Annotated in this window: 56 protein-coding genes and 1 riboswitch (2 of these 57 cut by a window edge); of the genes, 27 read left to right on the plus strand and 29 right to left on the minus strand. The window is 63.8% G+C overall.

The window, feature by feature from the left end:
- From lipA to sucB, 4 genes are all read right to left on the minus strand, one after another.
- Window positions 1-224, minus strand: the 5' end (the start) of a protein-coding gene (lipA, locus tag RE4_RS15660) for a lipoyl synthase (RefSeq protein ID WP_003941610.1). It extends 787 nt beyond the left edge of the window; only the first 224 of its 1,011 coding nucleotides appear in the window; its start codon is at window positions 222-224; the stop codon falls past the left edge of the window.
- Window positions 225-275: 51 nt separating this feature from the next.
- Window positions 276-1,037 carry a lipoyl(octanoyl) transferase LipB gene (gene lipB, locus RE4_RS15665; protein WP_060938893.1) on the minus strand — a complete coding sequence of 254 codons (762 nt, stop codon included), beginning with the start codon at window positions 1,035-1,037 and terminating at the stop codon, window positions 276-278.
- Window positions 1,038-1,066: 29 nt separating this feature from the next.
- On the minus strand, window positions 1,067-1,954 hold the full coding sequence (locus RE4_RS15670) for a TIGR01777 family oxidoreductase (RefSeq protein ID WP_060938894.1): 888 nt from the start codon (window positions 1,952-1,954) through the stop codon (window positions 1,067-1,069).
- A 120-nt stretch (window positions 1,955-2,074) separates the two neighbouring features.
- Entirely contained in the window at window positions 2,075-3,823 is a 1,749-nt protein-coding gene (gene sucB, locus RE4_RS15675; RefSeq protein ID WP_020908115.1) for a 2-oxoglutarate dehydrogenase, E2 component, dihydrolipoamide succinyltransferase, read from the minus strand.
- 364 nt (window positions 3,824-4,187) lie between these two features.
- Between sucB and RE4_RS15680 the strand changes: the two genes are divergently transcribed.
- Window positions 4,188-4,538, plus strand: coding sequence for a hypothetical protein (locus tag RE4_RS15680; protein ID WP_003941713.1), 351 nt, complete (start codon window positions 4,188-4,190; stop codon window positions 4,536-4,538).
- 55 nt (window positions 4,539-4,593) lie between these two features.
- On the opposite strand, the gene RE4_RS15685 is transcribed toward RE4_RS15680, so the two are convergent.
- Window positions 4,594-6,111, minus strand: a complete 1,518-nt coding sequence (locus RE4_RS15685) for a leucyl aminopeptidase (RefSeq protein ID WP_060938895.1) — start codon at window positions 6,109-6,111, stop codon at window positions 4,594-4,596.
- Window positions 6,112-6,269: 158 nt separating this feature from the next.
- Here RE4_RS15685 and gcvT point away from each other — a divergent pair, with 158 nt between their 5' ends.
- Complete coding sequence (gene gcvT, locus RE4_RS15690; protein ID WP_003941726.1) at window positions 6,270-7,370, plus strand: glycine cleavage system aminomethyltransferase GcvT; 1,101 nt, start codon at window positions 6,270-6,272, stop codon at window positions 7,368-7,370.
- Between the two features lie 32 nt (window positions 7,371-7,402).
- Window positions 7,403-8,506: a branched-chain amino acid aminotransferase gene (locus tag RE4_RS15695; protein ID WP_003941766.1), complete on the plus strand. Its 1,104-nt coding sequence runs from the start codon at window positions 7,403-7,405 to the stop codon at window positions 8,504-8,506.
- Here RE4_RS15695 and RE4_RS15700 read toward each other — a convergent pair.
- The 6 genes from RE4_RS15700 to RE4_RS15725 all read right to left on the minus strand — a co-directional run bounded on the left by RE4_RS15700 (window position 8,500) and on the right by RE4_RS15725 (window position 13,628).
- Window positions 8,500-9,321, minus strand: coding sequence for a dienelactone hydrolase family protein (locus tag RE4_RS15700; protein WP_081098373.1), 822 nt, complete (start codon window positions 9,319-9,321; stop codon window positions 8,500-8,502). The two genes, RE4_RS15695 and RE4_RS15700, sit on opposite strands and share 7 nt — an antisense overlap.
- A 125-nt stretch (window positions 9,322-9,446) precedes the next feature.
- Window positions 9,447-10,421, minus strand: a complete 975-nt coding sequence (locus RE4_RS15705; RefSeq protein ID WP_060938897.1) for a GlxA family transcriptional regulator — start codon at window positions 10,419-10,421, stop codon at window positions 9,447-9,449.
- Between the two features lie 9 nt (window positions 10,422-10,430).
- Entirely contained in the window at window positions 10,431-11,198 is a 768-nt protein-coding gene (locus RE4_RS15710; protein ID WP_081098374.1) for an adenosylcobinamide-GDP ribazoletransferase, read from the minus strand.
- Between the two features lie 2 nt (window positions 11,199-11,200).
- Complete coding sequence (gene cobT, locus RE4_RS15715) at window positions 11,201-12,259, minus strand: nicotinate-nucleotide--dimethylbenzimidazole phosphoribosyltransferase (RefSeq protein WP_211917824.1); 1,059 nt, start codon at window positions 12,257-12,259, stop codon at window positions 11,201-11,203.
- 122 nt (window positions 12,260-12,381) lie between these two features.
- The gene (gene cobU / locus RE4_RS15720; RefSeq protein WP_060938899.1) at window positions 12,382-12,969 is read right to left on the minus strand and encodes a bifunctional adenosylcobinamide kinase/adenosylcobinamide-phosphate guanylyltransferase; all 588 of its coding nucleotides are present in this window, start codon (window positions 12,967-12,969) and stop codon (window positions 12,382-12,384) included.
- A gap of 2 nt (window positions 12,970-12,971) precedes the next feature.
- Complete coding sequence (locus RE4_RS15725; protein WP_007730051.1) at window positions 12,972-13,628, minus strand: DUF3043 domain-containing protein; 657 nt, start codon at window positions 13,626-13,628, stop codon at window positions 12,972-12,974.
- A gap of 134 nt (window positions 13,629-13,762) precedes the next feature.
- Between RE4_RS15725 and RE4_RS15730 the strand changes: the two genes are divergently transcribed.
- The 3 genes from RE4_RS15730 (at window position 13,763) to RE4_RS15740 (ending at window position 16,504) form a co-directional block, all read left to right on the plus strand.
- The gene (locus RE4_RS15730; protein ID WP_060938900.1) at window positions 13,763-14,830 is read left to right on the plus strand and encodes a glycerate kinase family protein; all 1,068 of its coding nucleotides are present in this window, start codon (window positions 13,763-13,765) and stop codon (window positions 14,828-14,830) included.
- A 149-nt stretch (window positions 14,831-14,979) separates the two neighbouring features.
- The gene (locus RE4_RS15735) at window positions 14,980-15,330 is read left to right on the plus strand and encodes a HesB/IscA family protein (protein ID WP_007730053.1); all 351 of its coding nucleotides are present in this window, start codon (window positions 14,980-14,982) and stop codon (window positions 15,328-15,330) included.
- 196 nt (window positions 15,331-15,526) lie between these two features.
- Entirely contained in the window at window positions 15,527-16,504 is a 978-nt protein-coding gene (locus RE4_RS15740) for a carbohydrate kinase family protein (protein ID WP_003941700.1), read from the plus strand.
- 63 nt (window positions 16,505-16,567) lie between these two features.
- Here the strand turns inward: RE4_RS15740 and asnB are convergent, their stop codons facing one another.
- On the minus strand, window positions 16,568-18,493 hold the full coding sequence (gene asnB, locus RE4_RS15745) for an asparagine synthase (glutamine-hydrolyzing) (RefSeq protein WP_019748911.1): 1,926 nt from the start codon (window positions 18,491-18,493) through the stop codon (window positions 16,568-16,570).
- A 319-nt stretch (window positions 18,494-18,812) separates the two neighbouring features.
- Here asnB and ctaC point away from each other — a divergent pair, with 319 nt between their 5' ends.
- Both ctaC and RE4_RS15755 read left to right on the plus strand, forming a co-directional pair.
- Window positions 18,813-19,877, plus strand: a complete 1,065-nt coding sequence (ctaC, locus tag RE4_RS15750) for an aa3-type cytochrome oxidase subunit II (protein ID WP_019748910.1) — start codon at window positions 18,813-18,815, stop codon at window positions 19,875-19,877.
- 39 nt (window positions 19,878-19,916) lie between these two features.
- Window positions 19,917-20,333: a cytochrome c oxidase subunit 4 gene (locus tag RE4_RS15755; RefSeq protein WP_003941723.1), complete on the plus strand. Its 417-nt coding sequence runs from the start codon at window positions 19,917-19,919 to the stop codon at window positions 20,331-20,333.
- A gap of 107 nt (window positions 20,334-20,440) precedes the next feature.
- Here the strand turns inward: RE4_RS15755 and RE4_RS15760 are convergent, their stop codons facing one another.
- Entirely contained in the window at window positions 20,441-20,830 is a 390-nt protein-coding gene (locus RE4_RS15760) for a DUF3224 domain-containing protein (RefSeq protein ID WP_020908106.1), read from the minus strand.
- Window positions 20,831-20,896: 66 nt separating this feature from the next.
- Between RE4_RS15760 and RE4_RS15765 the strand changes: the two genes are divergently transcribed.
- Complete coding sequence (locus tag RE4_RS15765; RefSeq protein ID WP_020908105.1) at window positions 20,897-21,193, plus strand: antibiotic biosynthesis monooxygenase family protein; 297 nt, start codon at window positions 20,897-20,899, stop codon at window positions 21,191-21,193.
- Between the two features lie 148 nt (window positions 21,194-21,341).
- On the opposite strand, the gene qcrB is transcribed toward RE4_RS15765, so the two are convergent.
- The 4 genes from qcrB to ctaE all read right to left on the minus strand — a co-directional run bounded on the left by qcrB (window position 21,342) and on the right by ctaE (window position 25,672).
- Window positions 21,342-22,946: a cytochrome bc1 complex cytochrome b subunit gene (qcrB, locus tag RE4_RS15770; RefSeq protein WP_044480654.1), complete on the minus strand. Its 1,605-nt coding sequence runs from the start codon at window positions 22,944-22,946 to the stop codon at window positions 21,342-21,344.
- A gap of 59 nt (window positions 22,947-23,005) precedes the next feature.
- Entirely contained in the window at window positions 23,006-24,148 is a 1,143-nt protein-coding gene (gene qcrA, locus RE4_RS15775; protein WP_020908103.1) for a cytochrome bc1 complex Rieske iron-sulfur subunit, read from the minus strand.
- The gene (gene qcrC, locus RE4_RS15780; RefSeq protein WP_020908102.1) at window positions 24,145-24,996 is read right to left on the minus strand and encodes a cytochrome bc1 complex diheme cytochrome c subunit; all 852 of its coding nucleotides are present in this window, start codon (window positions 24,994-24,996) and stop codon (window positions 24,145-24,147) included. Before qcrC ends, qcrA begins: the two co-directional genes overlap by 4 nt.
- A gap of 64 nt (window positions 24,997-25,060) precedes the next feature.
- Window positions 25,061-25,672, minus strand: coding sequence for an aa3-type cytochrome oxidase subunit III (ctaE, locus tag RE4_RS15785; RefSeq protein ID WP_020908101.1), 612 nt, complete (start codon window positions 25,670-25,672; stop codon window positions 25,061-25,063).
- 127 nt (window positions 25,673-25,799) lie between these two features.
- On the opposite strand from ctaE, the gene RE4_RS15790 reads away from it, so the two are divergent.
- Together RE4_RS15790 and trpD are read left to right on the plus strand one after the other, a co-directional pair.
- The gene (locus RE4_RS15790) at window positions 25,800-26,288 is read left to right on the plus strand and encodes a hypothetical protein (RefSeq protein WP_060938939.1); all 489 of its coding nucleotides are present in this window, start codon (window positions 25,800-25,802) and stop codon (window positions 26,286-26,288) included.
- Between the two features lie 126 nt (window positions 26,289-26,414).
- Entirely contained in the window at window positions 26,415-27,506 is a 1,092-nt protein-coding gene (gene trpD / locus RE4_RS15795) for an anthranilate phosphoribosyltransferase (protein WP_020908099.1), read from the plus strand.
- Between the two features lie 8 nt (window positions 27,507-27,514).
- Here trpD and RE4_RS15800 read toward each other — a convergent pair whose 3' ends face one another.
- Both RE4_RS15800 and RE4_RS15805 read right to left on the minus strand, forming a co-directional pair.
- Complete coding sequence (locus RE4_RS15800; RefSeq protein ID WP_003941677.1) at window positions 27,515-27,790, minus strand: Lrp/AsnC family transcriptional regulator; 276 nt, start codon at window positions 27,788-27,790, stop codon at window positions 27,515-27,517.
- Between the two features lie 78 nt (window positions 27,791-27,868).
- A complete protein-coding gene (locus tag RE4_RS15805; RefSeq protein ID WP_019748905.1) occupies window positions 27,869-29,629 on the minus strand; it encodes a DEDD exonuclease domain-containing protein in 1,761 nt (586 codons plus the stop codon).
- 521 nt (window positions 29,630-30,150) lie between these two features.
- A riboswitch (cyclic di-AMP (ydaO/yuaA leader) is annotated at window positions 30,151-30,329 on the plus strand.
- 14 nt (window positions 30,330-30,343) lie between these two features.
- Here RE4_RS15805 and RE4_RS15810 point away from each other — a divergent pair.
- The 4 genes from RE4_RS15810 to RE4_RS15825 all read left to right on the plus strand — a co-directional run bounded on the left by RE4_RS15810 (window position 30,344) and on the right by RE4_RS15825 (window position 34,945).
- Window positions 30,344-30,901 (plus strand): C40 family peptidase, encoded by a 558-nt coding sequence (locus tag RE4_RS15810; protein ID WP_019748904.1) that lies wholly within the window; start codon window positions 30,344-30,346, stop codon window positions 30,899-30,901.
- Between the two features lie 324 nt (window positions 30,902-31,225).
- Entirely contained in the window at window positions 31,226-32,278 is a 1,053-nt protein-coding gene (locus tag RE4_RS15815) for a C40 family peptidase (RefSeq protein ID WP_060938901.1), read from the plus strand.
- A 74-nt stretch (window positions 32,279-32,352) separates the two neighbouring features.
- Window positions 32,353-33,711, plus strand: coding sequence for a hypothetical protein (locus RE4_RS15820; RefSeq protein ID WP_020908096.1), 1,359 nt, complete (start codon window positions 32,353-32,355; stop codon window positions 33,709-33,711).
- A 106-nt stretch (window positions 33,712-33,817) separates the two neighbouring features.
- Entirely contained in the window at window positions 33,818-34,945 is a 1,128-nt protein-coding gene (locus RE4_RS15825; protein ID WP_020908095.1) for a glycosyltransferase family 4 protein, read from the plus strand.
- A gap of 82 nt (window positions 34,946-35,027) precedes the next feature.
- On the opposite strand, the gene RE4_RS15830 is transcribed toward RE4_RS15825, so the two are convergent.
- Window positions 35,028-36,839 (minus strand): AMP-dependent synthetase/ligase, encoded by a 1,812-nt coding sequence (locus RE4_RS15830; protein WP_019748900.1) that lies wholly within the window; start codon window positions 36,837-36,839, stop codon window positions 35,028-35,030.
- Between the two features lie 159 nt (window positions 36,840-36,998).
- Here RE4_RS15830 and RE4_RS15835 point away from each other — a divergent pair, with 159 nt between their 5' ends.
- From RE4_RS15835 to RE4_RS15870, 8 genes are all read left to right on the plus strand, one after another.
- Window positions 36,999-37,385, plus strand: coding sequence for an SRPBCC family protein (locus RE4_RS15835; protein WP_019748899.1), 387 nt, complete (start codon window positions 36,999-37,001; stop codon window positions 37,383-37,385).
- A 63-nt stretch (window positions 37,386-37,448) separates the two neighbouring features.
- Window positions 37,449-37,886 carry an SRPBCC family protein gene (locus tag RE4_RS15840; RefSeq protein WP_019748898.1) on the plus strand — a complete coding sequence of 146 codons (438 nt, stop codon included), beginning with the start codon at window positions 37,449-37,451 and terminating at the stop codon, window positions 37,884-37,886.
- Complete coding sequence (locus RE4_RS15845) at window positions 37,887-39,155, plus strand: ArsA family ATPase (RefSeq protein WP_020908094.1); 1,269 nt, start codon at window positions 37,887-37,889, stop codon at window positions 39,153-39,155.
- Window positions 39,152-39,547 carry a hypothetical protein gene (locus tag RE4_RS15850; protein ID WP_060938902.1) on the plus strand — a complete coding sequence of 132 codons (396 nt, stop codon included), beginning with the start codon at window positions 39,152-39,154 and terminating at the stop codon, window positions 39,545-39,547. Before RE4_RS15845 ends, RE4_RS15850 begins: the two co-directional genes overlap by 4 nt.
- Window positions 39,548-39,671: 124 nt before the next feature.
- Window positions 39,672-40,712 carry an ROK family protein gene (locus RE4_RS15855; RefSeq protein WP_020969875.1) on the plus strand — a complete coding sequence of 347 codons (1,041 nt, stop codon included), beginning with the start codon at window positions 39,672-39,674 and terminating at the stop codon, window positions 40,710-40,712.
- 94 nt (window positions 40,713-40,806) lie between these two features.
- Window positions 40,807-41,613 carry a lysophospholipid acyltransferase family protein gene (locus RE4_RS15860; protein WP_029538272.1) on the plus strand — a complete coding sequence of 269 codons (807 nt, stop codon included), beginning with the start codon at window positions 40,807-40,809 and terminating at the stop codon, window positions 41,611-41,613.
- Window positions 41,614-41,679: 66 nt separating this feature from the next.
- Complete coding sequence (locus RE4_RS15865; protein ID WP_003941683.1) at window positions 41,680-42,171, plus strand: polyadenylate-specific 3'-exoribonuclease AS; 492 nt, start codon at window positions 41,680-41,682, stop codon at window positions 42,169-42,171.
- 90 nt (window positions 42,172-42,261) lie between these two features.
- Window positions 42,262-43,647 carry a class II 3-deoxy-7-phosphoheptulonate synthase gene (locus tag RE4_RS15870; protein ID WP_007730070.1) on the plus strand — a complete coding sequence of 462 codons (1,386 nt, stop codon included), beginning with the start codon at window positions 42,262-42,264 and terminating at the stop codon, window positions 43,645-43,647.
- Window positions 43,648-43,730: 83 nt separating this feature from the next.
- On the opposite strand, the gene RE4_RS15875 is transcribed toward RE4_RS15870, so the two are convergent.
- Together RE4_RS15875 and pknB are read right to left on the minus strand one after the other, a co-directional pair.
- On the minus strand, window positions 43,731-44,159 hold the full coding sequence (locus RE4_RS15875) for a protein-tyrosine phosphatase family protein (protein WP_060938903.1): 429 nt from the start codon (window positions 44,157-44,159) through the stop codon (window positions 43,731-43,733).
- Window positions 44,160-44,186: 27 nt separating this feature from the next.
- Complete coding sequence (gene pknB / locus RE4_RS15880) at window positions 44,187-46,250, minus strand: Stk1 family PASTA domain-containing Ser/Thr kinase (RefSeq protein WP_081098375.1); 2,064 nt, start codon at window positions 46,248-46,250, stop codon at window positions 44,187-44,189.
- 363 nt (window positions 46,251-46,613) lie between these two features.
- On the opposite strand from pknB, the gene RE4_RS15890 reads away from it, so the two are divergent.
- Window positions 46,614-46,982: an Rv2175c family DNA-binding protein gene (locus RE4_RS15890; protein WP_020969869.1), complete on the plus strand. Its 369-nt coding sequence runs from the start codon at window positions 46,614-46,616 to the stop codon at window positions 46,980-46,982.
- 20 nt (window positions 46,983-47,002) lie between these two features.
- Here the strand turns inward: RE4_RS15890 and RE4_RS15895 are convergent, their stop codons facing one another.
- The 4 genes from RE4_RS15895 to RE4_RS15910 all read right to left on the minus strand — a co-directional run bounded on the left by RE4_RS15895 (window position 47,003) and on the right by RE4_RS15910 (window position 52,368).
- Window positions 47,003-47,947, minus strand: coding sequence for a phytoene/squalene synthase family protein (locus RE4_RS15895; protein WP_029255559.1), 945 nt, complete (start codon window positions 47,945-47,947; stop codon window positions 47,003-47,005).
- A 10-nt stretch (window positions 47,948-47,957) separates the two neighbouring features.
- On the minus strand, window positions 47,958-49,535 hold the full coding sequence (locus RE4_RS15900; RefSeq protein ID WP_020969867.1) for an alpha-(1->6)-mannopyranosyltransferase A: 1,578 nt from the start codon (window positions 49,533-49,535) through the stop codon (window positions 47,958-47,960).
- A 98-nt stretch (window positions 49,536-49,633) separates the two neighbouring features.
- The gene (gene crtI, locus RE4_RS15905; RefSeq protein ID WP_060938906.1) at window positions 49,634-51,226 is read right to left on the minus strand and encodes a phytoene desaturase family protein; all 1,593 of its coding nucleotides are present in this window, start codon (window positions 51,224-51,226) and stop codon (window positions 49,634-49,636) included.
- A 2-nt stretch (window positions 51,227-51,228) separates the two neighbouring features.
- A complete protein-coding gene (locus RE4_RS15910) occupies window positions 51,229-52,368 on the minus strand; it encodes a polyprenyl synthetase family protein (RefSeq protein WP_081098376.1) in 1,140 nt (379 codons plus the stop codon).
- 170 nt (window positions 52,369-52,538) lie between these two features.
- On the opposite strand from RE4_RS15910, the gene RE4_RS15915 reads away from it, so the two are divergent.
- Entirely contained in the window at window positions 52,539-53,528 is a 990-nt protein-coding gene (locus tag RE4_RS15915) for a methylenetetrahydrofolate reductase (RefSeq protein WP_020908084.1), read from the plus strand.
- Window positions 53,529-53,575: 47 nt separating this feature from the next.
- Here RE4_RS15915 and RE4_RS15920 read toward each other — a convergent pair whose 3' ends face one another.
- The 3 genes from RE4_RS15920 to RE4_RS15930 form a co-directional block, all read right to left on the minus strand.
- A complete protein-coding gene (locus tag RE4_RS15920; RefSeq protein ID WP_202022304.1) occupies window positions 53,576-54,370 on the minus strand; it encodes an LppM family (lipo)protein in 795 nt (264 codons plus the stop codon).
- Between the two features lie 70 nt (window positions 54,371-54,440).
- Window positions 54,441-56,039, minus strand: coding sequence for a phytoene desaturase family protein (locus tag RE4_RS15925; RefSeq protein ID WP_060938907.1), 1,599 nt, complete (start codon window positions 56,037-56,039; stop codon window positions 54,441-54,443).
- Complete coding sequence (locus RE4_RS15930; protein WP_029255555.1) at window positions 56,036-56,641, minus strand: GNAT family N-acetyltransferase; 606 nt, start codon at window positions 56,639-56,641, stop codon at window positions 56,036-56,038. Before RE4_RS15930 ends, RE4_RS15925 begins: the two co-directional genes overlap by 4 nt.
- Window positions 56,642-56,788: 147 nt before the next feature.
- On the opposite strand from RE4_RS15930, the gene RE4_RS15935 reads away from it, so the two are divergent.
- A complete protein-coding gene (locus tag RE4_RS15935; protein ID WP_020908080.1) occupies window positions 56,789-57,340 on the plus strand; it encodes an SAV_6107 family HEPN domain-containing protein in 552 nt (183 codons plus the stop codon).
- A gap of 237 nt (window positions 57,341-57,577) precedes the next feature.
- Window positions 57,578-57,671, plus strand: partial view of an SCO2097 family morphological protein gene (locus tag RE4_RS15940; protein WP_019748880.1) — the beginning only. It continues 353 nt past the right edge of the window; only the first 94 of its 447 coding nucleotides appear in the window; the start codon lies at window positions 57,578-57,580; its stop codon lies beyond the right edge, outside the window.

Consider the following 57,671-nt stretch of genomic DNA (forward strand, 5'->3'; position numbering starts at 1 on the left):
AGGAACGTGGCTTCGCGGTCTTCCCAGCACTCGTAGATGTTGGGGCAGCCTGCTTCCTCGCAGACGGTGTGCAAACCTTCGCGCTTGACCAGGCCCTTGAGCTCCGTGTACTCGGGGCCCATCTTTGCGCGGGTCTTGATCCAGTTGGGTTTGCGTTCGATGGGCGTCTCCGCGTTTCGGATCTCGAGACGGAGCAGCTTACGTCCTTCTGGGGCGATAGTCACGACAGTGATCCTACGCCCGGTGATTACTGCAACGGGGTTCGGGCGAGCCCGTCAGCTGTACTGAACGGTAGTAAAAGTCGGAGTAGGCGAGGCGCTTTCGAAGGTGACGCGCTCGACGTTCCGTTCGGTGACGGGCATGGTTCCGTCGAGAGCAGCGATCACTGCCTCGGTCACAGCGGGAGTGACTTCGTCCACGGTGACGTCGCGACCGAGTTCATCCGACAGCGTCGTCACCCCGGCGTCACGGATGCCGCAGGGAATGATGTTGTCGAATCCGGTCAGGACCGAATTGCAGTTCAGGGAGAAGCCGTGCAGTGCCACGCCCCGTTGGACGCGCACGCCGATGGCAGAAACCTTGCGCTCGGGCTTCCATTGCCCGTTTGCGAGTTCGGCGGGCAGCCAGACGCCGGAGCGGCCGTCGATGCGCCCGCAGTTCAGCCCGAGGTCCGTGCACACCGTGATCAGTGCTTCCTCGATGCGTCGGACATACCGCACCACGTCGATGGGCTCGGCCAGTTTCACGATCGGATATCCGACCAGCTGGCCGGGGCCGTGCCAGGTGATCTTCCCGCCGCGGTCGACGTCGATGACAGGTGTGCCGTCGACGGGACGGTCTTCGGTTTCCGTGCGTCGTCCTGCCGTGTACACCGGAGGGTGTTCGAGGAGCAGTAGGGTGTCCGGTCCGATGTCGTCGGCCCGCGCTGCCGCGAGCTCACGCTGGCGGTCCCACGCGGCGTTGTAGTCGATCAAACCGAGTTGCTCGACGGCGATCGGCAGTTTCGAGAACCGGGCGGAAACGTCAGCGCTGCTCATGGACGTAGAGATTACGCCCGACTTCGGAATCATCCGAGTGCGGCCGCCAGCGCTTCCCCGATCGTGTTGTGGCGGAAGGAGAATCCCGCCTTTTCCAAGGCCGCGGGAATGGCGCGCTGGCCACCGAGGATGCCGCTCTTGGCGAATTCTCCGATCAACGCTTCAAGTGCGAACCCGGGAACGATCCAGGGAGCCGGTCGGTGGACCGCACGGGACATGGCGTCGTTGAACTGGGCGTTGGTGACAGGTGCCGGACCGGTCAGGTTGACGGGACCGGAGAGTTCGGAATTCGTGAGCGCGAACTTGATCGCGTCGCACTCGTCCTCGAGTGAGATCCACGGAAAGTACTGGCGACCGTTGCCCAGTCGCCCACCGAGACCGAACGAATATAGGCGCCGAAGCCGACCAAGCATGCCGCCGTGGGGTGAAATCACGACGCCCGAGCGCAGATTGACCACGCGGGCTCCCGCCTTGCGTGCGGGCTCGGTGGCAATTTCCCAATCGAGACACGTCGTGGCGAGAAAGTCGGTGCCCGCCGGCGAATCCTCGTCGACGATCTTGTCGCCGGTGTCGCCGTAGTAGCCGACGGCGCTCGCGTTGGCGAGTACGGGAACCTTCTGACTTGCGACAGCTTCGGCCAGGACATCGGTCGCGACGATGCGGCTGTCACGGATCGCCTGCTTGTAGGAACCCGACCACCGTTTGTCGCCGATGCCGACGCCGCAGAGGTTCACGACGGCGTCAGCGCCCTGTAGGACGGAGAGGTCCAGACGGTCCTGGTCCGGGTCCCAACGCGATTCGTCGGGTCCAGCGGTCGAGCGTCGCACGAGACGTACGACGTCGTGGTTGTCGGAGCGCAACGATGACACCAAGGCCGTTCCGATCAAACCGGACGAGCCGGCGATGACTACTCGCATTCGGAAAGCCTCCTTCGATTCAGCCTGCTTCGATATCCGACCGTGTATATCCGACCGTACTGAAAAAGCCGGGGCGCCACCTCCTGATGGAGATGACGCCCCGGCCGGCCGAGCAGTTGCTTACAGGCCCAGATCAGCTTCGAACGAGGCTTCTTCCAACCGCTGCTTCACAGTGGTGAGGAATCGGCCGGCGTCGGCGCCGTCGACCAGACGGTGATCGTAGGTCAGCGGCAAGTAGATCATCGAGCGAACGCCGATGGACTCGTTGCCGTTCTCGTCGGTGACCACCATCGGGCGCTTGACGATCGCGCCGGTTCCGAGCATGGCCGCCTGCGGCGGTACCAGGATCGGGGTGTCGAACAGCGCGCCCTGGCTGCCGATGTTGGTGATGGTGAAGGTTCCACCCGAGAGCTCGTCCGGCTTCAGGCCACCCGAGCGTGCACGCTTCGCGATGTCGGCGATGGCGCGAGCCAAACCGGCAAGGCCGAGATCGCCGGCGTTGTGGATGACGGGGGAGAGCAAGCCCTGATCGGTGTCCACTGCGATGCCGAGGTGCTCAGCGTCGTAGTAGGTGATCTGCTTGGCAGCCTCGTCGTAGCTGGCGTTGATGTTCGGGTGCGACTTCAGCGCCTCGACGACTGCCTTGGCGAAGAACGGAAGGAACGTCAGGTTGACGCCTTCGCGCTCGATGAAGCCGGCCTTGGCACGGGCCCGCAGGGCGACGATCTTGGTGACGTCCACCTCGAAGGTCTGCGTGAGCTGAGCGGTGTTCTGCAGCGACTCACGCGTCTTGGTGGCCGTGATCTGCCGAATACGGTTGGCTTTCTGCGTGGTTCCGCGCAGGTGTGCCAGTTCCGGTCGGACGCCTGCGGCTGCGGTGGCGGCCGGTGCGGCCGCGGGTGCTGCAGCAGGAGCAGCGGCGGCGGGAGCCTTCTTGGCCTCCGCAGCGGCGAGCACATCCTGCTTGCGGATACGGCCGCCGACGCCGGTGCCGGTGACGGTCGCGAGGTCGACGCCGTTGTCCGTGGCGAGCTTGCGCACGAGCGGGGTGACGTACGGGCTGCTGTCGCCGGAAGCTGCGGGTGCGGCCGCCGGTGCGGGAGCTGCAGCAGGCTTCGGAGCGGGTGCGGCCGGTGCGGCAGCAGGCTTGGGTGCCTCGGCCTTGGGTGCCTCAGCCTTCGGTGCTTCAGCCTTGGGTGCCGGCGGAGCGGCCGGTGCTGCGGGAGCGGCCTTGGGTGCCGGAGCCGCGGCGGGTGCGCCGGATCCGACGACGGCCAGCTGGCCACCGATCTCGACGGTGTCGTCTTCCTGCGCATTGATCTCGAGCAGGATTCCGGCGACGGGGGACGGGATTTCGGTGTCGACCTTGTCGGTCGAGACTTCGAGCAGCGCCTCGTCGACGGCAACCTCGTCGCCGACGGCCTTGAGCCAGCGGGTGACGGTGCCTTCGGTGACGGACTCGCCGAGGGCGGGCATCGTCACGGCGGTGCCTTCAGCGGAACCGCCGGAAGCAGCGGGTGCCTCGGCAGCGGGAGTTTCTTCGGCGGGTTCCTCGGCAGCCGGGGCTTCCTCGGCGGGAGCTTCCTCTGCGGCGGGGGCGGGTGCCTCTGCCTCGGGTGCTGCGGCTTCGCCGGCTTCACCGATCTGGGCGAGCTCGCCACCGATTTCCACGGTGTCGTCTTCCTGCGCGACGATCTTGGTCAGGACGCCGGCGACGGGAGACGGAATCTCGGTGTCGACCTTGTCCGTGGAGACTTCGAGCAAGGGTTCGTCGACTTCGACCGTGTCTCCTTCCTGCTTGAGCCACCGTGTGACAGTTCCCTCGGTGACGCTCTCACCTAGGGCTGGCATCTGGACGGAGAAGGCCATGTCTTTTGACTCCTCGACAGTTGTGTTCGGGTTGTTGAATTTTGTCGACTTGTGGTCGTAATGCATTGTGCTCGAGTGGCGCGCGACGTGCGGCTACTTGTAGCTATTTTGCCGATGTCGACGCGCGGGCGCGGCGTCACCGTCGTTCATCTTTCCATTGATACGCCGGGCGTGTCCGATGAGGGGGATGCCGTCCGTTTCGGGTGTGTCGGCTACTGGCGAGTAGGTATGCGTTGGGGGTCCGGCTGTAACGTCGTAAGCGGACCAAACGGTATGTCGTGCGCAGGCACAACGGACATCGCCTGGCAAACTTGACATATCGCCGGGGTGCATCCGCGGCGTCGGTACCGAGGAGGGTACGACCGTGGGACTGTTCGATCGTTTCAAGCGTCCGCCGAGTGCGGCTCAGGCCGCAGCGCAGAGTGATGCGGATCATCTGGCGAATTGGGCGCACTCGCACGAAGGCGTCGAGGCCTATGTGGAACCGCAGACGACGGTGACCGAGGTGACCGTTGTCCTCGTCGCGAAGGACGGGGAGTGGACTCGTCGTCGTGTCGGCGGCGAACGTGGTGCCCGCAAATTGGGACAAGACCTGAAGATTCCGGTCTACGACGTCCGAAAAACGGGATATCCGCAGCGTATGCGCGATCACGACGAGCGTAAGCGAATCGAACGCAAGCGGGCCCGAGAGCAGGAATTGCGCGACGGCGCCTGAACTGCTGTGCGCCTTTATTAACCTCCCGCGGTTAATAAAGGCGCACAGCAAGTGGTCAGCCGTTGACCGCGATGTCCTCCAGGACCGAGATCATCGTGCGAACCGGAACGCCGGTGCCGCCCTTGCCGGTGTAACCCCACGGCCCTGACGTGTTGTACGCAGGACCTGCGACGTCGATGTGCGCCCACTGGACACCCTCGGGAACGAATTCCTTGAGGTAGTGAGCGGCGACCAGCATGCCGCCCCAGCGGTGCGGGGTGACATTGGCCATGTCGGCGACCTTGGAGTCGAGATCTCCGCGCAGTTCCTCGGGCAGCGGCATGGCCCAACCGTTCTCGCCGACGCTCTGCGAGATGGAGGCGACGCGGTCACGGAACTCGTCCGTGCCCATGACGCCGGGGGTGCGGTTGCCGAGCGCCACCATCTGCGCACCGGTGAGGGTTGCGGTGTCGATCATGTAGTCGGGGTTGTCCTCACCCGCGCGAACCATCGCGTCGGCCAGGATCAAACGGCCCTCGGCGTCGGTGTTGACGACCTCGATGGTGATTCCGCCGTACTGGGTCAGCACGTCGCCGGGACGCTGCGCGGTTGCGGACGGCATGTTCTCGGCCATCGGGACGTATGCGACGACGTTGACGGGCAGACCGAGCTTGGCGGCAAGCACGACGGTGGAGATGACGGCTGCGGCGCCGCCCATGTCCGAGGTCATGTTCTCCATCCCGGCGGCAGGCTTGATGGAGATTCCGCCGGTGTCGAAGGTGATGCCCTTGCCCACCAGTGCGACCTTGCGGGCTCCACGCTTCTTCGACGCGTATTCGAGGCGGACGAGACGCGGCTGGCGTGACGAGCCCTTGCCGACGCCGATGATTCCGCCGTAGCCACCCTTCTCGAGTGCCTTCTCGTCGAGCACCTGGACGGTGAGCCCGGCCTCGACGCCCAGTGCCTTGGCGCGCGCGGCGAACTCGGCGGGGTAGAGGTGGCTCGGGGGAGTGTTGACGAACTCGCGTGCGGTGGCGACGGCCTCGGCGATCGCTACCGACCGTGCCAGCGTTGCCTTGGTCTCCTTGGTGCGCGGCGATGGCACCAGAAGTTCGACGCGGGCCAGTGGCTGCGAATCAGGACCGGGAGCCGTCATGGACGACTTGAATTCGGTGAAGCTGTACGCGCCCAACGCAAATCCCTCGGCGGCTGCGCCGAGATCGAGGATCGAGAGCGTGGTTGCGACGGTGTCGATGCCGGACAGTGAGCGCGCTGCAGCGCCCGCGGACTTGCGGATCTGCTCACTGTCGAGCTTGTCGGCGGAGCCGAGTCCGACGGCGAGGACGCTGGTGACCGACAGCGCGTTCGGTGCCGGGACGCGGGTGAGCTGCTCGGGCTTGCCGGTGGCGCCGACGGCGATGAGGCTGTCGAGGATCTCGGCGAGCACGTCTTCGGCGACGATGCCTTCGCTGAGTGCGATCTCGGGGCCGTCCGGACCCGACGTCAGACCGACGACCAATATCTCTGCGCGCTTGGCGACTGTGCCGGCGAGAACGAGGTCGGGTCCCAACGATCGGGCTGTGCGAGTGCTCAAGGTGTCTCCTGTGAGGTGAGTGTGCGATGCGTCCGGTTCTGGCGGATGCCTGACTCGATGTTAGGCCCTTTGCCGTTTGCGGACGGGCGATCGTCACGGCCGGGTGAGCTCTCGCTGCGGACATGTTTCGATCGGCGAAGTCCGATAGGTTGTGGGCCATGACCGACGAACAACTGTTGCAGGGCCCGATCCACCCCGTCCACGTCGAACTCGGCGCGACGTTCGCGCCGTTCGGGGGATGGCAGATGCCGGTTTCGTACGCCGGCGTCGTGGCCGAACACACCTCTGTGCGTGAGAATGTCGGACTCTTCGACGTCAGTCACCTCGGCAAGGCCGTCGTGCGTGGCGCGGGCGCCGCAGAATTCGTGAACTCCGCACTGACCAACGATCTGAACAAGATCGGGCCGGGTAAGGCTCAGTACACGTTGTGCTGCAACGAGTCCGGTGGTGTCATCGACGACCTCATCGCGTACTACGTCAGCGACGACGAGATCTTCCTCGTCCCGAACGCGGCCAATACCGCGGACGTCGTTGCGGCTCTGGTCGCCCTCGCACCGGACGGAATCACCGTCGAGGATCAGCATCGTGCCTACGGTGTGCTGGCTGTGCAGGGTCCGAAATCGGTCGCGGTTCTGACGGCGCTGGGACTTCCCACCGAGATCGAGTACATGGCGTACGAAGATGCGGAATGGAACGGCGTGCCTGTTCGTGTGTGCCGCAGCGGTTACACCGGTGAGGTCGGCTACGAACTCCTGCCGCGGTGGGAGGACAGCGAGCCGTTGTTCCGTGCGCTTCTCGAGGCAGTGCGCGCCGAGGGTGGGCAGGCCGCCGGACTCGGTGCTCGTGACACTCTTCGTACCGAGATGGGTTATCCGCTGCACGGGCATGAGCTTTCGCTCGAGATTTCTCCGCTCGAAGCGCGCTGCGGATGGGCGATCGGTTGGAAGAAGCCGACATTCTGGGGCAAAGAGACCTTGACCGACGAGAAGGCTGCCGGCCCGGCTCGCAAACTCTGGGGGATCAAGGCTCTCGATCGCGGCGTGCTTCGTGCCGGCCTCGGTGTTCTGCGTGACGGCGAGGCAATCGGCGAGACCACCTCGGGGACGTTTTCGCCTTCGCTCAAAGTGGGAATTGCGTTGGCGCTCCTCGATTCCGGTGCCAATGTCTCGGCCGGCGACGAGATCGAAGTCGACGTCCGTGGTCGTGCTCTTCGGTGCGTCGTGGTGTCTCCTCCGTTCGTGGAGACCAACACCAAGTAGAGAGCTTTTTCACGTTCGATAGGATTGCGCCCATGACAGGTGCCGCCGATTTCGTTCGTGTTCAGAGCTCGTCCCCGAAGTCCGACGCCGAGCGCCGTGACATTTTGGCGGCGCCCGGCTTCGGGCGGCACTTCACCGACCACATGGTCTCGATCGACTACACCGCGGGCAAGGGCTGGCACGACGCCCAGGTGTTGCCGTACGGAAACATCGAGCTCGATCCGGCCGCAATGGTTTTGCATTACGGACAGGCCATCTTCGAGGGCCTCAAGGCATACCGTCAGCCGGGTGGCGAGATCAGCTCGTTCCGCGTCGAGGCCAACGCCGAGCGTTTCGCAGCATCTGCGCGCCGTCTGGCCATGCCGGAGCTCCCGTCGCAGATGTTCATCGATTCCATCACCGAACTGATCGACGTCGATCTCGACTGGGTTCCCGCAGCCGGTGGCGAGGACGCGCTCTACCTCCGTCCGTTCATGTTCTCCACCGAAGCCGGACTCGGTGTCCGTCCCGCCGACGAGTACCGCTACCTGCTGATCGCCTCACCCGCCGGTGCGTACTTCCCGCGCGGCGTCAAGCCGGTCAGTGTGTGGCTGTCCACCGAATACGTTCGCGCGGCCCCCGGCGGTACCGGCGCGGCCAAGTTCGCCGGCAACTACGCCGCTTCGCTCCTCGCCCAGGCGCAAGCCGCCGACGAGGGTTGCGACCAGGTGGTCTGGCTCGACGCCATCGAGCGCACGTACGTCGAGGAAATGGGTGGAATGAACCTGTTCTTCGTCTTCGGCTCCGGCCCCGACGCTCGCCTCGTGACGCCGTCGCTGTCCGGTTCGTTGCTGCCAGGCATCACGCGCAACTCGCTGCTCGCCCTTGCCGCCGATTCCGGTTTCGCCGTCGAGGAGCGCAAGATCAGCACCGACGAATGGCGCACCAAGTGCAAGAGCGGTGAAATCACCGAGGTCTTCGCTTGCGGCACAGCAGCAGTCATCACCCCCGTCGGACGTGTCAAGTCCGCCGAGGGCGAGTTCACCATCGCCGACGGCGAGCCGGGTGAAGTGACGATGGCACTGCGCGACACCCTCACGGGCATTCAGCGCGGCACCTTCGCCGACACCCACGGCTGGATGACCAAGCTTCACTGATCGCTGGTTCGTTCCGCGAGCAACCGCTCGCGGAAGAACTGCAGAATCTCGTCTCGAGCGACGGTGGTGGGCGATCCCGCCTCGTCGACGAGATGAGCCGTCACCACGCTGTGTGGATTGGCAATTACGTGTTCGAAGAACGGTGACGTTGTCGCGTTGGCCGCTTCGTCGGGCAGTACCTTCCCGACGAAGCGCTCGCCCAGGGCCTTCGAGTAGGCCGCGAATCGCTGTGCGCGGCAGAACGGGTCACCTTGAAAGCGGTATGCAAGCACCGTGAGGTCGTCGGCTTCGAGTCTCGAGCGCACGGCTTCGAGTTCTTCGGGCCCGCTGTCGGTTTCGTCCGGTCGATCGAGCGGTAACGACGGTTGGGCGAGAACCGGCGCGATGACCGAGGGTTCGAGCATCATCGACAACGCGAAGTTGCCGGTGAAGCACATCCCGATCACGCCAACGCCAGGACCGCCGCACTCCTCGTGCGCCGAAGCGGCGAGTGCACGCAGCCAACGGACCGCCGGACTCGGTTCGTCGACAGCGAGGGCGCGGAACTCCGCACTGACGCAGGCTCTCTTGAACACCGTCAGCCCCTCGTCCACTGTGGGGACCGCTCCGGCGCGCCCGAACAGAGACGGAACGAAGACAGTGAAACCGGCGTCGCGCACCCAGCGGGCAAATCGCGCTACATGCGGGCTGATGCCCGGCATCTCCGGCATGACGATAACTGCGGGACCGGCGCCGGCCACGTACACGGACTTCGCCACTGCGTCGATGGTGATCGTTCGACGGTCGAAGTCTTCGAGCGGATCGTCTTCGGTCATGCTCCGGTTCGGCACGGTGAGCCCTCTCAGTAGTCGAAACAATTCCTCTGCACAGTCTTTCGGCGGCGGGATCAACTACAGAAGAGGGCGGTTCGCCACGTTTTCGGGCTGGCTCGCCACACGCCTTATCCGGTGCCGCCGTTGCGGAATCGCTTTCGGTAGTCGGCCGGGCTGATGCCGACGCGGTCGGTGAACAGGCGACGGAAGGTTCCGGGATCCTGATAACCGATGTGCCCCAAGATCTTTCCGATAGACCAGTCGGTCGATTCCAACAACCGTTTCGCTTTTCGGATCCGTGCCCGCTGCAGGTAACTGCGCGGCGATTCCCCGGTCTCGTCCTTGAACTTCCGAAGCATGGTTCGGGTGCTGAGGTGAAAAGCATCGGACAGCAGATCCAAGTCGTAAGGCTCCGCCATCCGTTCGACCAGCCAACTTCCGACGTCGTCGGCGAACTGTGTGTGTTTGACGGGCAGCATCGAGTCGACGATGTACGGAGATTGACTGGTTCGGTTTTCGGGCGCCAGAGTAATTCTTGCAGTCGTTCGAGCAATCTTGTCGCCGAGATGCTCGCGCACGAGTGCTGTTGCGAGGTCGAGCGCGGCAGTGAACGCCGCAGTGGTGGTGACGCCGTCGTCCTGGACGATCAACGAGTCGGTTCGAACCGTCGCACCGGGGTAACGACTCGCGAGGTCCGCACCGTACAGCCACGACGTCGTACATCGGCGTCCGTCGAGCAGTCCCGCCTCGCCCAGCAGATACGCGCCGACGCAGACCGACGACACCCGAACGCCGCGAGCCTCGCACGCACGGATGAACTCGATTTCTCTGTCCCACAGCGACAAACGCGTCGTAGGGTCTTCGGACGGCACGAGGTCGAACCCCGGCACAACCAGGTGATCGATGTCGTGATGCCCCTCCTGCACCCCGAGCGAAAATCCACCTGCCGCAACTACGGGCGTGCCCGACGCTGCGATGACCGATACCTCGAAGGGGTCGGCGGACGCTCCATCAGCGACCCGATTCGCGATCAGGAGAAGGTCGGTGAAAACGAAGATCTCGGCCGCCAGGCAACCTTCGTACGCAAGGACACCTACTCGCACGACGTCGGATCACAGTCCGAGAGTGAGTCCGACGGCCGTCAGCGTCACAGTGAGTTCGAGTGCGAATCCGAGAACGTCTCCGTTGAGTCCGCCGAATCTACGGACGCAGTGACGCACGCACAGCACACTTGTCATCAGCGCCGACGCGGTCACGAGAGGGCCGAGCCACCACCGGTCGGTGGCAAAGCCGGAAGCGGCGATCAGCGGAACCGACCACACGATTGCGGCCCACAGCGGTTGTGAATCGGCGACGAGCGCACCGAATCCGCTCGGGCTCGACGCGAGAACACCTCGGCGGCAGGCAAAAACGACGGCCACACGACCCGCAGCGACAGATACGAGAACGGCGATCCACTGCGTGGGGGAGTCGGCAACAGCGAGGACGCCGAAGGAGACCGATTGCAGCCCAAGGAAGATGAACAGTGCCGCGACCCCGAACGGTCCGGCACCGCCGCTGTGCATGACCTCGCGGGCGCGCTCCGGTGGACCGTAACAACCCAGTCCGTCGACGGAGTCTGCCAGTCCGTCCACGTGCATCCCGCGTGTCCCGAGAGCGAGCGCACCGACCGTCAGCAAGCCTGCGAGATAGGGATTCAGGCCGATACTGGTTGTGCCCCAGAGCAGAAACGTCGCGGCAATGCCGAGAGCGATCCCGGTGAGCGGAGCTGCCGCGATGGCGCGACGACCGGCAGTTCGGTCGATGTCGGAGGGACCACGAACCGGAAGGACCGTCAGCCACGAAAAGGCCAGAGGCACTCCGGACAGCGGGCCCGCCATGCTCACTCCGCCGTATCGGTCTTGGTCAGGTCGATCGACTCGGGTTCGTCGGCAGGTGCGCTGCCCTGAGTGCTGACACCGGCTTCGGAGAATGTCGCCATCTTGCCCAGGATTGCCACTGCGCCCTGAAGAATCGGGAGCGCTGTGACTGCACCTGAACCTTCACCGAGACGCATGTCGAACTCGACGATCGGGTCGAGACCCATGCGGGTCAATGCGATGGTGTGGGCGGGTTCGGTGGAGCGGTGTCCGGCGACCCACCATTCACGTGCACCGAAAGCCAGTTCGTCGGCAACCATGGCGGCTGCGGTGACCACTACGCCGTCGAGGATCACCGGCGTACGACGCGAAGCTGCCTGGGCCAGAAAGCCGGCCATCGCGGCGAGGTCGGCACCCGAAGACGTGCGCAGCAGCGCGACTGTGTCGCGAACGTGCGGACGGGCGCGACGGAGAGCGTCGCGAATCGCTGCGGTCTTGCGGATCCACCCGGCGTCGTCGATACCGGTACCTCGACCCACGACCGCGACGGGTTCACTGTCCGTCAGGGCTGCGATGAGAACAGTTGCGGGCGTCGTGTTGCCGATGCCCATGTCACCGGCGATGAGAAGATCTGCGCCCCCGTCGATTTCCTCGTCCGCGATCGCTCGGCCGGCGGCGATGGCCTGAAGGGTTTCCTCGTTCGACATGGCGTCTTCGCGGTCGATGGACCCGGAAGACCTGCGCACCTTGTAGTTCGCGACGGACGGATCGGTATCGCCGTCCACTGCGATGTCGACGACGCGTACCGTGGCGCCGGCAACCTCGGCGAGGACGTTGACTGCCGCGCCGCCCCCGAGGAAGTTGGCGACCATCTGTGCGGTCACTTCCGGCGGATAGGCGGAGACGCCGTTGCGGGCGATTCCGTGATCACCCGCGAAGACGACGACGCGAGGCCGAGCGAAAGCGTGTGGGGGACAAACTCCTTGGCAGGCTGATGCCCAGCCGGCGAGAGCCTCCAGCCGGCCCAGCGAACCGGCCGGCTTGGTCAGATCACGCTGACGCGCGTCGGCCTGCGCTCGCACGACGAGGTCGGGCGGGGTGACGGGTTCGAAGTCGGCGCTACTGACTGGCGCGACGTCAGGGTTGGATTCTGGGTTGGCAACTGGATTCGCCCCTGGAGTGGCCCCTGAATTGGCGTCGGTACTCACATCGTGCCTTCCGGTTGTGCAGCAGTATCTTTCAAGATGAGCGGTAACCCTGCAACCACTAGTACGACACGATCGCACACCGCGGCGATACGAGCGTTGAGAGTGCCGATCTCGTCGCGGAACAATCGTCCCGACCGCGTCTCGGGGATGACGGCCAAACCCACTTCGGGGCTGACCAGCACCAGGTGTCCGCGATAGTTCTCGACACTGGCGACCAGGCTGTCCGCAGCGGGGGTGACGGTGCCGCGCGGAGCGTCCCAGGCGCCTTGCCGATCGAGTTCAGTGGTCAGCCACGTTCCCAGATCGTCGACCAACGTCGCTGTGTGTGAATCGCTTTCGAGCTGCGCCGCGAGGTCACCGGCAGCTGCGGTTTCGACAGTCGACCAATGAGAAGGCCGTCTGTTGCGGTGCTGGTCGATCCGGCTTTCCCAGTCTGCGTCGGTGACATCACGTCTGGCTGTCGCCAGGTACCGGATCGGTGCCGAACTTTCGGGTAAGTGGCCTGCACAAACCAAATCCTCGGCGTGCGCGGACTTACCAGACCGCGCGCCGCCGAGGACCAAAGTTCTATACGTGTTCGTCACGCTCAGATTGCGTCGCCCGGTCCCACACGAGGCTTCGGTGCGCGCAGCTTACGGATCTGCGACGCGCGAACGAACGCGTACCAGCCGAGCTTGAACCCGCCGTCGGTGCTGTCGGGGAAGCGCTCGGCGACGCGGTTGTTGATCATGCGACCGAGCCAGATGCCTTCACCGACCATGAAGAGCATCATCACGAGCATTGCCAGCGTGACGATCTGCTGGAGCGCGGGCGTGACGAACATCGTCATGATGAGGATCAATGCGAGCGGCATGAACAGCCCGACGAGGTTGCGGCGAGCGTCGATGAAATCACGGACGTAGGCGCGAACCGGTCCCTTGTCGCGGGGGAGCAGGTACTTGTCCTCGCCGGCGAGCATGCGGGCGCGGCGGTCTGCCGACGATGCGCGACGCTCGGCGGCTTCGGCCTTGCGGTCCTCCTTGGAGCCGCGGGTCGCCTTACGGCGGGCGCGGGCTTCCTTCGCGGTCAGCGGGGCAGGGGCAACGGGGCCACGCCTCTTCGCCTCGGCGTCACGACGCTTGGGTGTGGGGCGGCCCTTGCCCACCTGCTCGATGGGCGCCTCTTCGGAGGCCGAGGATGCCTCAGTGCCCTCGACGTCACGTTTGTCGGAGTTGTCTGAGTCACCGCGGCGTAGCAATTTCACACCTCCAGGCTATTGGATAAGTGCACGGTCTGGGAAACCGACCTCGGTCTTTCTGAAAAACCCGATCGCCCGAGGCACTGAAACGCGCGAGATCGTGAAACATCGGGGTCATTCGGGACTCTTAGACTTCCGCTATGCGGGTAATAGTTGCTCCAGATTCGTTTGGTGAGACGTTGACGGCCGTCGAGGCGGCTGAGTCCATTTCTGCCGGTTGGCGACGTGGCCGACCCGAAGACGACGTCGTCACCGCGCCACAATCCGACGGTGGTCCGGGTTTCGTCGACGTCTTGGCCACGGCTGGGGGCGACATCCGGACCGCACGGGTGCCTGGGCCACTGACCGTGGGCGTCGACGCCGCGTGGCTGTTGGATTCGGACACGGCGTATATCGAGTCCGCCGAGGCTGTCGGGCTCGGTCTCCTCGGAGGTCCGCCGACACGGGACAGCGCACTCGCCGCGCACAGTCGCGGTGTCGGAGAACTGATCGCTGTCGCGCTCGAGGCAGGCGTGAAGACGATTGTCGTCGGACTCGGTGGGAGTTGCTGCACCGACGGCGGACGTGGGCTGGTGGAGGCGCTGGGCGGCTTGGAGGCTGCAAGGGCGGCTACGGCGGCCATTGCGTTGGTCGCGGCCACCGACGTCGAACACGTACTTCTCGGCGAGCACGGTGCGGCAGCGGTGTTCGGCCCGCAAAAGGGCGCCGACGCCGATGCCGTCTCTGTCCTCGAAGCGAGAAACGCGAGATGGGCCGAACAGTTGGAGTCCGCCACCGGAAAACGAGTCTCGGATTTTCCGGGTGCCGGCGCCGCGGGTGGTATCGGTGCTGCGCTGTTCGCCCTCGGTGCACAGCGGCGATCGGGGGCCGACGTCGTTGCCGATCGCACCGGCCAGGCGGCGCTATTGGCTTCCGCTGACCTGGTGATCACGGGTGAAGGCAAGTTCGACCACCAATCTCTGCGCGGCAAACTCGTCACGACGCTTGCTTCGGCCGGGGCGGCGCACGGAGTTCCGACGCTCGTCTTTGCCGGTCAGGTGACGCTCGACGCGGCGGACTTTGCGTCGACCTCGATAGTCGCGACAAAATCGGTGACGGAGTTCGCCGGGTCGGTGGAACGTGCGATGGAGGAAGCGTCGGCGTGTCTCGAGGGACTCGCCGAACACACGGCACGGGAGTGGAACATCTGGCGCGGCGCCCGGAGCTGAGGATCCACAAGCGTCGACGCGCCGTTGCCGTGTCGGGAAGACCGGATAGGATGAAGACGAATCGCACCCGGTAAGGACTGGCGGGAATAAGTCGGCAGCGGCGTACCGTTGAAGCGTTCACGGGTTGGTACGAACATTAGGGAGAGCCCATGACTGTGCAGAACGAGACCGCCACCCACGGCGTCAAAATGACCGAGGCCGCATCCGCCAAGGCGAAGGCACTCTTCGATCAGGAGGGTCGCGACGACCTCGCGCTGCGTATCGCAGTGCAGCCCGGCGGCTGTGCCGGACTGAAGTACCAGCTGTTCTTCGACGACCGCACGCTCGACGGTGACCTCACTGTCGACTTCAACGGCGTCAACCTGGTTGTCGACCGGATGAGCGCGCCGTACGTCGAAGGTGCGTCCATCGACTTCCTCGACACCATCGAGCAGCAGGGCTTCTCGATCGACAACCCCAATGCAACAGGCTCCTGCGCCTGCGGTGACTCGTTCAACTGAGTCTGTCGATCACAACTCAATTCACAAACAACTGACGCGGAACCGACATTCGGTTTCGCGTCAGTTGTTTGTGGTGACTCGGCTGCAGACGGTTCCGATCTCACGGCTCGGGCGCCGATACCGGCGCTACGGGCGGTAACGTGAACTTTTGCTCCACTTTCATTCGTGTACTCACTTCGCTGAAAGGCCACGATCCGTGACTATTGCGGTAACCGGTTCCATCGCCACCGACCACTTGATGCGCTTCCCCGGCCGCTTCGCCGATCAGCTCCTCGCCGATCAGCTCGCCCACGTTTCGCTGAGTTTCCTGGTGGACGATCTCGTGATTCGCCGCGGTGGTGTCGGCGGCAACATCGCTTACGCCATGGGCGTGCTCGGTGGGTCCCCGCTACTCGTCGGCGCAGTCGGTGCCGACTTCGCCGAGTACCGCACGTGGCTCGAGGACAACGGCGTCGACTGCAGCGCGGTCCGTATCTCGGACAAGGCACATACGGCGCGTTTCGTGTGCACCACCGACGAGGACATGGCGCAGATCGCGTCGTTCTACCCCGGTGCGATGAGCGAGGCCCGCGAGATCGAACTCGCGGCAGTGGCCAAGACTGCGGGCGCAGTCGAGCTGGTGCTGATCGGCGCCAACGACCCCGAGGCCATGGTTCGCCATACCGACGAATGCCGTCTGCTCGGAATCCCGTTCGCAGCGGATCCGTCGCAGCAGCTTGCTCGCTTGTCCGGTGACGAGGCCAAGGCGCTCATCCACGGTGCGAAGTACTTGTTCACCAACGAGTACGAGTGGGGTCTGCTTCAGCAGAAGACTGGTCTGAGCGAGGAAGAGATCCGCGCGCAGGTCGGCATTCGTGTCACCACCCTCGGCTCCAAGGGTGTGGAAATTGTTGACGCCGAGGGTAATTGGGTGCGCGTCGACGTAGTGCCCGAGACCGGCAAGGTGGATCCGACGGGCGTTGGCGACGGTTTCCGCGCCGGGTTCCTGCTCGCACACGGCGCTGGCCTGAGCTTCGAGCGCGCCGCACAGCTGGGATCTTTGGTCGCTGTGCTGATCCTCGAGACCGTGGGAACGCAGGAGTGGGTGTTCAATCGCGACGAGGCTCTCAAGCGCCTTACCGACGCTTATGGAAGTGCGGCAGCGGACGAGATCGCGACGATCCTGCCGAAGTAGGGCTCCGCCCCGTGAGTGGTTGAGGAGTCCGGAGACTCCCTGACCACTCACGGGGCCGAAGGCCTAGATGTTGACCGGGTACACCGGTTCCTGGATCTGCGGCACGATGCGCTTCTCCACGAAGATCCCGTGCCAGACCATGAACGTCAGCACGGTCCACAGGCGTCGGCTGTGGTCGGACACGCCCTCGCGGTGATCGTTGAGCATCTTCACGACGGCCTGCTTGTCGAAGATGTGGTCGGTACCCGACTCCTCGATCTGCAGATGTGCCCAGTCGAAGAGTTCGGTGCCGCGCAGCCAATGGCGTAGGGGAACCGGGAATCCGAGCTTCGCACGGTGCAGAACATGGTGCGGCACAATGCCTTCCAGGGCCTGACGCAGTGCGTACTTGGTTGTGTCCTTCGTGATCTTCTGATCGAGCGGCACGCGTGACGCTACGTCGAAGACCTCGGGATCGAGGAACGGCACACGCAGTTCCAGCGAGTTGGCCATCGTCATCTTGTCGGCCTTGACGAGGATGTCGCCGCGCAGCCAGGTGAACAGGTCGAGATGCTGCATCCGGGCAACCGGATCCCAGTCCCGTGACTGCGCGTAGATCGGCGCGGTGACGTCCTGGTGAGTCCACTCGGGGCGGAAATCGCGAAGGACGGCGCGGAGTTGAGCGTCGTTGAAGCTACGAGCATTGCCGTAGTAGCGCTCCTCGAGGGTCAACGAACCGCGATTGAGCAGACTCTTGCCGCGAGTACCGTCCGGGATGCGTTCGGACAACTTGCCCGCAGCCCGACGTAATCCCTTGGGGAGGTACTCGAAAGGCTTGAGCGACAACGGCTCACGGTAAATCGTGTAGCCGCCGAACAGCTCGTCGGCACCCTCGCCGGACAGCACGACCTTGACGTGCTTGCGGGCTTCCTTGGCGATGAACCACAGCGGAATCAATGCCGGATCGGCTACCGGGTCGTCGAGGTACCAGACGATCTCGGGAATGGCAGCGGCGAACTCGGCGGGGGAGACCACCTTGACGACGTGCTTCGCGCCGATCGCCGCGGCAGATTCTGCAGCGACGTCGACCTCGGAATAGCCCTCACGTTCGAAACCGGTCGTGAAGGTGATCAGGTTGGGGTTGTGGCGCATCGCCAGCGCCGCGATCGCCGTGGAGTCGATACCACCGGACAGGAATGAACCGACGGTGACGTCGGCGCGCATGTGCTTGGCGACCGAATCCTCGAGTGCCTCGGCGATTTCCTGGTAGCGCGCCTTCTCGGTGCCAGGTGCAAAAGGCTTGGCCGGGAACTTCGGCGTGAAGTACCTCGTGAACGTGGGTTCCTCGCCCGGACGCACCCGGGCGAAGCTGCCCGACTCCAGGCGTCGGATCTCCTTGTGCAGTGTTTCCGGCTCCGGTACGTACTGCAGAACGGTGTAGTGCTCGATGGCGCGCGGATCCAGCTCGGTACCGATGCCGATCAGATCGGTGAGTTCGAGCAGGCTCTTCTTCTCACTGCCGAACGCGGTGCCGCCGGCGCCGGTAGCAATGAACAGCGGCTTGATCCCGAACGGATCGCGCGCGATGAACAGCTCGCGTGTGTCGGTGTCCCAGATCGCAAACGCGAACATTCCGCGCAGGCGCCGGACCGCATCCTCACCCCAGTAGTGGAATGCAGCGACGATGGCCTCGGAGTCGCCCTCGGTGAAGAACTTGGCGTCGTGGTCCTTGACCAGTTCGGCGCGGATCTCCAGGTAGTTGTAGATCTCGCCGTTGAAAGTGAGCGCATAACGCTCCGGGTTCTCCGGCGGGCCCCAACGCAGCGGCTGGTGGGAATGAGCGATGTCGATGATCGCCAGGCGGTTGAACCCGAAGACGAGGTGGTCGTCGTTCCACGTCCCGTGTTCGTCCGGCCCGCGGTGACGAAGGCAATGCATCGCCTGGTCGACCCGCGAGACGGCGTCCTCGCTGGTTCCGCCAGATGTCAGTAGCCCGAGCAGTCCACACACAGCGTCCGGTTCCTCGATTCAGAATTTTTGTAGAGAAGGCTCCCGGACACGAGTGTCGGGGAGAGGTCAACGAACTCTTGTCGAAAGTATGCCGCAGATCGACGTCCCTGCCGATCGCGGCGGAACGAATCGACGTGATGTGCGTCGCCGAAACGACCTGAGCCGTTCCTGAGCAGCACCTGAGAGAGCTGTGTGACGTCCGCCGCGACACGGGCGAGGACCCGAGGATGGATAGCGCCCGGCTTTGGTCTACGCTGCGTAGTAATTGGGCCTTCCCTCCGGGCATGCCCTAGTTGAATTTTGTGGCGATCAGGAAGGCGTGAACGTGGCGCAAGGTCGGATCCTTCGGCGAGCGGGGCTGGCAGTATCTCTGGGCATTGCTGCCTTGCTGCTGTCGGGTTGCTCCATCGACAACGAAGTGCTTCGTTTCGGGTGGCCTTCGGGCATCACCCCGGAGGCGACGCGCATGCGTGAGCTGTGGACGTGGTCGGTCGTAGCCGCCCTCGTCATGGGTGTGCTGGTGTGGGGACTGGTCTTCTGGGCCGTCATCTTCCACCGCAAGAAGAAGGACTCGCCGGAATTCCCGCGTCAGACGGCATACAACGTGCCTCTCGAACTCGGTTACACGGCAGTTCCCTTCGTCATCATCGCGGTTCTCTTCTACTTCACCGTCATCGTCCAGAACCATGTTCTGGACAAGACGGACAACCCTGACGTCGTCGTAGACGTCACGGCATTCCAGTGGAACTGGAAGTTCGGCTACCGCTCCATCGAGTTCGGTGACGGCAGTGCCAAGTACAACGGCATCGACGTCGAAGCCGAAGAGGCTGCCAAGGCCGAGGGCTCCACTGTCAACGATCACGGCGAAGAAGTTCCCGGCCCGATCCACGGCAACAGCACCGAGGACCTGAGCTACCTGCACTACGACAAGATCGAGACTGTCGGCTCCAGCCAGGAGATCCCGATCCTCGTTCTGCCCACCGGCAAGCGGATCCAGTTCGAACTCGCTTCCTCGGACGTCATCCACGCTTTCTGGGTGCCTGAGTTCCTGTTCAAGCGCGACGTTCTCCCGAACCCCAAGGAGAACCACTCGGACAACATCTTCCAGATCAGTGAGATCGAGAAGGAAGGCGCGTTCGTCGGGCGTTGTGCAGAAATGTGTGGCACGTTCCACGCGATGATGAACTTCGAGGTTCGTGCGGTTTCGCCCGAGGACTTCGCCAAGTACATCGAACTGCGCAAGGGTGACGCGGAGGGCAAGGGTGGTCTGACAACCGCCGAGGCCCTGCAGGCAATCGGTCAGTCGCCGGTGGCTACGTCGACCACGCCGTTCAACACCGACCGCGAGTACCGTCAGGCAACCGTCGCCACTGCAGGCAACTGAGCCGGCCAGCCTCTTCACTGAACAAGGACAAGTGCTGATATGAAGATCGAAGCCAAGCTCTTCGAGATCCTGACGATGTTCTTCATTCTCGTCGCGATCATCTACGGAGTGTTCACCGCTCTGTCACGCACAGGTATCGAGTGGGCCGGACTGACGGCCATCGTCCTGTCTGCAGGTCTGACGCTCATCGTGGGTACCTACTTCCGCTTCGTTGCCCGTCGTCTGGACACCCGTCCCGAGGACTACGACGACGCAGAAATCTCGGATGGTGCAGGAGAACTGGGCTTCTTCAGCCCGGGTAGCTTCTGGCCGATCCTGCTTGCCGCCGCAGCTGCACTCGCGGCAGTGTCGCTGGCGTACTTCCAGCCGTGGCTCATCGCAGTCGCAGTTGTCTGTGTGCTCGCCGCAGCCGCAGGCCTGGTGTTCGAGTACTACACCGGACCTGAGAAGCACTAGTTTCACACGCACTCGAACAGAGGCGCCGCACCCACCCGGGTACGGCGCCTCTGTTGTCGTATCTGCGAGTTGCGGTACGAGGGTGCCGATTACCCAACCGCTCTTTGTCAATCGTGGAGCGAGTATTCGAGGTCGTAGCGGTGCAGACCGTCGACGATCTCTAGCTCGAGAGTGCCCGAGATGCCCTTCAGCTCGCCGGTTCCGGACCCCGGCACGATCTCGTACAGCAGCTTCTGCGTTCCGTTGATCATCTGACCGAACTGCTGCAGGGCGAACGATCCCACAGCTTCGTCGACCTGCCCGGTGACAAACTCCAAAGCGACGTAGCCCGCTTCACCGGTTGTCGGATCGCCCGCGGACAGCATGAGTCCGGTCGATGTTCCTTCGACGCCGCCGATGAACGTCTTGTCGAACTCGAAGCGCCCGACGCGTCCGGAGAGCTCAGGATCGGCGGGGCGGAGATCGATCTCGAAGGTGCCGCGTGCATGGGATGTCATGGTCCGAGTATCTCACCAGGCGGCAACGCCTCGAGGGGACTACCGAGAACGTGCAACACTCCGTAGATGATCCTCGAACATGCCGTCCTGCAGGTCGATCCGTCGCAGTCAGCGCGATTCGAGGCCGCGTTCGATGTGGCCCGAACCATCATCTCCGAGGTCCCCGGATTCATCAGGCTGCGACTCTCGCACTGCCTGGAATCGCCGGAGCGGTATCTCTTGCTCGTCGAGTGGGAAGACGTGGAGTCACACACCATCGGGTTCCGTCAGTCCACGGGATACGAGAAGTGGCGAGAACTTCTCCACCACTTCTACGAGCCGTTCCCGACGGTGGAGCACTATTCAACTGTGCTCGAGGTCTAGCAAGGCGTCGTGCCCGCTGTTGTCGGCGCTCAGACGTCGAACTGGGGGAGTGGTGACCCAATGGAGGTTGTCATGCTGAATCGCTCAGAGAACGAGTGAGGCCCCGAACCGGAATCCGGTTCGGGGCCTCACTGGTCAACTGTCGTTCTTAGTGGAGTTCTCCACTGGAACCATCGGACTTGCCGTTGGTTCGGTTCTGGTAGTCCAGAAGGATCTGAAGCTGCTCGTGCTCAGCTTCGTGATGAGCGGCTTCGAGAGCCTCGCTCTCCTCGACTGGGTCAGCGGTGATGAGGCTACCGCTACCGGGCTTGCCGGCGAGGCCGAGCTTGTTCATCTTCTTCGGGACAGCGGCACCCTGGTACTCGAGCGGGATCGGGTGTCCGTGCTCGTCGACGGGGCCGAGCGGCTGGTGGATCTCGATGTACTGGCCGTTCGGCATCCGCTTGATGATGCCGGTCTCGATGCCGTGTTCGAGGACTGCACGGTCACTGCGCTGCAGGCCGATGCAGAACCGGTACGTCACGAAGTACGCGATGGGCGGAAGGATGACCATGCCGATACGGCCGATCCACGTCATTGCGTTCAGCGAGATGTGAAGGTGGTACGCGATGATGTCGTTGATGCAGGAGATCGTGAGCACCAGGTAGAACGCGATGGACATCGCACCGATAGCGGTACGGACCGGCACGTCGCGCGGGCGCTGCAGGATGTTGTGGTGAGCGTCGTCTCCGGTGAGACGCTTCTCGATCCACGGGTACGCGATCAACAGTGCGAAGACGAGGCCCATGATCAGGGCGACGGCGAACACAGCGGGGATCGTGTAGCGGCCGAACAGGTAGATCTCCCACGCCGGCCACAGTCGAGCAAGGCCGTCCGTCCACATCATGTAGATATCGGGCTGGGAACCTGCCGAGACCTGTGACGGGTTGTAAGGACCGATGTTCCACACGGGGTTGATCTGGAACAGACCACCGAGCAGTGCGAGCACGCCGAAGGTCATGGCGAAGAACGCGCCACCCTTCATCGCGAAGACCGGGAGGATGCGGACGCCGACTACGTTCTGTTCCGTACGGCCGGGGCCGGGGAACTGCGTGTGCTTCTGGTACCAGACCAACGCGAGGTGGCCGGCGATCAGAGCCAGGATGATGCCCGGGAACAGCAGCACGTGAGCGACGTAGAGACGCGGGATAATGAGGTCGCCGGGGAAGTCGCCGTCGAAGATCAGCCAGTGCATCCAGGTACCGACGATCGGGATACTCATCGTGATACCACCGAAGGCGGCGCGGAGGCCGGTGCCCGAGAGCAGGTCGTCGGGGATGGTGTAACCGAAGAAGCCTTCGAACATCGCCAGGATGAGCAGCAGGCAGCCGATGACCCAGTTCGCTTCACGCGGACGACGGAATGCGCCGGTGAAGAAGATGCGAGCGAGGTGAACGATGATCGACGCCGCGAACATCAGTGCAGCCCAGTGGTGAATCTGGCGAACGAAGAGACCGCCGCGCACCTCGAAGGAGATGTTCAGGGTCGTCTCGTAGGCGCGAGACATCGTGACACCGCGAAGCGGCTGGTACGCGCCCTGGTAGACGACGTGTGCCATCGACGGATCGAAGAACAGTGTCAGGAATACCCCGGAGATCAGCAGGATCACGAAGCTGTAGAGCGCGATCTCGCCGAGCATGAAGGACCAGTGCGTCGGGAAGACCTTGTTGATCTGCCGGCGCATGCCTGCGGCGAGGTGGTAGCGGGAGTCCATAGCCTCCGCTTGTCCAGCCGCTGCCGCGCTGATCTTGGACGGTTTGGTTGTTGTTGTGGTCACGGTCGACGCTCCCAAAATGCCGGGCCGAGTGCTTCGATGAAGTCACCGTCGGCGACCAGGAAGCCCTCTTCGTTCACTGTAATAGGCAACTGCGGAAGTGCGCGAGCAGCGGGACCGAAGATCGGCTTGCCGTAGGTCAGTGCGTCGAACTGCGACTGGTGGCAGGGGCACAGAATACGGTTGCTCTGCTGTTCGTAGAGCGAGGTGGGGCAACCCAGGTGGGTGCAGATCTTCGAGTACGCGAAGTAATCGCCGTAGTTGAAGCTCTCCTGGCCCTTGCGCTTGGTGACACGCGCGGTGTCTTCCGTGCGGAGGCGGATGAGCATCACCGAGTTACGAATGCCGCGCAGTGCTGCGAGCAGAGCGTGCTCGTCGCCACGGTCGGACTCGCGGAACGGGAAGACCGTTTCCATCGAACCGGCATCGAGATCTTCCGGGCGAACGAGGACGATGTCCTCGGGACGGCCGGTGTCACGACGCAGGTAGATGGTCTCGCCCGGGTAGTTCGGGGTCCAGCCGGACACCCACAGGGGTGAGTCGTCGCCCTTGGCCCACGGGTTCTTGATGAGTCCGCCGAGAGGCATGACCATCATGACGCCGAGTGCGCCACCGCCGAACATCAAGCTGCGCTTGATGGCCTTGCGGCGGGGGAGGGTGGACGTATCGAGGGTGTCGCCGAGCTCGGCGACGATCGTGCGACGATCGACCTCGGTGGATCCACCGTCGTGGCGGTCCTGGATCGAGACCTCTTCGGGGATGAACTTCTTGGTGAACTGAACGGCACCGATGCCGACGCCGAGGATCGCCAGACCCATGGTCAAGCCGATCAGCGGGGTGTACAGGCTGTACTTGCCGTAGTTCTCGTCACCGGCACCTGCATACTCCCAGGGCCAGAACAGGTAGATCGCGATGAATGCGATCGCCGAAACGCCGGCGAGGCCGAACCAGAAGGCGACGTTGCGCTCGGCGCGCTTTTCCGCCCTGGTGCCCTTTACCGACCAACGATCACGGCGGTAGACGACATCGACGCCATCGAGATTGGTACCCAGCTTGACCAGGTCGTCGCGTGACATCGCGTCGAGCTCTTCATCTGTGTACTTCTTAGGCGTATCGCCGCCATGCTGGCCAGCGTCGCTCATGACCTTGCTCCGATCCACAATGCTGCACCGACGACAGCGATGATTCCGACGGCCCACATGGCGAGACCCTCAGAGGCCGGACCGAGGCCACCGAGCCCGTACCCACCGGGGTCCTTCGACTCGCCCGACGACTTGACGTAGGCGATGATGTCCTTCTTCTCCTCGATCGTCAGCTGACGATCCGAGAACTTCGGCATGTTCTGGGGGCCGGTAACCATGGCAGCGTAGATCTGCTGCTCGCTGGCCGGATCCAGGACCGGGGCGTACTTGCCCGAGGACAGTGCGCCACCGCGGCCGGTGAAGTTGTGGCACGACGCGCAGTTGAGCCGGAAGAGCTCACTGCCGCGTCCGATGTCGCCACCGCGCAGCGAGGACTGGGCGATTTCGCCGTTCTCGTCGCGGATGAGCGTCGGGCCGCCGCCGTTGGCCTGGATGAAAGCGCCGAGGGCGTCGGTCTGCGCAGCATCGAACTTGGGGTCCTTGCGTGCAGCCTGGGCCTCGTTGCGAGCTGCGGGCATACGACCAGAGGAGACCTGGAAGTACACGGCTGCTTCGCCGACGCCGATGAGGCTGGGACCGCGGTCCTGCACGCCCTGCAAGTTCGCGCCGTGGCACGTGATGCATGACGTGTCGTAGAGCTGCTTGCCTTCACGAATCAGGGCTGCTGAATCGTCGCTGGCGGTCGCAACCTGCGGAGCTGGTGTCAACGCCGAAGCGAGGAAACCTGCGCTGATCAATCCCATCATCAATACGAGCGCGCCGGTAACGCGCCGGCGGATTTTCCGCTGGCGACGCGACTTCGCGGCATTCGCTGAGTTATCGGATGCGGGAGGGGGGGATGAACTCATCTGTATCCCTTTGGTATGTCGGGACGGAACTGGACGTCAGGGGCTGCCTGGGGCGTACAGCTGATTAACGGATGAAATAAATCGTGGCAAACAGCGCGATCCACACGATGTCGACAAAGTGCCAGTAGTACGAAACAACGATCGCGGCGGTGGCCTGGGCGGGCGTGAACTTGCTGACCCGGGTACGTGCGATCAAGAAGACGAAGGCGATGAGACCGCCGATGACGTGCAGACCGTGGAAGCCGGTGGTCATGTAGAACACCGAGCCGTACACGCTGCTCGAAATCGTGGTGCCCTCGTGCACAAGGTGGTAGTACTCGTAACCCTGGCCGGAGACGAAGAACGCCCCCATGATCAAGGTGATGGTGTACCAGCGACGAAGTCCGAAGACGTCGCCACGCTCAGCCGCGAAGACACCCATCTGGCAGGTGAACGAAGATGCGATAAGCACCAAGGTCACCGGCACGGCCAGATACAGGTTCAATTCGGTTGGCTCCGGCGGCCAATTTCCGTTCGCCTGAGCTCGTGCCACGAAGTACATGGCAAAGAGCCCTGCGAAGAACATGAGCTCACTTGACAACCACACGATGGTGCCAACGCTGACCATATTCGGCCGGTTCAGCGAGTGCACGCGTTGGGTGATTGCCGATCCTGAAGTCCCTACTGCGCTCGTCACAGACAGAAGTATGACGCTTCGTCGTAAGAGACGACCACTCGGGTCCACCATCGGCGCGTCGCTCGGCTCGAGTTCGCGGGATCGGGCGGCGAACGCGCTGGTGGCGTGGTCGGAATATGCTGGCGCGATGGCAGCTACACACAAGAGTAGACCGTGGTTCCTGAGAATTTTCGGCACGAAGATTCCGACGCCGCTCGACGCGGCGCGGTCGGATCTGGTCGTCGTTGCCGAGGGCTTCGACGACGCCGAGGCGAGTTCGACCGCTCTCGAACGTGCCGGCTCCACCGAGCCGGAGTTTCGGGCGGAGTCCGAAGTGGTTCTGCGGCACCATCTCGACCTGCCGGAGGACTCGGTTGCCGATGCCGAGAACATCGTCGCTCAGGACGGATATGTGCGAGGCTCGAGTCGGCCCGAGGACGTGACTCAGGCGGTCGAGAATTCGGTTCGCGTCATCTTTGAGCGTGTCCAAATCCTTGACGCCCTGCATTGCTCCCAGGAGCGATCACGAATGGCCGGTCTGGCGCAGCGACTCGGTGGTTCCGTCGCCGGGTGGGACGCGCTCCAGCCCCCGATTCTTGCGGAGGCGACGCCCAAACGTGGTCGCCGAAAGACCTGAGCGGCCCTATTCGGTTCCCTTGCTACCTCACTGACTAGGCTGCGAGGGTCATCGGCAGCACAAAATGGCAGCACGAAACGACAGCTCGAAATCCAGCCCACATGAACGACAGGGGACCAAGGCACTATGGCCGGCACCGACGCATCCAACGCCGTGAACGTCGATTCGAGTGCAGTGGTGCGGTCGTGGCCGATGATTCTCGGTCTGCTCACGGACGGCAGTGACCTGTCGGAAGCCGACAGTCGGTGGGCGATGGGCGAGATCATGTCGGACAATGCCACTTCCGCTCAGATCGCCGCTTTCGGCGTCGGGCTGAAGATGAAGGGCGAAACCCCCGCGGAGTTGGAAGGGCTCGCCGGCGCCATGCTCGAACACTCCCGGCGCGTGCCGGTCGATTCCGACGTCGTCGACATCGTCGGCACGGGTGGCGACCGCTCCAACACGGTCAACATCTCGACGATGGCCTCGATCGTGGTTGCCGCGTCCGGTGTGCGAGTTGTCAAGCACGGCAACCGCGCTGCTTCGTCCAAGAGCGGTGGCGCAGACGTGCTCGAGGCGCTCGGCGTTCGCATCAACCTCGGCCCGGAGCAGGTTGCGAGGTGCGTCGAAGAGGTCGGCATCGGCTTTTGTTTCGCGCCGGTCTTCCATCCCGCACTGCGCTTTGCGGCGGTGCCTCGCAAGGAAATCGGCATCCCGACGGCATTCAACGTGCTCGGTCCACTGACCAATCCGGCTCGTCCGCGTGCCGGGCTGATCGGGTGCGCATTTCCGAAGCTGATCTCGGTCGTCGCGGGAGTCCTTGCGCAGCGCGGTAATTCGGCGTTGGTGGTGCGTGGAGACGACGGACTCGACGAACTGACCACATCGACGACTTCGACGGTTCACATCGTCGGCGGTGGAAGTGTGCGAACTGTCACGCTGGATCCGCGCGACCTCGGAATCGACCGCGTTCCTCTCGAAGAGTTGCGCGGAGGAGACGCCGAATTCAACGCCACCGTCGCCCGAACGCTGCTTTCCGGACAGAAGGGGCCGGTCCGGGACGCGGTCTTGCTGAACGCGGGAGCGGCCATCGCGGCGTTCAACGGTGTCGGTGACGATCTCGAGGGTGCGATCTCCGCCGGGATGACTGCAGCCGCTGCCGCGATCGACAGCGGCGCCGGCGCTGAACTGCTTCACAAGTGGGCGGCACTCACCGCCGAACTGGCCGACCAAGCCTGATCGACGAGCTACTCGCCCAGCGAGAAACCGGCCTCGACGTCTGCGCTGGAGAATGACTGGAAGGCGATGTGTGTGGCGGTTCGGAGAACGCCGGGCACCTTGTTGATTCCTCCGGTGACCACGTCGGCGATCTGAGCGTGGTCACGTACCTTCACGATGGCGATCAAGTCGACGTCACCTGCGCACGAGTAGACCTCCGTCACTCCGGACAGGTCGGCGACGGCCTGCGCGGTTTCCGGGATCCGAGCGGACTCGGCGTGAATCATGACGATGGCGTTGATCATTTCTCTCCTCGATTTCCCGGTGGGTTGTGATGACCCGGTGGTTTCGATCGAGCTTAGGGGTGCCGCTCCGTCGTTACGTCATCGATGTTCGGATTCGGTACCGGCCCGCGCGAGTCGGCACCAGGCTTCCCACTTGCCGGCGCCGCCCGCAGGTTCGACGTAGCCGGATGTCGCCGACACGATTCGGACACCGTCCGATGCGAGCCACCGTGCGATCAGGCCCAGTTCTTCGGGTGACGCGCCGCGGAACGGTGCGTCGTCCGGTAGGACGGTTTCGGCTGCCGCGGTGATGGCGTCGACGACGGGCATCGGGTGAGTTCCACGTCTGGCGAGCCCGGCGGACGCGAGACGTCCGGAACGGATCACCGACAGCTCCCAGCCGCCGTCCCCGGTGGGACGGGCGAGAATCAGTTGTTCGATCGCCGCGACTGCTGCAAGTCGCTGAGTGCGCCGCACTGCGGTAGAGACTGCGACCGTTCGGTCACGCAGACGAGCAGCATTCTCGAACAACGCGTGTTCGGACAGCTCGTCTATTCGCGCCTGCATTTGTTGGAGGGGAGCGTCGTTGGTTCCCCGGAAGAATCCACGCACAGTCTCAGGGGCGGCCGCGTAGTCCTGCGCAGTGAGTTCCGGTGCCCAGGAGGCGGGACACGCCCCCAGTTCGCGAGCGGGGCAGTCAGGGCCGTGAACGGCGCCGCGCCCGAGACGTTTGGTGCACGTGCGTAGGCGGCTGAACTCTGCGACGGTGTCGGCGACTTCGACTGCGTCGCCGCGAGAGGTGAACGGGCCGATCGAATCGGCCGTAGGCGTGCGAACCACGGACAGTCTGGGAAACGCCTCGTCGGTGAGAGTGATCCACCATCCTCTTTTGGGGAATTTGGAGCGACGGTTGTACGGGGGTGCATGCGCGCTCAGTAGTCGTAGTTCACGCACCCCTGCCTCGAGCGCATGGGCGCACTCGACGTGGTCCACACGGGTGGCGAGCGCGACCATTTCCTTCATCCGGCCGCGGGTCTCCGAACCGGTGAAGTAGTTGCGGACGCGGCGTCGAAGGTCGGTAGCAGTTCCTATATAGAGGGCTTCGTCCGAAGGGCCTCGGAAAAGGTAGACACCCGGGCTTCGCGGCAGGTTTGCGGCGAAGGACCGTTTTGCGCGCTGATGTGAGGAAATGTTGGGCAGGTAGTCGACGAGTTCGCTGTAACTGTGGACGCCTTGGTTCCCGACTCTGTCGATCAACCCGTGTAGGACGTCGACGGTCGCACGCGCGTCGTCGAGCGCGCGGTGCGTCGGTTGGGTGGTCACCTGGAAGAGATGGGCGAGTGCGGAGAGTTTGACCGAAGGCGCCTCGTCGCGGGTGAGCACGCGTCTGGCGAGCTTCACAGTGCACAGCACACGGAACGACGGCCACGGGCGTGCGCTGCGTGACGCCGCTGCTTTCAGGAAGCCGATGTCGAAGGGCGCGTTGTGTGCCACCAGCACCGCGCCCTCGGCGAATTCGAGAAAAGCGGGTAGGACACGTTCGATGGGAGGTGCGCCGATCAGCATGGCGGTGGTGATTCCGGTCAGTTCGACGATGTACGGCGGAATCGATCGGCCGGGATCGACGAGTGTTGCCATTTCACCGAGCACTTCGCCACCGCGGATCTTGACGGCGCCGATCTCGGTGATGGAGTCCTGGTCGGCGCTTCCACCTGTGGTCTCGAGGTCGACGACGACAAACGTCGTTTCGCTCAGCGGTGTGTCCAGCTCGTCGAAGCTCAGTTGCCGCCCGACGTCGAACTTCTCCCCGTCGGAGAACGGGGACGGAGACGGAAATTCTCGGGCCGAGGCGGGACTCACACCGCAGACAGTAGAAGGACCCCCCGACACGAATTCGAGAGTGCATACGCGGAACCCGGCTCACTCCGACTTCCATTGGGAAAGCAACGGATTGACCCCCGACAAAAGTACGAGAGACGAGGATCACACTTGCGGTGGGAACTCGCGAATGCGGACTCCTACCTACTTACCGGTAGGGCGATTCGTGAGGGTGTTGCTACGGCGATCAGTCGCCGAAACCGCCTGATTGATCGAAACGGGTTCTAGTTTCAAGTAATCGGCGTTGAACTGCATGGAAGATCGGATTGTCGGGTTTGGTGACCCTTGCCAGTGGGTAGCAAGCGCAGGTTTGCGGGCCAGGTGAGCCTCGCCGAACAGACCTGTTGTTATCTCTTCGTGACCCGTCCGGCGTATCGCGGGCGCGGCAGCATGATTTCCGGCGAATCGGGCGCGATTGTCACGAAGCGGTCGACATCGTCGCGATCATTTCGTAACCTTCCTGAGACCTAACGAAGTCTTGCCGGACCAAACGGGACCGGCATCGTCAGGAACCGCCTAATCGGGATCTCCGCGAGGAACCCGAACCGGGAACCCAAGTTTCCACTGGGGTGAATCCCGCCTGGGGTGCAGCACGCATGATCGCTGCGGACCACGCGGGTAGGGCTGATCTTCCCAGCCCGAACCCGTCAGCTAACTCGGTCGGCGGATGAATGGAAGAAATGGAGCACCCCTTAAGTGGCGTCACAGAGTTTCAAGCGTTCAGCGCAGTTGGCAGTAGCCGGCGCGCTCGCAGTCGGAGCATTTGCTGCAACCGCTGCACCTGCCTCGGCAGACCCCATCACCATCCCCGGCGTCGGCACCTTCGAGGTTCCGGGCGTTTCTATTCCTCAGTTGCCGGTCATCCCGGGCATCACCGACATCGCACCGGCCGCTCCGGCCGCTCCCATCTCCAGTGTTGGTGAGCAGGCAGTTCGCGCCGCAGAGAGCAAGCTGGGCTCCCCGTACGTGTACGGCGCATCGGGCCCGGACGCATTCGACTGCTCCGGTCTGGTCCAGTGGGCATACAAGCAGGCTGGTCTGAACCTGCCTCGCACGAGCTACGACCAGGCCGCAGCCGGCGTTGCCGTTTCACAGTCCGATCTTCAGGTCGGCGACGTGATCTCCTTCTACGGCGGATCGCACTCGGGCATCTACGCCGGCAACGGCAATGTCATCCACGCGTCGACCGCTGGTCAGCCCGTGAAGCTCGCACCGGTGTCCTCGATGCCGTACGACGGTGCTCGCCGTTACTGATTTCTGAACACGCTCGACGGCTGTCTCCGGTAGACGGTCGGAACGATCCGCCGCTGCAAGGCGGCGGAGCTCGGGGGAGCTCCGGATCTTCGAATGTGGGCCTCGAATCTTTGATTCGAGGCCCACATTTTCGTTTCGCGACAATTCGCCCGGTACTTCACCCCGACACGCCTACCGGCGAGTAGACACAAACGTATGCCGTTCCGTAACCTTATCGAGACATTGCGCGGCCGAGACAGGTACTGTGGATAGTTGACAGCCAGCTAACAGATCGTCGACCGGTCCCGGTCGACGTCGCTTCACCGAGACGGAGAGTTGCATTCCGTGGTTTCATCGAAAAACAACAGTCGAGTACGCGCCGCATTGACAGTGGGAGTGCTGGCGTTCGGACTCGTCGCAGGGCCTTCGATGCAGGCCGGTGCCGACCCCGTCATCACCAACCCCACCGAGGCGCTCGACAAGCTCGGTGAACTCTCCCGGGTATCCGAGCAGACCAACGAAGCGCTGCACAACGCACAGATCGACCTCGACGCGAAGCTGGCGGTCGCGAATGATGCGGACGCGCGTTCGGCAGCCGATCAGGGTCTTCTCGACGCGGCTTCGGCACGTGTCGCCGAGTTCGCTCCGGCGGTAAACCGTATTGCCACAGCGAATTACCAGGGTGCGCGGACCAATCGCCTCTTTGCGTTGATGGTGAGCGACTCGCCGCAGCAGTTGCTCGATCAGATGTCCGCGCTGGACGTGATTTCCAACGACGCGGCAGTGCAGGTCTCACAGTTCAACCAAGCCACTGCCGAAGCGCGTGCCGCCTCGGAAGCATCGAAGCGTTCGGCCGAAGAAGCGCGGACCGCCGCCGATCAAGCCCGCGCACTCAGTGACGATTTGCAGCGCAAGCAGAGTGAATTGCAGACGCAGATCGCCGACGTGACCAAAGCTTTCCAGAGCCTCACCGACGCCGAGCGTAACCAACTGAGCGGTACGCCATTCCCGCCGGACGTCGATCTCAGCAAAATTCTAGCTAACTTGACGCCTGGTTCGGGTGCTGCTGCTCTGCAGGCAGGCCTCACGCGGATCGGTGACCCGTATGTCTGGGGCGCGACCGGCCCGAACGAGTTCGACTGCTCAGGTCTGGTCGTATGGGCCTACAAGCAAATCGGGAAGACTCTGCCGCGTTCGAGCCAGGCGCAGGCGCAGGGCGGCGTACCGGTGTCGAGGGACCAACTACAGCCCGGTGACGTCGTGACTTTCTACAGCGACAACTCGCATGTCGGTATCTACGCCGGCGACGGAAACATTCTGCATGCGTCGACGTTCGGCGTACCGGTGAAGGTTCAGTCGATGGCAGGCATGGAGTTCTCCACTGCGCGTCGTTACTGACGGCTTGCTGCGCCCGAGCGGCGTGTGGCCAGCCGCCGTGAAGCGTCGAGTCGAGTTCTCCTACACTCGGCACCGTGCCGACTGAACCGATGACGACGCCCGACGTCGGCGCAGATCGACCACGCCGTTGGGAGTATCCAGCCCTCGTGGCGCTCGGCGTTGCCGTGGTGCTCGTTCTAGGGTTGACGATCTTCCTGACGAACAGGTCCGATTCCGACGAAAATGCGGCCAGTGAGCAGGACGCCGAACGCACCGCGCAGGTACAAGCATTTCTCGATGCATGGGCTGCGGCGCAGATGTCCGACGATCCGTCGGGGCTGGCGAAGTTCGTCGACAGTGCTGCGGCACCCGGTGTGCTCGAAGCGGAAGTTCGGCGAGCCACCGCTGCGGGAGCGCTCGATTTCTCCGACTGGGGATACGAGATTCCCAGCGGCGGCCTGACACCGGCGCCGCGAACCGGTGCACCGGACGGAGACGTCGAGGTCTGGAATGCACAGGTTCTGTTGCGCTACGCCCTCGACGGCGTTGACGCATTGCCCACTCGCAAGGCAGTGTCCATGACGCTCGCGAAACGCGGAGATCAGTGGTCGGTTCTTGCGGACGGGTCGATCGTCGGACTGGACGGAGCCCGAACGGCGGGCGAATCCTGGAACGGCCCTTGGGACTTCGGGCCGCTGGCCGTCGCCGAAAATGCCGCGGGCAATGCACTCGTGATCGGTCACCCGGGTCAGCAGGCGTTCGTCGACGCTTTGGCGGCCGATGTGGACTCAGCCATCGAGAACACGACGCAGTTGTGGGGGCCGTGGTGGTCCGAGCGCGCGGTGCTCATGGTGGCGGGGTCCGCGGAGGAGTTCACCGCACTGGTCGGCTCCCATCACGACGGCGCTTCGATTGCCGCAGTGTCGGTCGCGGATGCAACGGCGGACGGGTCTTCCGACGTGAGCGGCCAGCGGGTGGTCTTCTCGCCTGCCGCGGCTTCGAGGCTGACCGACATCACCAGGCGAACGGTGTTGCGCCACGAGCTCATGCACATAGCCGCCCGATCGAAAACCCGTGACGGGTCGCCGATGTGGGTGTTGGAAGGGTTCGCCGAATACGCGGGAAATCGTGGATCCTCGCGGGCCTGGGGTGAGATCGCGCCGACTCTGGCAGCAGCGGTCCGCTCCGGCGATACTCCGACAGAGTTTCCGGACGACACACAGTTCGGCGGTGTCCCGGTCGTGAGTTCACTGGCGTACGAATCGGCGTGGTCTATCAACGCGTATATCGCTGATCGATTCGGCGAGGCGAAGCTGACCGACCTCTTTCGCGCCCTCGCCTCCGGAAAGATGACGGCCGAAGACCTCGACTCGCGGATCCGAGCGGTCCTCGGCGTCGGAACCGAGGAACTGCGAGTCGGCTGGGTCGACTGGACCAACAGCCATCTGGGCTGAGCGGTTTGCGGCTGGACGTTCGACTCGGCGAGGTGAGCTTCGCAAGTCTCGAAGCACTGCGTGCCCTTGTCACGACTCCAAGCACAGCGTGCCCTACGGTGGACGGATGCGCCGGACCCTCTTGGTGACCAACGATTTTCCTCCTCGCCCCGGAGGTATCCAGTCTTATCTCCACACGTTTGCCGGGCACCTGCCGGCGGACAAGTTGGTGGTGTACGCACCGCGGTGGCGGGGCGACTCGCACAAGAAGTTCGATGCGGCACAGCCTTTCGAGGTCGTTCGGCACCCGACGACACTGATGCTGCCGTCGCCCTTTGTCGCTCGTCGGGCCGCGAAGCTGGTCAAGAAGCACGACTGTGAGTCGGTGTGGTTCGGTGCGGCAGCGCCCTTGGCGCTGTTGGCGCCGGTTGTTCGACGCGCCGGAGCGAGCCGAGTGATCGCGAGTACTCACGGCCACGAGGTCGGGTGGTCGATGATTCCCGGTGCGCGGCAGTCGTTGCGTGTGATCGGCGATCACACGGATGCGGTGACGTTTGTCAGCAAATACACCCGTGGACGGTTCTCGGCGGCTTTCGGCCCGCAAGCGGCGCTCGAGCACCTTCCGTCCGGAGTGGACACGTCGGTGTTCCACCCGGACTCGGTCGCCCGCGCAGAACTGCGCAAGCGATACGGGCTGGGGGAGCGGCCCACGATCCTGTGCCTGTCGCGGCTCGTGCCACGCAAGGGGCAGGACATGCTCATCAAGGCGCTGCCGACCATTCGCAAGAGCGTCGACGGGGCGGTACTGGTGATAGTCGGCGGTGGACCGTACGAGGACCACCTCCGTCAATTGACACGTAAGACCGGGATGGACGATCACGTCGTCTTCACCGGCACAGTGCCCGCCGCAGAGTTGGCGGCTCACCACACGATTGCCGACGTGTTTGCCATGCCGTGTCGCACGCGAGGCGCGGGATTGGATGTCGAAGGACTGGGAATCGTCTACCTCGAGGCCTCGGCGACCGGCGTTCCGGTCATCGCCGGCCGCAGTGGTGGCGCTCCGGAAACCGTGCAGCAGAACAAGACCGGGCTCGTAGTCGACGGCACCTCTGTTCGGGACGTCGCCGAATCCGTGATCGAGGTGCTGTCCGATCGTGATCGAGCGGCCGCGATGGGAGCAGCCGGCCGGGAGTGGGTTGCCGAAGACTGGAAGTGGGACACGCTCGCTTCGAAGCTGCGTAATCTGCTCGGCTGAGCCACCGGGACTCGAACGCAAACGGCCCGCACCGAATTCGGTGCGGGCCGTTCGTTGCTGCGAGAAGCTGCTTGCCGAAAACCTACTTGGCGTAGATCTTTTCGATGTCGGCGGCAAAGCTCTCGTGCACGACGTTGCGCTTGAGCTTCATCGTGGGCGTGAGTTCGCCTGTGTCCTCGGAGAAGTCGACCGGAAGAATGCGGAACTTCTTGATCGCCTCGGCGTGTGAGACGAGCTTGTTGGCCTCGTCGATGGCGTCCTGGATTTCACCGACCAGCTCGCCGTCCGAAACCAGGTCGGCAGCTGTGGTTCCCGCGGCCTTGTTGTTGCGCTCGTTCCAGGCGGGAAGTGCCTCGGCGTCGATGGTGATGAGAGCGCCGATGAAAGGCTTCTGGTCGCCGACCACGATGGCCTGGCTGATCAGGGGGTGTGCGCGAAGGGAATCTTCGAGCTGAGCGGGGGAGACGTTCTTGCCGCCTGCCGTGACGATGATTTCCTTCTTGCGACCGGTGATCGTGATGTAGCCGTCCTTGTCGACGGTGCCCAGGTCTCCGGTGTGGAACCAGCCGTTCTCGATCGACTCGGCGGTCGCCTTCTCGTTGCGCCAGTAGCCGGTGAAGACCACCGGTCCCGAGAGGAGGATTTCGCCGTCTTCGGCAATGCGAACGGAGTTGCCGGCCAACGGCTTTCCGACAGAGCCGACCTTCTGTGCGCCGATGGTGTTGACGGCGAACGCTGCGGTGGTCTCGGTCAGTCCGTAGCCCTCGTAGATCGTGACGCCGATACCGCGGAAGAAGTGGCCGAGTCGAGCGCCCAGGGGTGCACCACCGGAAATGGCCAGCTGGCACTGTCCACCGAGTGCAGCGCGCAGCTTCGAGTACACGAGCTTGTCGAAGAGTGCGTGCTTGGCCTTGAGAACGATGCCCGCGCCGCCCTTGTCCTGAGCCTCGCTCCACGCGACCGCGGTGTCTGCGGCCGCGTCGAAGATCTTGCCCTTGCCGTCACCGTGCGCCTTGGCGCGTGCGCTGTTGTAGACCTTCTCGAATACGCGCGGCACCGAGAGGATGAAGTCGGGCTTGAACTCGCCGAACGTCGGAACGAGGTTCGGGATGTCGCTCGTGTGTCCAAGCGCTGCACCGGCATCGAACGACGCGATGCTGACTGCGCGAGCGAGAACGTGCGCGAGCGGCAAGAACATCAGGGTGCGAACGCCGGGAGTCTTGAGCAGCGTCCCGAGGTTGGAGTCGAGGATGCCCTTCGACTCCGCAATGAGGTTGGAGTGCGTCAGCTGGCAGCCCTTGGGCCGGCCAGTGGTGCCCGAGGTGTAGATCAGGGTCGCGGGATCGGAGGCCTTCAGTGCAGCGACGCGGGCGTGGACGTCCTCGTCGGAGATGTCGGCGCCCAGTGCGGTCAATTCCTCGACGACACCCTTACCGGCTGCCGCGGCATCGATCTGGTAGACCGTGCGCAGCGCGGGTGCGGCTGCAGCGACGTCCTTCACGGTCGCGGCGTGAGTGTCGTTCTCGACGATGAGGTCGATTGCTTCGGAGTCCTCGAGAATCCAACGAACCTGCTCGGCTGCGGAGGTTTCGTAGATCGGAACCGTCACGCCACCGGCTGCCCAGATGGCGTAGTCGACGAGCGGCCATTCGAAACGCGTCGCCGACATGAGGCCGACGCGGTCGCCCTGCTTGACGCCGATCGCGATGAGGCCCTTGGCGACTGCAGTCACCTGGGCGGCGAAATCGCCTGCAGTGACATCGACCCATGCATTTCCGACTTTGCGCTTGTAGACAACCGCCGCCGGCTTCGTCTTCGCGAAGGCGAAGACCGAGTCGACCGCGGAGGCATCCTCGGGAATGGTGAACGTCTGGGGTGCGCTGAACTCAGGCACGAAATACCTCCGACACTGCGAAATACTGACGAGTAGGGTTTTCGTCTCCTACTGTAGTCGCATGTCCGACGCAGTTGTGGCCAGGCTTACAGTCTGTCCGGTATGTAGTGGTGCGACACCCCTCGACGCTTCGCCGACGCGATATGTGAAGCTACTTCGGTGAGCAGCATTCAGGTCGCAGACCAGACTTTCATCGCCGCCCCGCCCGAGCGGGTCGCCGAACTGTTGTCCTCGCGCGCGCGGTGGCGTCGCTGGTTCAGTGATCTTGCGCTCGAAGTCCGGGAAGATCGCGGTCCCGCAGGATTCCGTTGGGGAGTGTCCGGTCAGCTGGTCGGCACCATGGAGGTGTGGCTCGAACCGGTCATGGACGGGACGATCGCGCACTACTTCCTGCACTGTGAACCGGTCGGCGTATCACCGTCGGATCTGGCGAACCTCGACCTCGCCGGGATGAACCGAAAGCGTCGGGTCGACGGCAAGGTCATGTCCTTCCAGCTCAAGCGCGAACTCGAAGCAGGACGTGCCGCCGGGGTAGCACCGGACTGATAATCGAAGTAGTGCTCGATGTGCAGGTTCTGGACTTTTGACGAAGGAAGGTAGCGCAGTCGTATGGCCGAGAAGACCAAGGGGTTGATCAGCATCGACGCCCCTGCCGACGCCGTGATGGACGTCATCGCCGATTTCGCGCAGTACCCCGAATGGGTGGCCGCGGCGAAGTCCGTCGAGGTGACGGCGCCGGGGCAGGGCGGACGCGCGGACCGAGTACGTTTTGTCCTCGACGCGGGGATGGTGAAGGACACCTACGAACTGCAGTATTCGTGGGCGCCGGACGGGATGGCAGTGAGCTGGGAGCTGATCTCGGGTGAGATCCAGAAGTCCCAATTCGGTTCGTACACACTCGAGCCCGGCCCGAACGGCACCACCTCTGTCACCTACGAGTTGACGGTCGACCTGACGATTCCGATGATCGGTCTCTTCAAGCGCAAGGCCGAGAAGATCATTACCGACACAGCTCTGAAAGAACTGAAGAAGCGAGTCGAGGGCTGAGTGCCGGAGCAACGATCTCGCGTCCAACTGTTCGTCGGTAAAGGCGGAGCAGGCACGACGACGCTTGCCTCGGCGACGGCTGTGTCGGCTGCGTCCGACGGGGCACGAGTGCTTTTGGTGTCGATCGATCAGACAGGTTCTCTCGCGGATGTCGTGGGCGCGCCGGCGCTGCGAACGACTACACCTCTCACCGAGCGCCTCGACGTCCGGCAACTCGACACTTCCGAGCTCCTCGAGGAAAAGTTCCGAGGACTGTCGGGATTGATCGATGCTGCAGGAAATTTCGGAGCGGGAGATCACGAACACGGTTCGTCGTTCGAGGGGTTGGAACCGGAAGAGTTGACGGGATCCCTGGGGATCCAAGACATACTCGGACTCTCCGAGATCGTCGATATCTCGAGCAGCGGGGACTACGACCTCGTGATCGTGGACTGTCCGGCCGCAGCCGAAGCACTGCGGATCCTCGGGTCGCCGTCGATGGTGTCGGAGTATCTCGAGCGATTGTGGCCGCGGCACAGGCGGATGGTCGCCGTGACGGGCTCGGACATGCGAGTGTTGCTACTCGTGTCCGTCATCGAACGCGTGCTCGCGTCGGTGGATCGAATCGCCGTTCACCTCTCGGATCGGGAGAACACCAGCGTGCGCGTTGTGACGTCGGCCGATGGCGTGTCGGCCGCGGCGACTCGCCGGACGTTGTCCGGTCTGGCTCTGGCGGGGTTGCGAGTCGACGGGATTGTGGTCAACAACCTTGTCCCGCAGTTCAACTCGTCGGCCGGGAAGGGGGTCGACGATTCGCCGGCGGCACAATGGCTCGCTTCGATCAGGGCGTCACAGGCACACGTCGTCGACGAATTGCGTGGATCGACTGATGGAATGTCCGTCACAACGGTCGAGCGCGCCTGCGCCGAACCGGTAGGGTTGGCGGCTCTGGGCGAGATCGCGGCCACGTTCGAGGGTGGAACGGGCACGGATTCGGACACCGTCGACACAATCGACGCTGTCGACACCGCGGACAACATCGTGGTGTCGTTGGAGTCGGGGGCCGGAGTCGATTCGGTGTACGTGATGCGGATGTACCTTCCGCTCGTGGATCCGTCGTCGTTGTCGTTGGGCCGGGTGGAGGACGATGTGCTGGTGGGAGCAGACGGCGTACGGCGCAGAGTTCGTTTGGCGTCGGTGCTGCGTCGTTGTGTCGTGAATGGGGCGGAGTTGGACGGCAGTTACCTGATCATCCGGTTCAGCCCGGATCCCGCGGTGTGGCCAGTATGAGCGAAGAGCACGAGCGCCTCGTCGCGGAATTTCGTGCGTTGGCGGATACCGTTCTGACGCGCCTGGAACCGGTCTTGCAAAAGGCTGCAGCAGCGACGACCGACGTTGCGGGTGACTCGGCGTCAGCGGACACGCAGCCGGCGTTCACTGGCTGCAGTTGGTGCCCGGTGTGCGCTCTCGCTGCACTGGTTCGCGGTGAGCACCACGAACTACTGGCGTTTCTCGCGGGTCACGCAGCGGCGTTCCTCGCATTGCTTCGCGAGATTCTCGACGAGTTTCTCGGGGGGCCGTCCGGCCCGGATCGCGGACCGGACAGCGGAGCGACGACGCCAGGTGCCGAGCGAACTCGAACGGCGGCATTTGTCCCGATCAACGTGACGGTCAAGGACTGACTTTGTACCCCGGGTAGAGCTGACGGCCCGAGATGAGCACAATCGACACAATGGTCACCGACGCACGAGGCACCGATACACGGTGCGCACTCCAGCGGGCGCCGCTCGCGCGGGAATTGGCGCGATGAGCGCGCGCCGCTTGAAAGCGGTCTCCGACTCCACCATGGACGACATCTTGACGGTCGGCATCGACGTCGGCGGAACGAGCATCAGGGCCTCCGTCGTGGACGTCGACGGACAAGTGCTCGAGATGATTCAAGCCCCGACCCCGCAGTCCGCACGCGCTCTCGAAGACGGCCTCGATCGCGTCGTACGCGAACTGGTCACCCGGCACGAGGTATCTGCCGTGGGGTTGGCGGTCGCCGGCTTCATCACCTCCGATCGAAGCTCGGTTCGGTTCGCGCCGCACTTGCCCTGGGTGGACGCGCCGGTGGGAAGTGACTTGAGCAAGCGGCTCGGATTGCCCGTCGTTCTCGAGCACGACGCCAATGCAGCGGCGTTCGCGGAGCACCGATTCGGCGCGGCCGCAGGTGGCCGCAATGTCGTGATGGTGGCAATCGGGACCGGAATCGGCGGTGCGCTGCTGATCAACGGTGAGCTGTACCGGGGCAGTCACGGCGTCGCCCCCGAACTCGGCCACATCCAGGTCGTTCCGGGCGGGCGTCAGTGTGCGTGTGGCAAGCGTGGGTGTTGGGAGCGCTATTGCAGCGGAACGGCGCTCGTGGACACGGCAATCGAACTGCTGGCCGCCGACCCTGCCGCGTCGACGGTTCTGGCGCGCGAAGTAGCGGTGGATCCGGGTTCCCTCACCGGTCGCCGGATCGCCAACGCCGCGCAGGACGGTGACCCACTCGCGCTGGCAACCATTGCCGAGTTCACCCGTTGGCTGGCCGTCGGATTGGCGATGGTCGGGGACGTCTACGATCCCGATCTGGTCGTGATCGCAGGCGGCGTCGCGAGTTCTGCCCCACTGTTTCTCGACGACGCCCGTGAGCAGTACGCGACATTGTTGACCGGCGCGAAGCACCGCCCGCTGGCACGAATCCGTTCGGCTCAACTCGGCGAAGCTGCGGGCATGGTGGGCGCCGCCGCATTGGCGCGTTCGGTAGTGCCTCAGGATCTCGGTGGGGTCGACGGCGCTGGAACCACGTCTGCCGGACTGTGATCGGGTCGATCCTCCAGGGGCGTGTGTAGCGGGGGTTACCGGTCGGCAGTAAGGTCGTACTCAGCGAAATTCAGCTGTGAATGGGAGGGACGCCGTGTGGTATTGGCTCTTCAAGTATGTGTTGCTGGGGCCGATTCTCTGGCTGCTCGGGCGTCCGACGGTCAAAGGTCACGAGAATATTCCGACTGACGGAGCGGCCATTCTGGCCAGCAATCACCAGGCGGTTCTGGACTCGTTCTACCTTCCGCTTCGCGTCAACCGCCGCATCACCTTCCTTGCCAAGAGCGAGTACTTCACCGGTTCCGGCCTGAAGGGCGCTTTCCAGAAGTGGTTCTTCACCGCGGTCGGACAGGTCCCCATCGACCGAACCGGCGCGGACGCGGCGCAGGATGCGCTCAACGCCGGTCTCAAGGTTCTCGGTTCGGGCAGTCTGCTGGGTATCTACCCCGAAGGAACGCGTTCGCCTGACGGTCGTCTCTACAAGGGCAAGACCGGAATGGCGCGCCTCGCGCTCGAATCGGGCGTCAAGGTGATCCCGGTTGCGATGGTCGGTACCGACAAGATGAATCCGATCGGCTCACGGATGTGGCGCCCCGCGAAGGTCACCGTGATCGTCGGTGAACCCATCGATTTCTCCCGCTTCGAAGGCATGGGCGGAAACCGCTTCGTCGAGCGGGCTGTGACCGACGAAGTGATGTACAAGCTGATGAAACTCTCCGGCCAGGAGTACGTGGACATCTACGCGGCGAGCCTCAAGAACCAGGCGCCCACGAAACCCGAAGCTGCCGTCGATGTTCCGGCGGAAGGCGGCGAGTCGGTTGTCGATCTCGTGGCCTCGGCCGAGTCGAAGGAGTCCGCGAAGACCGACAAGGATTCGCTCCCCGACGCACAGGCCAGCTAGAGATTTCCCACACCTGCCGCACGCGCATTGGCTCCAGAGCCTGCGCGTGCGGCATAGTTTTCGGACGTGCGCTACTTCTACGACTGTGAATTCATCGAAGACGGTCGAACCATCGATCTCGTGTCCATCGGCGTTGTCTGCGAGGACGGCCGAGAGTATTACGCGGTCTCGACGGAGTTCGATCCCGCCCGTGCCGGTAGTTGGGTGCGCAAGAACGTGCTGCCGAAGTTGCCGCAGCCTTCGTCGCCGCTGTGGAAATCACGCGAGAAGATCCGCGACGATCTTCTGAAATTCTTCGTTCCGCGGCCGATGGTCGTTCCGGAGCTCTGGGCGTGGGTAGCCGCATACGACCACGTCGCGCTGTGCCAGTTGTGGGGCGATATGACCGAACTACCGCAGTCGATGCCGCGGTACACCCGCGAACTCCGACAGTTCTGGGAAGACAACGGCAGTCCTGCCCTCCCGTCAGCGCCCGCCGACGCACACGACGCACTTGCCGACGCCAGGCACAACCTCGTGAAGTTCGACGCGATTTCGGCAGCACGTTCACTTCGCTGACTCAGGTTTCGGTGCGCGAGAAGTGTCCCGATTGGGCTGCGATCGAGAGCCTGTGTGACGCGCCGACGGGCGAGCGAATATCCTGTAGAGGTGAACTGGACTGTCGACGTGCCGATCGACCGCTTGCCCGAACTCCCGCCGCTGCCTGCCGGACTGCGTAAGCAGCTCGACGAGGCACTTGCGAAGCCCGCTGCTCAGCAGCCCTCGTGGCCCGCTGACCAGGCGGCCGCCATGCGGACTGTGCTCGAGAGCGTGCCTCCCATCACGGTGGCCAGCGAGGTCGAGGCGCTGCAAGAGCGTCTCGCGCAGGTCGCGCGTGGTGAAGCATTCCTGCTCCAGGGCGGTGACTGCGCCGAGACATTTGCGGACAACACCGAGCCGCACATCAAGGGAAACATTCGCACGTTGCTGCAGATGGCCGTCGTGCTCACCTACGGTTCCTCGATGCCGGTCGTCAAGGTTGCTCGCATCGCCGGCCAGTACGCCAAGCCGCGTTCTGCCGACATCGACTCGCTGGGGCTCAAGTCGTACCGCGGCGACATGATCAATTCGCTCGTCGCCGACGAGGCAGTCCGTGCGCACGATCCTTCGCGTCTGGTGCGCGCATACGCCAACGCCAGCGCCGCGATGAACCTGGTTCGCGCGCTCACCGGCGCCGGTATGGCCGATTTGCACAAGGTGCACGACTGGAACCGCGAGTTCGTCGCAGCTTCGCCGGCGGGCGCACGCTACGAGCAACTGGCAGCCGAGATCGACCGCGGCCTGCAGTTCATGAACGCGTGTGGCGTCACCGATCCGAGCCTGCACCAGGCACAGATCTTTGCCAGCCACGAGGCCCTGGTTCTGGACTACGAGCGCGCGATGCTGCGTCTCGACAACGACAGCGACCACCCCAAGCTCTACGACCTGTCGGCCCACTTCCTCTGGATCGGTGACCGCACCCGTCAGCTCGACGGCGCGCACATCGCCTTCGCCGAGTTGGTCTCCAACCCGATCGGCCTCAAGATCGGTCCGAGCACCACGCCGGAAATGGCGGTGGAATATGTCGAGCGTCTCGACCCCACCAACAAGCCGGGTCGACTGACTCTGATCTCGCGCATGGGCAACGGCAAGGTCCGCGACCTGCTGCCGGCGATCATCGAGAAGGTCCAGGCCACCGGCCACCAGGTCATCTGGCAGTGCGATCCGATGCACGGCAACACCCACGAAGCCTCCACCGGGTACAAGACGCGCCACTTCGATCGCATCGTCGACGAGGTTCAGGGCTTCTTCGAGGTCCACAACGGCCTCGGCACGCATCCGGGTGGAATCCATGTCGAGCTGACCGGTGAGAACGTCACCGAGTGCCTCGGCGGCGCGCAGGACATCTCCGATCTCGATCTCGGTGGTCGCTACGAGACGGCGTGCGACCCCCGATTGAACACCCAACAGTCGTTGGAGCTCGCGTTCCTCGTGGCCGAGATGCTGCGAGGCTGAAACCCTGCTTCGCCGAAGCTGATTGGCACTGGCACTGATTTTCGGCAAACGCCCTCACCCGCTCGCGCAGGTGGGGGCGTTCGCTATTTCGTGAATCGTGTGACGAATCGGCGCTGCCAGGGCATTTCGACGGCGCGAGGTGAGTAGCGTGCGCGAACGTACGCGGTGGCATCCTCACTCGGCACTCCGTCCATAATGGCAAGAGCGGCCAAAGCTGTTCCGGTGCGGCCGAATCCGCCACCGCACGCGATCTCGACTCTTTCGGTTTCCGAACGCACCCACACTTCGTGCAAGGCGCTGCGCAGCACGTCGGGATCGCTCGGCAACCAGAAATCTCGCCAGCGGACCCACACCGAATCCCACTCGGTAGCGGGAGGTTCTTTACCGGTCAGGTAGACACCGAAGGTGGGGAGAGGCCCGGAAGGAAGTGGATTGCGGAGTCCTCGACCCCGAATCGATCTCCCCGACGGCAAGTCGAGTATCCCTATGCTCTCGGGTTCCCACGTGGCCATGAATTCAGACTAGGCCGAAGCGGACTGTCAGGGAATTGCGACGACGCTGACCTCGGTGCCCTTGGCAACGAGGTCGTTCTTGACGCTCTGGCTGATGATGACCGAGCTGTCGTTCTGGGTGAGCTGACGCACGGTGATCTCGAGGCCGAGGCGGCCGAGTTCTTCGCGTGCTGAGGAGACGGAGCGGCCGATCAGCGAGGGAACCTTGACGGAGTCGGAGATGAGGAGAACAACGGAGGTGCCGGCGTTGACGGAGGACCCGACTGCGGGATCTGTGCCGATCACGCTACCGCCCTCGACGGCGTCGTCGAACGTTGTTCTGGTGGTGCTGACGGAGATACCTACCTTGTCGAGGGCGGCGCGCGCAGCGTTCTCGGACATGCCCTTCACATCGGGAATGTCAACGGGCGGTGACCCTTTGGACGTGATGACCTTGACCGAGGAGCCCACGGCAACCTCGGTTCCCGGCGCCGGGTCGAGCGCCGCCACGCCGCCGATCGGGATCTTGGAGCTGAATGTGTCCCCGCCGTCGACCGCGACGAGAGTACGGTCGGCGAGTTGTGCGCCCAGGGCCGAGACGTCGCCGCCGGCCGGAATGGGCGGGACAGTCGGACGCCCGAGCGAAGTCAGCAGCGCGACGGTCGAGCCTTTGGTAACCCTGGAGCCGGAGGCCGGGTCTGTCCCGATCACCGTGTCGATGGGTTGGGCGTCGGAGTACTGACCCTGGACGTCGGGGGAGAGCCCGGCGTCCTGCAGAGCGGTGACCGCAGTGTCCTTGGTCAGCCCGTCGATCGAGGGAACAGCTGTATAGCGGCCCGAGCCCATCCACCATCCGCCGAAGCCCAACGCAAGCGCGAGGACCGCGATGACGAGCAGCCAGATCAGGGTGGCTCGTCGAGACTTGCGTCGTGCTTCGACAAAATGAGCGTGCGGATCGTCAGGTCCCAGTTGGTCGTCGCCGAAATCGGAACCGTCGTCGAAATCCGAGTCGCCGTCGACCGTCGCCGGACGAGCAGTTTGTGCGGTGACCGCGCGAGTGTGCTGAATGCCACCGGGGGGAGGAGAGCCCGTGCCGAGCGCCGTGGTGGCTGCCGCAGCCGGGGCCACGCCGGACGCCAATACCGTCGTGGCACCAGGGTTCGGGCGCGCAGCAGAGTTCGGGTGTACATCCGTCGGGGGCGCAGGCGCCGGTTGTGGCCGAGCCGGGGCAACCTGCGCGCTCTGGTGCTGGGCGCTTCGACGCGGAGCCGGAACGCGGTATGACGGAAGTTCCAGTTGTTCGCTCACACTGCGAAGTGCAGCTGCCATCTCACCAGCGTCGGCGAAACGATGTGCCGGCTCGCGGTGAGTGGCTTCGGCAACCAGGCGATCGAACTGCGCCGGTACACCGGGGATGCGTGAACCGGGGCGCGGGACATCGTCGTGGATTCGTTGGTAGGCGATGGAGAGTGACGTATCACCGGTGAACGGTGTTGTACCGGTGAGAAGTTCGAACATCAACACGCCGGTCGAATAGACGTCGCTTCGAGTGTCGGCAATTCCTGACGTCACCTGTTCCGGCGACAGATAGGCTGCGGTGCCGAGGATCACGCTGTTGGAGGTGGTGGTTGCTGCCGCGGCTGCACGCACCAATCCGAAGTCGGCGATCTTCACTTCGCCGGTGTCCGAGATCAAGATGTTCTCGGGTTTGACGTCACGGTGAACCAGTCCCGCTCGATGCGCCACCGCCAACGCGTCCAGGACAGGTGCCACGACTGCAGCGACGGCGTGAGGCGGCATCGGTCCGCGCTCACGAAGGAGTTCGCGCAAAGTTCCACCGTCGACGAGTTCCATCACGAGGAACACGTGATTGCGATCGCTGCCCTGGTCGTAGACGGCCACAAGGGACGGATGCTTGAGTCTGGCCACGGCCCGGGCCTCGAACTCGAAACGAGTCAGGAACGCTGGATCGCCGGCAAATTGCGGGTCCATCACCTTGATCGCGACAGGTCGATCCAACCGTGTATCGAGGCCTCGATACACGGTCGACATACCGCCGCGCGCGATCGGTGCGTCCACTCGATAGCGGCGCTCGAGCATTTCGCCGATCAACCCTCGACCTCCGTAATGACTATTCCTCCGTGCTTGCGATCTGTGTGGTTGTGCTCTGTGTGGTTGTGCTCTGTGTGGTTGTGCTCTGGGCGGTAGCTGTCAGCATGTAAGTAGTGGCCCCCGCCGTACGGGCGTCGATTCGCGGTCACCACGAAATCCCGGTTCACGAAATCCCGGTTCACGAAATCTCGGTTCGCGAAATCTCGGTTACTGATACGCCGCATCCCGTCCATCGTAGCCAGCGATACCGACGCGGAAGTCTCGAGAACGTCACAGAGCGCTGTGACCCAAGCGGAGCGGCGGTTTCGAGCACTGCACCGGGCGGTACACAGCGGGCTCGCCGGACCGGATAAACTTCTCGCGGTGAGCGCGATTCCTTATTGTGATGATGTCCTGGATTCTTCGGTTTCCCTGTTCCAGCTGGTGGATGTGGCGAAGAACGTCGGGTTGCCGGTGAGCAAGGTTCACCAGTTGCTTCGCGATCACAAGATCATCGCAGTCAAGCGGCATGGCGTTCTCGGTGTCCCCGAAGTGTTCTTCGGTGAGGACGGCCAGATCGTCAAGTGGTTGCCCGGTCTGCTGGCGGTGCTGCACGACGGCGGCTACACCGATATCGAAATCCTCCGCTGGTTGTTCCTGGCCGACGATTCCCTGCCGGGGCGCCCGGTGGACGCACTGCATGGTGATCTCGCGCGTGAGGTCATCCGCCGCGCACAGGCCATGGCTTTCTGAGATGCCGGCCTTCTGACAACTCACCTCATGCGGTTTTTCGCCGCGTAGGTTGCCGACCGGACCAGACCCGGCGCAGCGACTCGAAGTCGCGTGCGTCCGGGAACGGACACTCGTCGATGCAGTATCCGGAAGTCGGCGCGCTCGACCTGGTCGAGAATTGCTCCGTACAACACGAAAGCCGTGCGGATCGACGGCTGGACCCGCCGATCGAGCATCGGGATGCCGGATTCAGCAGACCGATACCGCCCCCGCGTCACGGCAATGAAGTGTGCCAGCGCGCGCTTGACCCGAACGTCCACCGTTCCGGTTCTGCGCCCGTGCTCGAGCATCTCGATGTCGACCCCGAATGCGGCGAACTCGCCCGCCGGGAGATACAGACGTCCCCGGTCGAGGTCTTCACCGACGTCGCGGATGAAGTTGGTCAGCTGAAACGCCTCACCGAGATTCGACGCGGGCACTACAGCTTCCTGCTGCGGAACGCTCACTCCGAGAATCGGGAGCATCTGCAAACCGATGACGACGGCGGAGCCGTACATGTACTCGGCAAGCTCGTCCATCGTGTTGTAGACGGGTCGAAACTTCGCGGTGTCGGGGGCGTCCATCCGCATGGACTCGAAGAAGGCGTCGAAGTATGCACGCGGAATGTCGAACGTCTTCACAGCATCGGCGAAGGCAGGGAGTACGCGTGTCAGGTCGAGGGGAACCGTCGACGGGAAGCCACCTGTCGCAGTGGGGTTGTCGAGTGCGGTGACGGCTGCACGTTCGACGTCGGCGAGCACCGTGCCTCGTTCATGCGGACCCGAGGGTTCGTCCACGACGTCGTCGACGACGCGAGCAAATGCGTAGAGAGCGTGAACTGCGCGGCGTCGAGGCTCGGGCAGCAACCGAGTGGCCAGAAAGTACGTTCGGCCGTGTTCCCTCGTCACGTCCTCGCAGAATTCATAGGACGCAGACAATGCGTTCATGACACGCGGATCACGCAGATTCTGACGTCGAGGGCGCCGAGGCGGCTGACGTCATTTCGATCGGTTTCTCGTGTTTGCGTCCACGAAGTCTGAGTGGATCTTCCGTCTGCAAGGACATAGCCGCGATCACGGCAGCGACGATGGCCAGAGCCACATGCGGGAAGGTGTAGAGGCCGATCGATCCGTCAGGCTGGAACACCAGCATCAGCCAGGTGGACAGCCCGGTCAGTACGGCGAGAGTCGTCGGCGACATTGCGAAACCGGCCGCTACTGCCAGCGGCCAGGAGTAGTACCAGGGGAGTGCTGCGGGGGACAGAACGACGATGGCGACCATCACGATCACGATGCCCATGACGGCGTCGCGCTCGGTCTTGCGGTAGCGCCACCACACGACGGCGATGATCGCGATCAACACAACCGCCGAGATGGTCCGGGAGACTTCGAGGATGTCGTTGAAATGGTCACCGGCGAACCAGGAGGTGGCCATGGTTCCGATGTGCGCCACGATCGTGGGCAGCGAGAGCCAGTTGATGATCTTTGCCGAACCCGAGAGTGCCGTCGTCCAGCCGAGGCCGACGCCGGCGATCAGTGAGGTGGATCCGAGTACCGCCACGAATACCGCGAAACCTGCACCGGCCGTTTTGACGAACGATCGGATCGGTGACGCCGGTTCTCGCCCGGCCGCGGCCGCGTCTTCCCGTTCGTGGATCATCCAGATCCAGACGATGAAGGGAAGTGCGACGCCCGCGGTTGCCTTGATCGCGACGGCGAGTGCGATCAGCCCGATTCCGAACAGGTGCTTGCGTTCGAGAGCGAGCGCAATGCCCGCGGCCATGAGGCCGACCATGAGCATCTCGTTGTGAACGCCGCCGATCAGGTGGATCAGGACGAGGGGATTGAGTACTGCGAGCCACAGGGCGATCGAGGTGTTTCCGCCGAGCTTCGTCGCGAGATGGGGAACGGCCCACATCATCAGGGCGAGTCCGGGCAGCATCGTGATCCGCAACAGCATCGTGCCGGCGATGACGTTCTCGCCGGTCAGCCGAACGATGGCGTCGGCAAGGAGAAGGTGAACCGGGCCGTACGGGGTAGTTGTCGTCGTCCACACGTTGGAGACGTTGTCGAGCAGGATTCCCGGATTGACGACGGGGCCGACGGCATACGGGTCGAAGCCGTTGCGTAACAACGCGCCCTGTGCCAGGTAGGAGTAGGCGTCACGGCTGAACATGGGCACCGCGAACAGCAGCGGAAACGTCCAGACCGGGACGACGTAGCGCAGGCCGCGCAACGAGACGTCACCGCGCAGAGTCGAGCGGCCCAGTCGAACCCAGGCAGCGATCATGCACAGGACACCGATCCAGACGATGGCCGCCGACAGAATCGATCCGTGTCCGAAACGGAGCCAGGACAGATGCATCGACTCGAGCAGCGGATCTTGGCGCCGGACGCTACCGGCACCGAATCCGCCGAACGTGATCATGACTGCGCCGAAGAAACCGAGCAGTGCACTGTGACCTTCGGGAGTCCGAAGGAAATTGGCGGCCCTTAGGTGCCACGGTCTTTCAGTGGCTGCGGCAGAGGACGTCATCGGTGCAGGTTCCTCCCCCGAGGAGATCGGTGTCGATCGGCGCATGCAGCGCCCGAGTCGGTGAATCGTGGATGAATGGTCGGTTACGAGGGGCTAGTTTAGTTGCTCGCACGAGTGCCCACCGCGCTGGCTCGCTCGCGTGTACCGGTAATACGTTCGGCGGCGAGCCGGCCGGACAGCAGAACGGTCGGTACTCCCACCCCCGGAACGGTTCCCGATCCGGCGAGAACGACGTTGTCGAAGCCGCGGGCGAGGTTCTTGCGTCGGAACGGCCCCGTCTGGGTGAAGGTGTGTGCCGCCGCGAACGGGCTACCCGCGGCCATGCCCTTCTCGAGCCAGGTCTGCGGGGTGTCGATGTGATCGATATCGAACCCCTCGACCAGTCCCGTATAGCCACGTTCTTGCAGCGTGAGGATGATTTCACGCACGTAGGCCGGGCCGAGAACTTCCCAGTCGAGCGGCGCACTGTCCAGATTCGGGCACGGCGCGAGGACTGACAGCGGTTCACGGATCCGGCCGTCTCGCGAGAAGGCCAGGCTCGGGTCGGTCTGCGCCGGTCGGGTGACGAGCAGTGACGGATCACTCATCAGTTGCCCGCGGCCGCGGCGTGCCGTGATCTCGGCGAAGGTGCGCTTCCACGCCTCGCCGAAGTCGATCATGTGGTGTCGCTGCGCGGGCCATCCGTCGGCGACGGCTGAAGAAACAGTGCCGTGAATCACGACCGCGGACGGCGATGTACGCACCGGTCGCGGGCGCAATCGCGTATGCGGGCGCAAGAGGGAGTCCGTGACGGCCATGTCGGGGGTGAGGACTGCGACATCACAGTCGTAGCTCTCACCGTCGCGTGTGTGTACGGCACGCACGCGACGGTCGCTCGCCTCGAGTCGTTCGACCGTGCGGCCGAGATGCAGAATTCCGCCGGCCTCGGTGAAAGCGTCGGCCATCGATTCGGCGATCGTGCGCATCCCGCCCTCGGGAAAGTAGACGCCCAGTGAGGTGTCCATGTGAGCGATCGCTCCGTACACGGCGAGGGCTCGAGATGGAGCAACGCCCGCATACAGCGCTTGGAAGGTGAAGATCCGCCGGAGGCGAGGGTCGCGGATCTTGCGATCAACCTGCCCGCCCAGTTTCCCGAATCCTCCCAGTGCGACGAGTCGGCTCAGATCCTTGACTGCGCCACGCGAATTGACCAGTCCGAGGGGAGAATCGAAGTCGGCGTCCATGAAGCGGTCGAATTCCGCGTCGAAGATGCGGTTCAGCCATCGCCGCAACGCACGGTATCGCTTCGCTTCTTCCGGCCCGCAGACACGAGAGACTTCGGCAGCCATGTCGTCGGGGTCGGCGTGAACATCGAGAGCGGTGCCGTCTGCGAATCGCGCGTGGTACGTCGGATCGAGCTTGTGCACAACGAATTTGGGGTTTGTCGAGTCGGGGTCGGCGCCGACGGCCGCAAGAGCGTCTTCGACGAGTTCGGGCATCGTGAGCACCGTTGCGCCGTTGTCGATGCTGTAGTCACTGCCCTGGTAGACACCGACTCGCCCGCCGACCGAGCCGTTGCTCTCGAGGATCGTGACATCGCGGCCGGCGCCACGCAGATACAACCCCGCAGACAGTCCGGCAAGTCCCGCGCCGACGATCACGACTCGATCGGTCGGCGAGCTGACGGTTCGAGTGCGGTGCACGTCTGCCACGGTCAGTAGCTTCGCTTCGTGGCCGCGATCGCCATATCGGTCAGGCGAGCCTTGGACTCTGCCGTTGCCGTGCTCGAGTCGAGGGCGTTCGCAGCTGCCTCGACGAGGGTGTCGATCTGCGTTTCGACGTCGGTGACGGCGCCAAGATCGGTGATCACCTGACGCAGAGTGTCGACTTCGTTGTCGGTCAACTGGGTGCCGATTCCGTTGCGGAGCAGTTCTGCTGCCGCCGGATCTGCGGCGTCGGCGCGGGCAAGCGCCATCGCGAACAGGACAGTCCGCTTACCGGCGATGAGATCGTCGCCCGACGGTTTGCCCGTGACGGACGGATCTCCGAAGACACCGAGCAGGTCGTCGCGAAGTTGGAAGGCAATCCCGATGTCGGTGCCGAACGTCCGGTAGGCATCGATCAACTCGGCGTCTGCACCGAACAATGCGGCGCCGAGGTGCAGTGGGCGTTCGATCGTGTACGCGGCGGTTTTGTAACGGTTGACCCGCATGGCTGCCTCGACGGTCTCGTCTCCGCGGGCTTCGTTGCTGATGTCGAGGAATTGGCCACCGAGCACCTCGGTGCGCATTGCCGACCAGACCGGGCTCACTCGTGCGGCCGCGTCGGGGCTGATGCCGGATTCTCGGATCATGTCGTCAGCCCAGGCCAAGGCCAGGTCGCCGAGGAGAATGGCGACGGCCTCGCCGAAGTGCGCGGAGTCGCCGCTCCACTCCTCGCCTCGGTGCTGGTCCTCGAATTCGACGTGAACGGTCGGGAAGCCGCGCCTGGTCGTTGATGCGTCGATGATGTCGTCGTGGACGAGCGCGCAGGCCTGCACCAGTTCGAGGGCCGCGCATGCACGAATCACCGCCTCCGCGTCGCTCCCGTTCGGGTCGCCTCCGGCGCCGAGCCATCCCGTCCAGGCGAACGAGGGCCGGACGCGCTTTCCTCCGCGCAGGACGAAGGCTTCGAGGGTGCTGACGGCTTTCTCGTATCCACCGCCGATATTCGAGACGAGTTCGCCGCGTGAATCGAAGAAGTCGCGGAGCGCTCCTTCGAACACGCCTGGCAGTTCGAGTGAGGTCGGATGCGGTGCGGTGTTGGTCGAACTCTGTCCAACGCGCGCGGTTCCTGCGGACAGGGTGGCCTCCAAGATCGGTATGTTCTCGCGCCGGAGGGTTACACGGAAGCGAGCTTGGGGCCCAGCTTAGTGGGGGTTGGAATCAACGGGGGTTCGGGCCGTGAACTGCGTGATCCTGACATTCGGGATACGCAGTCCTGGGCGATGAGCTTGTTTGCAGCTGGAAAACATATGCTTGACCGGTGACATTCGATCCAGTCAGGGGCCGCTCCAGCGAGGGGTGGGCCACCCGAACACCGTCGATCGTCGATCGGATCGCTTCCTCGACAGGTAGCCGTATTCCGTTCTCGGTCGAGTTTTCGCCGCCGCGCGACGCTGACGCCGAAGCGCGTCTGTGGCGTGCGGTGCGTACCTTCGAGCGGCTCGGACCGGCGTTCGTCTCGATGACTTACGGCGCAGGTGGCTCGACGCGCGATCGTACGGTGCGCGTCACCGGCGAACTGGCCGAGGAGACGACCCTGCTGCCGGTTGCTCACCTGACTGCCGTCTCGCACAGCACCGAAGAACTTCGCGCCATGGTCGGTGCATACGCCGATCGTGGGATCAGCAACATCCTCGTGTTGCGCGGCGATCCGCCCGGTGATCCGCTCGGCGAGTGGAAGAAGCATCCCGAAGGCGTCGAGTACGCCGAGGAACTCGTGCGGATGGTCCGTGACCTGGGCGACTTCCATGTGGGCGTCGCGTCGTTCCCCGAGGGGCATTACCGCGCTCCGGACTTGGCGTACGACACGAAGTACCTGGTGTCGAAGTTGCGTGCCGGCGCCGAGTACTCGATCACGCAGATGTTTTTCGACGTGGAGGACTACCTGCGTCTCCGTGACCGCGTGAGTGCATACGACGCAGAACAGGGCGCCAAGCCGATCATCCCGGAGATCATGCCGGTGACGTCGCTGCGCTCGGTGAGGCGCATGCTCGAGCTGTCGGGCTCGTCGTTGCCTCCCGCCCTCGAACGCCGATTCGACGCCGCGGCCGGAAGCGGTCCGGAAGAGAACCGTGCAGCGGTCCGCGAACTCGGCATCGATCTGGCCACCGAGATGGGAGAGCGGTTGATCGCCGAAGGCGCTCCGTGCCTGCACTTCATCACGTTGAACTTCGCGCGCGCCACCAGTGAGGTCCTCGAGCGACTCGGTCTCACCCCCGACACCTCTGTCGGGACAGCACAAGCCGTCTGATCCCGGTTGCCCCGCTCGACACCAATCGAGGGGGCAACCGCCAGGCGCTACTTCGTGGTGTTTTTCGGATTCCTGTTGTCAGCTTGCTTGCTGACAGGTGATTTCGTGACAGGCGTCTTCATGGCCGGTGCTTTCGCGGCGGGCGCGCGCTTGATCGGTGCTCGATTGCGCGCCATCCAGGCCATTGCACCGACGATAATCGCGACACCGAGCGCCAATCCGGCCATGATTCCTGCCCACCCGGCGAAGCTTCGGGTGCTGGGGTCCGCGTAGTTGACCTCGGCGCGCATTGTCGACACCTCGCCGGCGGGCAAAGTCCACGAAACCCGGGAATCGCCGTCTCGTGTTCCGTTGGTCGTGCCGACCCGTGCCGGGAAGGCGATGCTGACCTGGACGTCCGCGCCCTGAGTCGGAACCGTCTTCAGGTCTGCCTTGCCGTCGAGCGTGACGGTGTCCCCGGATCGCTTGAGGGTGATCTGGAACGACCCGGATCCCTCGGCATACATCGAGCCCAGTTGGGCGACGTCACCGAAGGACAAGTCGCTGAAGAACGCCTGGCTGCCGACGTATCCGTCCTTCTTGTATTCCTGAACCCGTATCTTGTCCTCCAGCGAGGAAGGCGGGGTCAGCTGCGGACCCTTGTCCGCCTCGTTCGCCGGAATAGCGGCAGCTACCACCTGTCCGGTCACACGATCGTTCGCGGACACTCCCATCGACACCTGCACGCGGATGCACCCGGCAAGCAAGGGAACAAGCATGAGGGCGAGCGCGGCAACCGTCAGGAAACGTTTCCGACTGGTCGGCTTGGCGGCGGGATCGGTGGACTGTTGCACAGTGGTCATCGTGCCAGCCGTGGCGTAGCCAGTCATCGAGGCGGGGGCGTGTCGGCGGGTGAAGTTCGGTGGGTGACCTTCACGACCTGCTCGAACGACGCATCCACTGACTCGCTTTACCCCGGCGGCTGTCGGACAGTGCGATTCGAGCGGCACTGCGACCACTGGCTCCGGACACACCACCACCGGGATGCGTCGAGGCTCCGGTCAGATACAACCCGTCTGCTCCCGGAACGCGATGGCCGGACAGTTCGGGAAGCGGTCGCCACAACATCATCTGATCGAGTGACATCTCGACGTGCATGACATTTCCGCCGATCATCCCCAATTCCGACTCGATGTCGCGGGGAGTCTGAATGAAGCGGTCGAGGACGGAATCGGCGAATCCGGGTGCAAAAGCCTCCATCTCGCCGACGATCCGGTCGGCCTCGGCCTCGGCGACCGACGCCCAATCGCGATGTCCGCTGAGACGATACGGCTGCCACTGCGACCACAGTGTCACCTGATGCCGCCCGGCCGGGGCGATCGTGGGATCGATTCCGCTGAAACTCATTCCGAGAACCGCAGGGCGAGGAGGCAGTTCCCCCGCCAGTGCTGCGCCGTGTGCAGTGCGCAAGTGGGCGCGATCGGAAACGAGTAATTGCAATCCCGAGGTACTTTCCCGTGTCGTGGCGTCGCCGCGGTAGGAGGGGAGCGCAGATGTCGCCAGTCGCAATACAGCGCCGATGCCGGGGCCGACCCTGATCTTCCGCAGCCAGTGATCGAGCGTGGTTCGGTCGAAGCCTCCGTTGCCCAGGAGATCGAGTGTCGTGAGGATGTGGCAACCCGCGATTACCTTGCGAGCGTGAACTTCTCGACCGCTCTCGGTTGTGACGGTCCAGTGATCAGAGTTCCGGCGGATCGACGTCACGGCGTCACCGAGCGCGACGGTGGCGCCGTCGACAGCCATCCGGGAGGCCAACGCAGCACTCAGTGCGCCGCTCCCTCCGACTGCTCGCCCGGGCGGTAGGACGTGCATGAGGGCCGCGAAGCCGACCATCGGAGCGGTTCCCGGTTCCGACATCGGAGGCCCGGACTGGGCGCCGAACCACGCCAACGCTGCCTTGAGCGCCTCACTGTCGAAATACTCGTCCAGCAGTGCGTCGCCAGGCGCGAGGAACTGCCGCGACAGTTCGCTGTTGCCGCGCGCTGTGGCCAGTCCTCCGAACGCACCGATCAGGTTCGATCCGGTGGGCGGTGTGGAAAATGCCTTCATCACGTGTCGGCTGCGCTCCGACCAGACCGCGACGAACCGCCCGTACGCGTCGGCGTCCTTTGTCCCGCAAGCTCGTTCGATGGACCGGCAGGTTGCGTCGAGGTCGCGATGAAACACGATGCCCGGCCCGTCGGTGCCAGGGGCGGGCGGAGCGAACGCCCACGGGTCACAGTCGATGTAGCGAAGGCCGTGCGCGCCGAGTCCGAGTTCCTCGATGATGCCGCTGTGTCGGATCATGAGGTGCGCAGACGACCCCCGGTCCACCTTGTATCCGGGAAATCGCTCGACTGTCGAGACGGCACCGCCGAGAACCGTGTCCTTCTCCAAAACCTCGACCGACCAACCCTCACGTGCGAGATACGCGGCCGAAACGAGCGCGTTGTGTCCGGAACCGACGACGACGGCGTCGAGAAATGCGCTCACAGCGGCAGTCCACGGCCGAGGACCGCAAATGGCCGGTTGTCGCCGGCAAAACGAAATCTGCGGAGCACGTCGCGAAAGCCGAGGCGGCGGTACAGCCGCCAGGCTCGGTTGTCCTCGTCGAACACCTCAGGTGTCGACAACAGAACGCTGCGTTCGGTTCGATCGACGAGGAGGTGACGCAAGAGCGATTCGCCCAATCGGTGACCTTGACCGTTCGGATGCACGTGGAGTTCGGTGAGTTCGAAGTAGTCGCTCAGAATCGCGTCGATCTCGCTCTGAGGGCGACCCGAGCGCCGAAGCCCGTGCAGTACCTGTTGATGCCACCACTGGTCCGGGCTCCCGCGATACCCGTAAGCGATCCCCACCAGCGGCAGATTTTCGTGTGACGGTTGCTGGGGAACCGCCAATGCGCCGACGGCTTTCCAGCCAGGCCGGTTCGCGTGCTCCTGCCACATCGGTGCGCGATGGAACTCGGTTCCTCGCGGATAGTCCATCGCAGTGACGTACACGGCCAGTGCCTCGTGGAGTCGACTCGCGAATTCTTCACGATCGAGGTCGACCGTATGTGGTGTCCAGGCGATCTGCGGGTCGACCGGTCTCACCTCTTCTCTTGACGGCGTGTCGGTGGGTGCAGTTATATTGAATAGGTCGAACAGATGTTCGATGTGGGTGATCCGGAGATGCCCGAAGGGAAGCGGGCATCTCCGGCCCACCTGGCCTTGGATCCTTACGGTGCAGGAGGTGCCCCGATGTCCGAGCATGTAAAGCCTGATCGTGTGAAGTGCCAACGAACTCTTCCGGCCGAGTTGTCGAGCCCGTCGGATGCCGCAATCTCGCGATTGCCGATATCGGCGAGGCGGTCCTTCGGTGCGACGGACGCCAGCCACCGCACTGCGCAAGTCGGAAAGTCCGGTGTGGCGTGGGGGCTCCTCCGGAAGGCGGATGCGCTTCTCGAGGAAGCGATTGGGGCGGGCGATCCTGCCGACCGGTTCCGGTGTGCCTATCTGGCAGCACTACGTGGTGCCGGGGCAGTGTTGGCCGCAGCTCCTGCCGGTGCCGGATCGAAGCGCAAGCGAAGCGGAAACGCGTGGGTTCTGATGGACGCCGCAGCGCCCGCGTTCGGAGCGTGGTCGAAGTTCTTCGCGGGGTGGTCCGCTGCGCGTGCGGCCGTGGAAACCGGTGTGTCGATCGTGATCACGGACTCCGATTCCGATGCATTCTTCGCCGAGGTCGGTCGTTTTCTCACGGCGGTCGAAGATTTCATCGGTCAGGACGCGTCCGAGCATTTGCGAGCGTCGTGAACAAATGGTCCGTGTTGGCAGTTGTTTCCGGGGAATTTCCTGGTCCGCACAGGCAAATGGAGCCGAATCGGGGCCCTTCGGCACGAATACGTACGCTTGTGGCGGAACTCGTACCCGGAGTTGGTGGTCCGAGACCTAAACTGCTCGTATTATGAAAACAGGTAATCGTCCAACTTGATTACCCGCCGCCCCACACCGTGGGGTGGTTGCCAAACTTCCAGTGCCGGGGGAGGTACCGTGCCACTCTCCGAGCACGAGCAGCGCATGCTCGACCAGATCGAGAGCGCTCTCTATGCCGAAGACCCCAAGTTCGCCTCCAATGTGAGGGGCG

Origin of the sequence: Rhodococcus erythropolis NBRC 15567, from assembly GCF_001552595.1 — a bacterium.
GTDB classification, from domain to species: domain Bacteria; phylum Actinomycetota; class Actinomycetes; order Mycobacteriales; family Mycobacteriaceae; genus Rhodococcus_F; species Rhodococcus_F erythropolis.

Excerpts from the sequence above, each read along its gene's own strand:
- lipB (WP_060938893.1), bottom strand. The coding sequence starts at position 1,037 with ATGAGCAGCGCTGACGTTTCCGCCCGGTTCTCGAAACTGCCGATCGCC.
- RE4_RS15670 (WP_060938894.1), bottom strand. The coding sequence starts at position 1,954 with ATGCGAGTAGTCATCGCCGGCTCGTCCGGTTTGATCGGAACGGCCTTG.
- sucB (WP_020908115.1), bottom strand. The coding sequence starts at position 3,823 with ATGGCCTTCTCCGTCCAGATGCCAGCCCTAGGTGAGAGCGTCACCGAG.
- gcvT (WP_003941726.1), top strand. The coding sequence starts at position 6,270 with ATGACCGACGAACAACTGTTGCAGGGCCCGATCCACCCCGTCCACGTC.
- RE4_RS15695 (WP_003941766.1), top strand. The coding sequence starts at position 7,403 with ATGACAGGTGCCGCCGATTTCGTTCGTGTTCAGAGCTCGTCCCCGAAG.
- RE4_RS15700 (WP_081098373.1), bottom strand. The coding sequence starts at position 9,321 with ATGACCGAAGACGATCCGCTCGAAGACTTCGACCGTCGAACGATCACC.
- RE4_RS15710 (WP_081098374.1), bottom strand. The coding sequence starts at position 11,198 with ATGGCGGGCCCGCTGTCCGGAGTGCCTCTGGCCTTTTCGTGGCTGACG.
- RE4_RS15730 (WP_060938900.1), top strand. The coding sequence starts at position 13,763 with ATGCGGGTAATAGTTGCTCCAGATTCGTTTGGTGAGACGTTGACGGCC.
- RE4_RS15735 (WP_007730053.1), top strand. The coding sequence starts at position 14,980 with ATGACTGTGCAGAACGAGACCGCCACCCACGGCGTCAAAATGACCGAG.
- RE4_RS15755 (WP_003941723.1), top strand. The coding sequence starts at position 19,917 with ATGAAGATCGAAGCCAAGCTCTTCGAGATCCTGACGATGTTCTTCATT.
- RE4_RS15760 (WP_020908106.1), bottom strand. The coding sequence starts at position 20,830 with ATGACATCCCATGCACGCGGCACCTTCGAGATCGATCTCCGCCCCGCC.
- RE4_RS15765 (WP_020908105.1), top strand. The coding sequence starts at position 20,897 with ATGATCCTCGAACATGCCGTCCTGCAGGTCGATCCGTCGCAGTCAGCG.
- qcrB (WP_044480654.1), bottom strand. The coding sequence starts at position 22,946 with ATGGACTCCCGCTACCACCTCGCCGCAGGCATGCGCCGGCAGATCAAC.
- qcrA (WP_020908103.1), bottom strand. The coding sequence starts at position 24,148 with ATGAGCGACGCTGGCCAGCATGGCGGCGATACGCCTAAGAAGTACACA.
- qcrC (WP_020908102.1), bottom strand. The coding sequence starts at position 24,996 with ATGAGTTCATCCCCCCCTCCCGCATCCGATAACTCAGCGAATGCCGCG.
- RE4_RS15790 (WP_060938939.1), top strand. The coding sequence starts at position 25,800 with ATGGCAGCTACACACAAGAGTAGACCGTGGTTCCTGAGAATTTTCGGC.
- trpD (WP_020908099.1), top strand. The coding sequence starts at position 26,415 with ATGGCCGGCACCGACGCATCCAACGCCGTGAACGTCGATTCGAGTGCA.
- RE4_RS15800 (WP_003941677.1), bottom strand. The coding sequence starts at position 27,790 with ATGATCAACGCCATCGTCATGATTCACGCCGAGTCCGCTCGGATCCCG.
- RE4_RS15825 (WP_020908095.1), top strand. The coding sequence starts at position 33,818 with ATGCGCCGGACCCTCTTGGTGACCAACGATTTTCCTCCTCGCCCCGGA.
- RE4_RS15840 (WP_019748898.1), top strand. The coding sequence starts at position 37,449 with ATGGCCGAGAAGACCAAGGGGTTGATCAGCATCGACGCCCCTGCCGAC.
- RE4_RS15850 (WP_060938902.1), top strand. The coding sequence starts at position 39,152 with ATGAGCGAAGAGCACGAGCGCCTCGTCGCGGAATTTCGTGCGTTGGCG.
- RE4_RS15855 (WP_020969875.1), top strand. The coding sequence starts at position 39,672 with ATGAGCGCGCGCCGCTTGAAAGCGGTCTCCGACTCCACCATGGACGAC.
- RE4_RS15875 (WP_060938903.1), bottom strand. The coding sequence starts at position 44,159 with ATGGCCACGTGGGAACCCGAGAGCATAGGGATACTCGACTTGCCGTCG.
- RE4_RS15895 (WP_029255559.1), bottom strand. The coding sequence starts at position 47,947 with ATGAACGCATTGTCTGCGTCCTATGAATTCTGCGAGGACGTGACGAGG.
- RE4_RS15900 (WP_020969867.1), bottom strand. The coding sequence starts at position 49,535 with ATGACGTCCTCTGCCGCAGCCACTGAAAGACCGTGGCACCTAAGGGCC.
- RE4_RS15920 (WP_202022304.1), bottom strand. The coding sequence starts at position 54,370 with ATGACCACTGTGCAACAGTCCACCGATCCCGCCGCCAAGCCGACCAGT.
- RE4_RS15935 (WP_020908080.1), top strand. The coding sequence starts at position 56,789 with ATGTCCGAGCATGTAAAGCCTGATCGTGTGAAGTGCCAACGAACTCTT.